Raw genomic sequence first — 55,276 nt, forward strand, 5'->3', positions numbered from 1 at the left:
TCCCCACCCCCCCACCCCAAAACACCCGACACCAGAACGAAAGACAGAGGCAAGCCCCCCCCCCCCCCCCCCCCCCCCGCCCCTTCGCGTGCGTGCAGTGAGGTGGATCACAGCGCCCTGCTGCATCGTTTCGCCGGGTCCCGGGTCTTTGAGGGGGTGTAAGGGATTGTTCGCAGGCGGGGCGGTGGGGATGGAGCGCTTTCGGGCCGACGGCTTCGACGAGTTCGTGGCTGCCCGCTGGTCGACGCTGCTCCATGTCGCGCGGCTGCTGACCGGCGGCGACCGGCAACGCGCCGAGGACCTCGTCCAGGAGGCCCTGGTGAAGCTCTGGTTCGCCTGGCCGAAGGTCGCCGAGCAGGCACCGGAGGCGTATGTGCGCCAGGTGCTGGTGCGGATGGCGGCCCGTTCGGCCCGGCGGCGCTGGTGGGGGGAGCGTCCGGTGGGAGAGCTGCCCGACCGGCCCGGACCGGGCGATGTGTCCGCCGCCGTCGCGGAACGGTCGCGGCTGGAGGCGGCACTGGCCCTGCTGCCGCCCCGGCAGCGGGCCGCGGTGGTGCTGCGCTACTGCGAGGACCTGCCCGAGGGCCAGGTGGCGCAGGCCCTCGGCTGTCCCGTGGGCACCGCCCGCTCCCACGCGTCGCGCGGAGTGGCGCGGCTGCGGCAGCTCCTGTCCGATTCCGTCAGGCCCGTGGGGTGAGGGGAGAAGCGATGGACGACTTCGAGCGCGAGCTGACGCGCATGATGCACGACAGCCGGGCCCCGACCCCCTTCGGGCCCGCGCACCGGGCGCGCCTCTACCAGGGCATCCGGGTCCGCCGCCGGTCGCGGGTGCTGTGGCGGGCCGGCGGTTCGGCCCTCGCCGTGGCCGGGCTGAGCATCGGTCTGGCCCTGCTGCCCGGCACCGGACCCCGTTCCCAGCCCGCGGACCGTCCGGCCCCGCCGGCGACCGCTCCGACACCGTCCGCGGAACCCACCTCCGTCCCCAGCACCTCCCTCCCGCCCACGAACGCGTTCCCCGGCACCACGGCGCCGGGGTCCGGCGGTACACCGTCCTCCTCCCCGTCCGGCACGCCCGGCGTGGGCACGTCGGCGACAGCCCCGCCCCCGGTGTCCACCGGGCCCCCGACCGCACCACCGACGACGGAGCCGGGTCCCAGCACCTCCCTCACGACCGGCGGCTGACGACTCCACCGCCGCCTCCCGCTCACCCGGGCGATGCCGCCCGGGCCGTCCTCCCACCGCCAGCCGGGCGCCTCCGGCATGCCCTCGGGCGCCCCCGGGGCCCCGTCATGCCGTGCGCCGGAAAGAGACCGTGACCCGTCATGACCATCACGAGGCGGCCGGCACCGACCGGCCGCCGCACATCCGCCGCGCCCGCACTCCGGGTGGTCCTGCCGCGCCGTGCCCCGCTGTCCGCGCACCCCCAAGAGCCCCTTCTGGACGTGGTGGTGCCCGTGCACAACGAGGAGAACGACCTGGAGCCCTGTGTCCGGCGGCTCCACGCCCACCTGGCGCAGACCTTCCCCTACCCGTTCCGGATCACCGTCGCCGACAACGCGAGCACGGACCGCACCCCGCGGATCGCCGAGCGGCTGGCCCGGGAGCTGCCCGGGACGCGGTGCCTGCGGCTGCCCGAGAAGGGACGCGGCCGCGCCCTGCACACCGCCTGGTCGCGGTCGTCCGCCCCGGTGCTCGCCTATCTGGACGTGGACCTCTCCACCGACCTCGCGGCCCTGCTGCCCCTGGTGGCCCCGCTGATCTCCGGGCATTCGGACCTCGCGATCGGCACCCGTCTGGCCCGCGGCTCCCGGGTGGTGCGCGGACCGAAGCGCGAGATCATCTCACGCTGCTACAACGGGCTGCTGCGCGGCACCCTCGCGGTGGGGTTCAGCGACGCCCAGTGCGGCTTCAAGGCCGTACGACGGGACGTCGCCGAGCGGCTGCTCCCGCTGGTCGAGGACCGGGAGTGGTTCTTCGACACCGAACTGCTGGTGATCGCCGAACGCGCCGGTCTGCGCATCCACGAGGTGCCGGTGGACTGGGTGGACGATCCCGACAGCCGGGTCGACATCCTCCCCACCGCGCTGGCGGATCTGCGCGGCATGGCCCGGCTGGGACGCGCGCTCGCCCGTGGCCGGCTGTCGCCGGCCGCGCTGCGCCGCCCCGGCCCACTCGACGAGCCCGCCGGACTGCCGCCCGCCCTGGTCCCCCGGCTGTTCCGCCGCGCCGCCGTCGGCGCGCCGGCGCTGGCGGCCGCGGCCCTGGTGTTCACGGGACGCCGCGCCCGCCGTACGACAGGATCCTCCGCCTCATGACCACCGCCCAGGCCGGACCGGCTCCGTCCCTGCCGTCGCCCCGTGTCCCGCCGCCGGACGCCCGGTCCCCGCGCGAACGGCTGCGCCGCGCCGCCGCGTACTGCGGACCCGTCTTCGCCGTGTACGGGGTGCTCAAGCTCACGGGCTTCGCCGTCTTCATGTTCCTGCTGGACTCGGCCGGCGACTTCCGGGAGAAGCACCCGCGGTTCGGCGGCGGCGCGCACCCCTGGGACGTCCTCGGCAGCTGGGACGGCTGGTGGTACCAGCAGATCGTGCTGCACGGCTACGACCCGGCGCTGGACCCCGTCCCGGGCGCCACCGGCCTGATCACCCTGAAGGGCAACTCGGCGGCGTTCTTCCCGCTCTACCCGGCGCTGATGCGGATCGTCTCGGAGGTGACCGGGCTCGGCCCCTACGGCGCGGGCATGGCCGTGTCGGTCGTCTTCTCGTTCGTCGCGGCGCTCGGCATCCACGCCGTCACCGCGCGGCTGGGCGGGCACCGGGCGGGTCTGATCGCGGCCGGACTGTGGGCGGTGTGGCCCGGTTCCGGCGCCGAGTGGGCGGTGTACTCGGAGTCCGTGTACACGGCGCTGGCCGCCTGGGCGTGCTACGCCGTGATGACGCGCCACTGGCTGACCGCCGGGGTGCTGACCTTCACCGCGGGGCTTGCCCGGCCGACGGCGGTCACTCTGGTCGCCGCGCTCGCCGTCGCCGGGCTGTCGGCGGTGTGGCGCCGCCGGGAGGGTCTGCGCCGGCCGCTGACCGCGGTGGCGATCGCCCCGCTGGGTGTGGCCGGATATCTGGGCTGGGTCGGCCACCGGATGGGCGACTGGGGTGGCTACAACAAGCTCCAGGACGGCGCCTGGGGCCACACGTTCGACTACGGCCGGCACAGTTTCGACGTGCTCACCTCGGTGCCGGTGGGTCACTTCGACTATCTGTTCGCGATGCCGATGGAGGACACCATCGGGGTCGGGGTGGTGCTGCTGGTGCCGGTGCTGACCGTGCTGCTGGCGCGGCTGCGTCCGCCCGCCGTCCTCCTCGTGTACACGGTGCTGTCGTATCTCATGGTGATGGGCACCCAGCAGTACTTCGGCAACGTCTCCCGCTATCTGCTCCCGCTGTTCCCGCTGTTCGTCCCGCTCGCCGTGGCCATGCGCCGTCTGAGCAGGCCGTCGCTGGCCGCGGTGCTCGGCACGGCGGCGGTGGCCTCCGGCTCGTACGCGGGATACGTCCTGTTCGAACTCGGCGTTCCCTAGTCCTACCGTGGAGGGATGGGCGCCGGAGCGGTGACGCTGTTCCTGTGCGGGGACGTCATGCTCGGGCGTGGTGTCGACCAGATCCTTCCGCACCCGGGCGATCCCGCGCTGAGGGAGGACTGCGTCCGGGACGCCCGCGACTACGTGGGTCTCGTGGAGGCCGTCAGCGGCCCCGTTCCCCGCCCGGTGCCGTTCTCGTGGCCGTGGGGCGACGCCCTGCGGGTGCTCGACGACGCCGACCCGGACGTGCGGATCGTGAACCTGGAGACGTCCGTCACGCGCAGTGACGCGTTCGCGCCCGGCAAGGCCGTGCACTACCGCATGCACCCGGCCAACGTGCCCGCGCTCGCGGTGGCCCGCCCGGACGTGTGCGTGCTGGGCAACAACCATGTGCTGGACTTCGGCCGTCCGGGACTCGGCGAGACGCTGGACGTGCTGGACGGCGCGGGCCTGAGGAGCACGGGCGCCGGCCGGGACGCCGACGCGGCCCACGCCCCGGCCGTGGTCCCCGTCGCGGGCGGCCGGGTGCTGGTGTTCGCCCTCGGGATGATGTCGAGCGGCATCCCGCCGAGCTGGGCGGCGACGGCGGACCGGTCCGGCGTGGCGTACGTCGCGGAGCCTTCGGCGGCGGCCGCCGAGGCGGTCGTCCGGCGGGTACGGCGGGTGAAAGGGCCGTCGGACGTCGCCGTGGTGTCCGTGCACTGGGGTTCGAACTGGGGACACCGCGTCCCGCCGGTGCACGTCCGCTTCGCCCACGCCCTGGTGGACGGCGGGGTCGACGTGGTCCACGGGCACTCCTCGCACCACCCCCGCCCCGTCGAGGTGTACCGGGACCGGCTGATCCTGTACGGCTGCGGCGACTTCGTCGACGACTACGAGGGCATCACCGGCTACGAGGAGTTCCGCGACGAGTTGCGGCTCGCGTACCTGCTGACGCTCGACGCCGGTACCGGGCGGGCGGCGGGGCTGCGGATGGTGCCGCTCAGGGCGCGGCGGATGCGGCTCGAACCCGCCGCGCCGGACGAGCGGGACTGGCTGCGGGAGACGCTCGGCCGGATCAGCGACGTGGACATCGCCCTGGACGCCGACGGGGCACTCACCCTCGCGCACGCCTCCCGGTGACCGTTTCGGCCGGTTCCGGCGGGGGCACCCGTGCCCGGCCGAGGCAGGAGGAGGTCCCCGTATGACGGACGACATCGTGCGAGCGGCCGGGCACACAGATCCGCCGCCGCGCATGGGCTTCTTCACCGACACGTCGGTGTGCATCGGGTGCAAGGCCTGCGAGGTGGCGTGCAAGGAGTGGAACGCGATCCCGGAGGACGGGCTCGAGCTCACCGGCATGTCCTACGACAACACCCAGGGTCTCGGCGCGAGCACCTGGCGGCACGTGGCGTTCATCGAGCAGCGCGCGCCCGGCGCGGCATCCGGGGCCAGCATGGAGGACGTCGACGTCTTCGACGCCGCCCGCGGGCTCGCCGGCTCCCCCGCGCCCTCCTCCGACGGCGGGGAGATGCGCTGGCTGATGTCGTCCGACGTGTGCAAGCACTGCACCCACGCCGCCTGTCTCGACGTGTGCCCCACGGGTTCGCTGTTCCGCACCGAGTTCGGCTCGGTCGTCGTGCAGGAGGACATCTGCAACGGCTGCGGCTACTGCGTGTCCGCCTGCCCGTACGGGGTCATCGAGCGGCGGCCGGACGACGGACGCGCCTGGAAGTGCACCCTGTGCTACGACCGGCTCGGCGTCGGCATGGAACCGGCCTGCGCCAAGTCCTGCCCCACCGAGTCCATCCAGTTCGGCCCGCTGGAGGAGCTGCGCGAGCGCGCGGCGGACCGGGTGGCGCAGTTGCGCGCGGCCGGGGTGGGCACCGCCCGTCTGTACGGCGAGGATCCGGGGGACGGGGTCGGTGGCGACGGCGCGTTCTTCCTGCTGCTGGACGAGCCGGAGGTGTACGGGCTGCCGCCCGACCCGGTCGTCACGACCCGCGATCTGCCCGGCATGTGGCGGCACGCGGCCGCGGCCGCCGTCTCGCTCGCCGCCCTGGCCGTCGCCGGCTTCGCCGGGAGGCGGCGATGAGCGGGGTGCCCCGGGACGGGATGCCGGACACCGGGCACGCCGGGCGCCGCCGTCGCCGCCGGGGGCGCGGTGAGCAGGCCATGGTTCCGGACGCCGAGTTCGCGTCGTACTACGGCAGGCCGGTGCTGAAGCGGCCGGAGTGGAAGCCGCTGGACGTGGCGGGCTATCTCTGGATGGGCGGGCTGGCCGGGGCGTCGTCGCTGCTGGCCGCCGGTGCGCAGGTCACCGCCCGGCCCGCGCTGGCCCGCACGGCGAAGCTGGGGGCGGCCGGAGCGATCTCGCTGTCGCTGGCGGCGCTCGTGCACGACCTGGGCCGCCCCGGGCGCTTCCTCTACATGCTCCGCGTCTTCAAGCCGACGTCGCCGATGAGCGTGGGTTCGTGGCTGCTGGCGGGGTACGCGCCGCTCACGATGGCCGCGGCCGCCGCCGACGTCTCGGGCCGGTACCGGATCGTGGGCGCCGCCGCGACGGCCTCCGCGGCGGCCCTGGGCCCGGCGGTGGCGACGTACACCGCCGTGCTGATCTGCGACACCGCCGTGCCGTCGTGGCACGAGGGGTACCGCGAGATGCCGTATGTCTTCGCCGGTTCGGGGGCCACCGCGGCGGCCGGTCTGGCCCTGGCCGCGGTACCGCCGGGACAGACCGGTCCCGCCCGCCGCGCGGCCGTCCTGGGCGCGGTGCTCGAGCTGGGCGCCTTCCGGACGATGAAGCGGAACATGGGACTGGCGGCCGAGGCGTACGAGGAGAGCGGGCCGCGGACGTGGCTGCGCGCGGCCGAGGCGCTCACGGCCGGCGGCGCCGCGCTGGCGGTCTGTTCCGGACGCCGCAACCGGGTGCTGACCGCACTCGCCGGAACGGCCCTGCTGGCCGGTTCCGCGGCCCTGCGGCTCGGGGTGTTCCACGCCGGCGTGGCCTCGGCCGAGGACCCCCGGTACACGGTCGTACCGCAGCGGGAGCGGCTGACGGCCCGGGAACGGACCGCGGATCCGCAGTCCCCTTGATTGACGCGCCGGGTCCTGGGTACTCCGCCCCGGCCGAACGCGCGTCGTACGGAAAGGGCAGGCGTCATGGGCGTACGCACGTGGATCGATTCCTGGCCGGTCTACCGCCAGCTCACCGGGAGCGACCCGCTGGGCCGCGGTGCCGCCGCCAAGAGCGGGCCGAGCGGGCGGCTGACGCCCCGGGTCGCCTCGGCGGACCGGGTGGTGAAGTCGGTCTGCCCGTACTGCGCCGTCGGCTGCGGCCAGAACGTGTACGTGGAGGACGGGCGCGTCACCCAGATCGAGGGCGACCCCGACTCCCCCGTCTCACGCGGCCGGCTGTGCCCCAAGGGCGCGGCCAGCCTTCAGCTGACCACCGGAGGCGCGCGCGAGCACCGGGTGCTGTACCGGCGTCCGCACGGCACCGACTGGGAGCATCTCGACCTCGACACGGCGATGGACATGATCGCCGACCGCGTCATCGAGGCACGCCGGGCGGGCTGGCAGTGGGAGGTCGACCAGGCCCGCACCCGGCGCACCCTCGGCATCGCGAGCCTCGGCGGGGCCACGCTGGACAACGAGGAGAACTACCTCATCAAGAAGCTGTTCACCGCTCTCGGCGCCGTCCAGATCGAGAACCAGGCCCGTATTTGACACTCCTCCACCGTTCCCGGTCTGGGAACCTCGTTCGGCCGCGGCGGCGCGACCACCTTCCAGCAGGACCTGCAGAACTCCGACTGCATCGTCATCCAGGGCTCGAACATGGCCGAGTGCCATCCGGTCGGGTTCCAGTGGGTGATGGAGGCCAAGGCCCGTGGGGCGAAGGTGGTCCACGTCGACCCGCGGTTCACCCGCACCAGCGCGATGGCGGATGTGCACGTACCGCTGCGGGCCGGTTCGGACATCGCCTTCCTCGGCGGGATCATCAACCACGTCCTGCGCACGGACGCGTACTTCCGTGACTACGTGGTCGCCTACACCAACGGGCCGGTGATCCTGCGGGAGGACTTCCGGGACACCGAGGACCTGGACGGCGTGTTCTCCGGGCTGGACCCCGACAGCCGCAGCTACGACCCGGCCACCTGGCAGTACCGCGGCGTCGACGTGCAGCCGGCCTCCGGGCAGCGGGACCAGCAGTTCGACAGGCTCAACGGGTCCCCGGACGTCACGGAGGCGGCACGCGGCGAGTCCCACGGCTCCGGCGGCCCCACGATCCCCGAGGGCGAGCCGGAACGCGACGAGACGATGACCCACCCCCGCTGCGTCTTCCAGGTGCTCAAGCGGCACTACGCCCGCTACACGCCCGAGGTGGTCGAGCAGGTCTGCGGGGTCCCGCAGGAGGTGTTCCGCCAGGTGTGCGACCTGGTCACGGAGAACTCCGGGCGGGACCGCACCACCGCCTTCGCGTACGCGGTCGGCTGGACGCAGCACACCGTCGGTGTGCAGTACATCCGGGCTGCGTCCGTGCTGCAGAGCCTGCTCGGCAACATCGGCCGGCCCGGCGGGGGCATCCTCGCGCTGCGCGGGCACGCCTCCATCCAGGGATCGACGGACATCCCCACGCTGTTCAACCTGCTGCCGGGCTACATCCCGATGCCGCACGCCCACGAGCGGCAGGACCTGGACGCCTTCGTCCGGGCCGACGCCGCGCCCAAGGGCTACTGGGGCAACATGCGCGCCTATCTGGTCAGTCTGCTCAAGGCGTACTGGGGCGACGCGGCGACCGCGGAGAACGACTTCTGCTTCGACTACCTGCCAAGGCTGACCGGCTCCCACTCCACGTACGAGACGGTCATGGCCCAGCTGGACGGCACCTGCAAGGGCTACTTCCTCATGGGCGAGAACCCGGCGGTCGGGTCCGCCAACGCCAAGCTGCAACGCCTGGGGATGGCCAACCTGGACTGGCTCGTCGTCCGGGACTTCTCCCTCATCGAGTCGGCCACCTGGTGGAAGGACGGCCCCGAGACCGAGACGGGTGAGCTGCGCACCGAGGACATCGGCACGGAGGTGTTCTTCCTGCCGGCCGCCGCGCACACCGAGAAGGACGGCAGCTTCACCAACACCCAGCGGCTGCTGCAGTGGCACCACCAGGCGGTACCGCCGCCCGGCGAGGCGCGCAGCGACCTCTGGTTCACCTTCCACCTGGGGCGGATCGTCCGGGAGAAGCTGGCCGCGTCCGCCGATCCGATGGACCGGCCGCTGCTCGACCTGACCTGGGACTACCCGACGGTGGGTGAGCTCGCCGAGCCGGACGCCGAAGCGGTGCTGGCCGAGATCAACGGCCGTGACGCAGAGGGCACCCCGCTGTCGGGCTACGACCAGCTGACGGACGACGGCTCCACCTCCTGCGGCTGCTGGATCTACTGCGGGGTGCTGGCCGACGGCGTCAACCAGGCCGACCGGCGCACCCCGGGCGGCGAACAGGACTGGGTCGCCGCCGAGTGGGGCTGGGCCTGGCCCGCGAACCGCCGGGTGCTGTACAACCGCGCCTCGGCCGACCCGGACGGCAGGCCGTGGAGCGCGCGCAAGGCGCTGGTGTGGTGGGACGCGGAACGGGGCGAGTGGACCGGGCACGACGTGCCCGACTTCAAGAAGGACAAGGCGCCCGGTCATGTGCCGCCCGCGGGCGCGACCGGCCCCGAGGCACTGTCCGGGACCGACGCGTTCATCATGCAGTCCGACGGCAAGGCGTGGCTGTACGTGCCGGCCGGTCTCACCGACGGCCCGCTGCCGACGCACTACGAGCCGCAGGACTCGCCGTTCCCCAACCTGCTGTACGGCCGTCGGCGCAATCCCGTACGGCACCTGTTGCCGCCGCACGCCGACAACCGCTACCAGCCCGGCGCGGGAGAGCCGGGTTCGGAGGTGTTCCCCTACGTCGCCACGACCTACCGGCTGACGGAGCACCACACGGCCGGCGGCATGTCGCGCTGGCAGCCCTATCTGGCGGAGCTGCAGCCGGAGTTCTTCTGCGAGGTGTCGCCGGAGCTGGCAGCCGAGCGCGGCCTCACCCACACCGGCTGGGCGACGATCGTCAGCGCCCGCGCGGTGATCGAGGCACGGGTGCTGGTCACCGACCGCATGGCGACGCTGACCGTGCACGGCCGCCCCCTGCACCAGGTGGGGCTGCCCTACCACTGGGGCCCGAACGGCTACAGCACCGGGGACGCCGCCAACGAGCTGCTGCATCTGTCGCTCGACCCCAACACCCACATCCAGGAGGCGAAGGCCTTCGCGGTGGACATCCGGCCGGGGCGCCGTCCGCGGGGTCCGGCCGCCCGGGAGCTGGTGCTGCGCTACCGGGCGCGGGCGGGCATCGACGCGGAGACCGGCACCGAGATGTGACGCTCAGGCGAGGACGACGGAGTGCGTGCTCCTCGGGACGAGTTCTCCGATCACCGGGGCGCCCGGCACCTCGCCCGCCACCAGCAGCCCGCCCGAGGTCTGGGCGTCGGCGAGCAGCAGCCGGGTGTCCTGGTCGGCGGAGCCGAAGTCGGTGAACGGGGTCACCCAGTCCAGGTTGCGCCGCGTACCGCCGCTGACGTAGCCGTCCCGGACCGCCTCGCGGGCTCCGTCGAGATAGGGCACGGCGGCGGTGTCGAGTACGGCGGTGACGCCGGAGGCGCGGGCGAGTTTGTGCAGGTGGCCGAGGAGGCCGAAGCCGGTGACGTCGGTGGCGCAGGTCGCCCCGGCGGCCAGGGCGGCGGCGGAGGCGTCCCGGTTGAGGGCCGTCATGGTGGCCACCGCCTGTTCGAAGCGCTCGCCGGTGGCCTTGTGCCGGTTGTTGAGGACGCCCAGGCCGAGGGGTTTGGTGAGCGACAGCGGCGTGCCGGGGCGGCCGGTGTCGTTGCGCAGCAGCCGGCCGGGGTCCGCCAGACCGGTGACGGCCATGCCGTACTTGGGCTCCGGGTCGTCCACGCTGTGGCCCCCGCCCACGTGACAGCCCGCCTCGGCGGCCACGTCCAGTCCGCCGCGCAGCACTTCGCGGGCCAGCTCCATCGGCAGGACGTCCCGGGGCCAGGCCAGGAGGTTGACGGCCACCACGGGGCGCCCGCCCATCGCGTAGACGTCGGACAGGGCGTTGGCGGCGGCGATGCGCCCCCAGTCGTAGGCGTCGTCGACGACGGGGGTGAAGAAGTCGGCGGTGGACACGACCGCCTGCGGTGCCGCGCCGTCCGGGGCCGGGAGGGCGGCCACCGCCGCGTCGTCCCCCGTGGCCGTCCCCACCAGCAGCGGGGTGTCACCGGTGACCGTCACGGGCGCGTCGAGGCCGGCGAGGACGTCCTCCAGCTCACCGGGCGGGATCTTGCAGGCGCAGCCGCCGCCGTGCGCGAACTGCGTGAGGCGTACGGGCGTTCCGGTCGGGGCGTGCATGAGGCTGGCTCCTTGTCGGGGATCGGTGGGGTGAGCCGGTAGCCTGGGCGGGCGTGGAGGCGTGTGGGTGCCTGGTGGCCCTCCCGGTCTTCAAAACCGAGGTGCCCGAGGATCTCGGGCAGGCGGGTTCGATTCCCGTCCGCCTCCGCTCTCCGCGTCGGCGGCGGGGCAGCGCCGGCATCGGTCGTCCACCCGTTCGGTCAGACCGCGCGCGTCCAGGAACTCCAGCAGCGGTACGGCGACCCGACGGGTGGTGTCCAGGGCCCGGCGGGCCTCGCTCAGGGTGAACGGCTGCGGCAGGCCGCGCAGTACGGCGACGGCACGGGTGTCCGCCCCCGGCAGCAGAACGATGCCGTCGGCGACCCGCAGCAGCGCGCCCGCGGTGACCGCGGCGGCCAGTTCCCTGCGACCGAGCCGCAGTTCGGCCAGGCGTCCGGCCTCCGGGGCGCGGAACGGGGCCCGTTCCAGGTCCTCGCGGAGTGCCTCGACGGCGGCCCGTACGTGCGGCGGGAGCGAGGGCCCCTCCGCTCCGGGGGCGTGCAGCCGACCGCCGCTCCGGCGCAGCGGCACCGTGCCCGGAGTGCCGGCGAGGGCGTCGACCAGCGCCCGGTCCGGCAGGTCGAGCAGCCGCCGGGCCGCCTCGGTGGGCAGTCCGGGGTCCAGTGGGTGATCCGCCGCGTACCGCCGCACCTCGGCGCCCAGCCGGTCCCGCAGCGCCGCCCAGTGCTGCGGATCGGCCAGCCAGTCACCGGCGACGGGAGCCGCGGGGGCGGTGACTCCCATGGCCTGCAGCTCCGTTCGGCGGACGAGGCGGCGCCGTCGCAGTTCGGCCGTGCCGTCCGGACGGCCGGTCAGCCCGGCCAGTTCGGCCGCTCTGGCCCGGGCCGCTCCCCGCCGGGTCAGTTCCGGCGGGCGGACGTCCAGCACCGTCACCCCGCACGGGGCGCGCCGTCGCCCGCCGGGTTCCCGCAGCACCGCCCGGTCGCCGATCCGCAGTGGCAGCCCGCGGGCCGCCGTCAGCCTGGCCGTGTCCGCGCCGAGCGGCCGTACGGTCACCGGCACCGCGGCGGTGCCGAGGTGCAGGGTGGTCGCACGGGGGAGGTCGCCGACGGGGGTTCCGGTGACCCGGACGTCGAACGTTCTGGTGAGCAGCCAGCGGTCCGGCGTCCACAGCACCTGGCCCCGGCCGAGCGCGGTGTCGGGGGCTCCGTGGACGTTGACCGCCACCCGCGCCACGCCGCCGACGGCGGACCGGTCCTCGCGCAGGCACTGCAGCCCGCGCACCCGCAGCGCGGTCGTGCCGTCCCCCGTCGTCAGCCGGTCGCCGACCCGCAGGGTGCCCGCGCCGAGCGTGCCGGTGACGACCGTTCCGTGACCGCGCACGGTGAACGCCCGGTCCAGCCACAGCCGTACGTCCGCGTCGGCGGGCGGGACGGGCAACGCGCCCGCCAGCCGGGACAGTTCCTTGCGCAGCTGTTCGAGTCCCTCGCCCGTCACCGCGCTCACCGCGACCGAGGGCACCGTGCCGAGGGAGGTGGCGGCCAGGCGTGCGACGGCGTCGGCGTGTACGGGCTCGGGATCGGCCAGGTCGCTGCGGGTCACGGCGAGCACGGCGTGGCGCACGCCGAGCGCGTCGAGGATCTCCAGGTGTTCCTGCGACTGCTCCTGCCAGCCCTGGTCGGCGGCCACCACGAACAGCACGGCCGGGACGGGTCCGACACCCGCCAGCATGGTGGCGACGAACCGTTCGTGGCCCGGCACGTCGACCAGGGCCAGGTACTCGCCGTCCGGCGGGTCGAGCCGGGTCCACACGAAGCCGAGGTCCAGGGTCAGGCCCCGGCGCCGCTCCTCCTCGAACCGGTCGGGTTCCATCCCGGTCAGCGCCCGGGCCAGCGCGGACTTCCCGTGGTCGACGTGTCCGGCGGTGGCCAGCACCCGCATGGCGGCTACCTCCCCTCGACGGCCCGTACGGCCTCGGCGAGGCGCTCGTCGTCCGCCGCCGACACCGCCCGCAGGTCGAGCAGACACCGCCCGGCCTCCAGGCGCCCCACCACGGGCACCGGCCCGGTCCGCAGCGGCAGGGCGTACCGCTCGGGCAGCGACAGGGCGGCACTGGGCAGGGTGACACCGGGTGCTCCGCCGCCGCCGACGGTCGCCTCGCTCGGGACGGCCCGTGCGTCGACGCCGTCGGCGCCCAGCAGGGCCGCGAGCCGCTCGGCACGCCGCCTCAGCGGTTCCGGTGCGGCACCGAGCGCCTCGACGGTGGGGGTCGGGGGGCCGGTCAGTGTGGCCTCGAGGGCGGCCAGCGTCAGTTTGTCCACGCGCAGGGCGCGGGCCAGCGGATGCCGGGACAGGGTGCCGATGAGGTCCTCACGGCCCAGGAGCAGTCCGCACTGGGGTCCGCCGAGGAGTTTGTCGCCGCTCGCCGTGACGAGCGCCGCACCCGCCGCCAACTGGGTGCGCGCATCGGGCTCTTCGGGCAGGACCGGATGCGGGGCGAGCAGCCCGGACCCGATGTCGACGACGACGGGGACGCCCAGGGGGGCGAGTTCGGTGACGGTAGCGGCGCGGGTGAACCCGGTGATCCGGAAGTTGGACGGGTGCACCTTCAGCACGAAGGCGGTCTCCGGCCCGACGGCCTCGGCGTAGTCGGCCGCGGTCGTGCGGTTGGTGGTGCCCACCTCGCGCAGCCGGGCGCCCGTGGAGACCAGCAGGTCGGGCAGGCGGAAGCCGTCGCCGATCTCCACCATCTCCCCCCGGCTGACGACGATCTCCCGGCCGGCGGCGAGCGCGGTGGCGGCCAGCACCAGTGCGGCGGCCCCGTTGTTGACGACGTGCGCGGCCCCGGCGGCCGGTACGGCGGCGCGCAGGGCGGCCAGGGCGGTACGGCCCCGGCGGGCCCGGACGCCGGTGCGCAGGTCGAGTTCGACGTCGGTGGGTCCGGCGGCCTCGTGCACGGCCTGCCGGGCCGCCGCGGAGAGCGGGGCCCGGCCGAGGTTGGTGTGCAGGAGCACGCCGGTGGCGTTGATCACCGGCCGCAGTCCGCCGACCGACTCCGGCAGCAGGGACACGGCCGTGTCGGCGACCGCGTCCGGCGGTACGGCGCCCTCGCGCGCCCGCTGCTGCGCCCGGTGGACCGCCGACTTCACCCGCGCCGTCCCCAGCCGGGCCGCCGCCCGGAGCAGCCGCGGATCGCGCAGCACGGTGTCGGTGCGCGGAATCCGCCGTCGTACGTCCGTGTCGACGCCTGCGCCCGTGGGATCCACCCGACTCCTCCGTTCAGGCCCGGTTGCCGGCCGGTCCTTCATCGTCCACCAGTGCCCCGGGCGAGGACGACGACACGCCGGGCGACGTGGTTCTCCGCGGCGAACCGTCCGGCGGGGCCTCGCTCCCCCGGGCTCATCCGTCCGTGCTGTCGCCGGCTCCGGCGCCCGGACGGTCCCGGCGGTGCCGGGTGCCGGGCAGCATCTCCTGCACCTTGGCCTTGAGGCCCTGCTTGACCATGGAGGAGCGGTCGCTGTCGCCCTTGAGCACGGCGGCGGCCGCGGCCTCGATCTGGTCCGCTTCCGCGTGCGGGGGAATCGGCGGCACGGCCGGGTCGGTGCGGAAGTCGATGACGAACGGCCGGTCGGCGGACAGGGCCCGGTCCCAGGCGGTCTCGACCTGCTCCGGCTTCTCCACGCGTACGCCGTCGAGCCCGATCCGCTGCGCGATCTCGGCGTACGGCAGGTCGGGCAGGGCTTGCGACGCCTCGAACTGCGGCGCGCCGGACATCGCGCGCATCTCCCAGGTGACCTGGTTCAGGTCTCCGTTGTTGAGGACGGCCACGACCAGCCGCGGATCGGCCCAGTCCCGCCAGTACTTGGCGGCGGTGACCATCTCCATCATGCCGTTCATCTGCATGGCCCCGTCCCCGACGAGAGCGATCGCGGGGCGCTCCGGGTGGGCGAACTTCGCGCCGATGGCGTAGGGCACACCGGGGCCCATGGTGGCGAGGGTGCCCGACAGGGAGCCGCGCATCCGTCCCCGCAGCCGCAGGTGGCGGGCGTACCAGTTGGCGGCGGAACCGGAGTCGGCCGTGATGATCGCGTCGTCGGGGAGCCTGCCGTCGAGAGCGTGGACCACGTACTCCGGGTTGACGGGGTCGGCGTCCACGGCGGCGCGCCGCTGCATCACCTCCCACCAGCGGGCGACGTCCTTCTCGACCTTCTCGCGCCAGGAGCGCTTCTTCTTCCGCTTCAGACGGGGCAGGAGCCGGCGCAGCGTCTCGGCCGCGTCACCGACGAGGTTCACCTCGAAGGGGTAGCGCAGGCCGATCATGTGCGGGTCGATGTCGATCTGCACTCCGCGTGCCTGGTCCAGCTCCGGCATGAACTGGGTGTAGGGGAAGCTGGAGCCGATCATCAGCAGGGTGTCGCAGTCCCGCATCAGCTCGTACGACGGCCGGGTGCCGAGCAGTCCGATGGCGCCGGTGACATAGGGCAGGTCGTCGGGGAGCACGTCCTTGCCGAGCAGTGCCTTGGCGACGCCCGCGCCGAGCACGTCCGCCAGTTGTTCCACCTCGGGGCGGGCTCCGCGGGCGCCCTGTCCGATGAGGACGGCGACCTTGTCGCCGGCGTTGAGGACGTCGGCTGCCCGTTCGAGGTCGGCGTCGGCGGGGACGGGGGCGTACCGGCCGAGTCCCATGCTGGAGGGCACCATCTTGAAGGCGTGCGTCGGAGGGGTGTACTCGAGCTGCTGCACATCGGCGGGGATGATGACGGCGGTGACGGTCCGCCGGGCGTAGGCGGTGCGGAAGGCGCGGTCGATGAGGTTGGGGAGCTGCTCCGGCACCGTCGCCGTCTCGCAGAAGTCGGAGGCGACGTCCTTGTACAGGCTCTGCAGGTCGACCTCCTGCTGGTAGGAGCCGCCCATGGCGCTGCGGTCGGTCTGCCCGACCAGCGCGACGACGGGCACGTGGTCGAGCTTGGCGTCGTACAGGCCGTTGAGCAGGTGGATGGCGCCGGGCCCCGAGGTGGCCGCGCAGACGCCGGCCCTGCCGGAGAACTTCGCGTAGCCGACGGCCTGGAACGCGGACATCTCCTCGTGCCGGGACTGGACGAACCGGGGCGTGTCGCCGGCTCGTTCCCACGCCGCCAGCAGGCCGTTGATGCCGTCGCCCGCATAGGCGAAGACGTGGTCCACCTCCCACTCGCGCAGGCGCTGGAGGACGTAATCGGAAACCTGCATGGCGGCCATCGACCTTCCGTTCCGCTCGTGCGCACCCGGCGGACCGGACGTGCGACCACTGTCGGGGGAAGGTGACCGGGTTCCGTGCGGTCCGGGGCGCAAACGTCGGGACGTCCACCGGGTGCGGGCGCCGGTGGGCGCAGTACGCCGGCCGCATCCGGCCCCCGGGAGCTGACCATGTGGAAGCGCAGGAAGCAGGCACGGCGTCCGGAGACGTGTTCCCCCTGGAGCTGTGCGACCTCTGCGCGGACACGTTCCCCGCGGACGAGGCGGTGCGCGGATACGTCGCGGACTCCTCGTCCGTCCACCCCACCGACGAGCACCACGACGGTCTGCGCCGCGTCACCGCCTGCGGCGAGGCCCACCTCGATGCGATCCGCCAGGAGTACGGGCGCCGGCCGTCCGGCCCGTCTGCGCTCTCCATGACCCAGCTCGCCCGCCGGACCGGGCTGCACGCATGCGACATCCGGCGGGCGATCGCCTGGCGCAACGAGCGACGCCGCCGGATGGCGGAGTGACCGGTGGCCCGGCCGGTGGAACGGCCGGGCCGTGCAGGTCAGACGGTGGCCGGGGCGGCGGGGCCGACCAGTTCGGACAGGACGTCCTCCATGGTCACGAAGCCGATGACCCTGCCGTTCTCCCCGACGGCCGCGGCGAGGTGACTGCCTTCGGCGCGCAGGGCGGTGAGTGTGTCGTCCAGCGGTGTGTCGATGCGCACCCGGGTGATCCGGTGCAGCGCGGTGCGCGGGAAGGGCCGGTCGCGGTCGGCGGCGCCGAGGGTGTCCTTGATGTGCAGGTAGCCCAGGACGGTGCCGTCGGGACCGGTGACGGGGAAGCGGGACAGGCCCGCCTCGGCGGCCAGCCGTTCCAGCCGGGCGGGGGTGACGGTGCGGTCGACGGTGCGCATCCGCTGTGCGGGCACGAGGATCTCGCCGACCGGCCTGGTTCCCAGTTCCAGCGCGTCCCGCAGCCGTTCGCCGTCGGCGGGATCGAGCAGGCCGGCCTCGCTGGAGTCGACGACCATCCGGGCGAGCTGGTCGTCGGTGAAGACCGACTCGACCTCGTCCTTCGGCTCGACGCGCAGCAGCCGCAGCAGCACGTTGGCGAAGGCGTTGATGCCGAACACGAACGGCCGCAGCGCCCGGGTCAGCGCCACCAGCGGCGGGCCCAGCAGCAGGGCGCCCGCCACGGGCGCGGCCAGCGCGATGTTCTTGGGCACCATCTCGCCGATGAGCATGTGCAGATAGGTGGCGAGGGTCAGGGCGATGACGAACGCGATGGGGTGCACCAGGCCGTGCGGGATGTGCACCGCCTCGAAGCCGGGCTCCAGCAGGTGCGCGATGGCCGGTTCGGCGACCGCGCCGAGCACCAGGGAGGAGACGGTGATGCCGAGCTGGGCGGTGGCCATCATCGCGGACAGGTGCTCCAGCGCCCACAGCGTCATGCGGGCGCGTTTCTCGCCCGCCTGGGCACGGGGTTCGATCTGGCTGCGGCGCACCGAGATCAGGGCGAACTCGGCGCCGACGAAGAACGCGTTGGTCAGCAGGGTCAGGGCGCCGATGGCGAGCTGCAGGGCGGTCATCGGGCTCCCTCCGTGACACGGTCGAGCGCGGGCGTGGCCGGTTCGGTGACGCGTATGCGGTCGGCGCGGTGGTGCTCGACCTCCAGCACGTCGAGCCGCCAGCCGTCGAGGTCCACGGCGTCCCCCTTGACGGGGATGCGGGCCAGGCGGGTCGCGATCAGTCCGGCCACGGTCTCGTAGGGTCCGTCCGGCGCGGTGAGTCCGATGCCGGAGAGCCGGTCGAGGCGGACGCTGCCGTCCGCCTCCCACACGCTGCGGCCGTCCTCGGTGGCGGGGGCGGGTGCCAGGTCGGGTGCCTCGAAGGGGTCGTGCTCGTCGCGGACCTCGCCGACGACCTCCTCGACGATGTCCTCCACGGTGGCCACGCCCGCCGTGCCGCCGTACTCGTCGATGATCACGGCCATGGTGCGGTGCGCGCGCATCCGCTCCAGCAGCCGGTCGGCGGTCAGGCTGTCGGGGACCAGCAGGGGCGGGGTGGTCAGGTCGGTGACGGGCGTGCCGGCCCGCCGCTCCGGCTCCAGGGCGAGCACGTCACGGATGTGGACGGTGCCGACGACCTCGTCGAGGCTGTCCCGGTAGACCGGGAAGCGGGACAGACCGGTGGCATGGCTGAGGGCGGCGGCGTCGGCGGCGGTGGCACGCACCTCCAGGGCCCGGACGTCGACCCTCGGGGTCATCACGTTCTCGGCGGTGAGCTCGCTCAGGTGCAGGGTGCGGACGAAGAGTTCCGCGGAGTCCGCCTCCAGGGCGCCCTCGGCCGCGGAGCGCCGGGCCAGCGCGCCCAGTTCCTCGGGAGTGCGCGCGGAGGCCAGTTCCTCGGCGGGCTCCAGTCCGAGGCGGCGCACGAAGCGGTTCGCCGTGCTGTTCAGATGCCCGATGAACGGGCCGAAGGCGGCGGTGAACGCGCGCTGCGGTCCCGCGACCACCTTCGCGACCGCGGACGGCCGGGAGATGGCCCAGTTCTTGGGGACCAGTTCGCCGATCACCATGAGCACGACGGTGGAAACCGTCACACCCAGCAAGGTCGCCGCCGTCGGGGCGGCGCCGCCCAGTCCGGCCGCCCGCAGCGGTCCGCGCAGCAGCGCGGCCAGGGACGGCTCGGCGAGCATGCCGATCACCAGGGAGGTGACGGTGATGCCGAGCTGGGCGCCGGACAGCTGGAGCGTCAGATGCCGTACGGCACGCAGGGCGCTCGCGGCGCCGCGCTCGCCGGCCTCGGCGGCACGCTCCAGCTCACCGCGCTCGACGGTGGTCAGGGAGAACTCGGCCGCGACGAACACCGCGCAGGCCAGGGTCAGCGCCAGGGCGAGCAGGAGCAGCAGGACCTCGGTCACCGTGCCACCCCCGCTCCCTCGTCGGCCGTACGGCGTGGACGCGCGGTGGTGGCACAGCTGCTACTGGGAGGATCACCCATCGGGAGACCGTAGCTCCTTCTCAAACACGTGGACGACATGTGGTGTGAAAGCAGGATGGCCTGTTTCTACGCCAACTGTAAAGGAGCCGCAAAGTCGTCGTGGTCCTCGGGGGACGCGGGGCGGCCGGGCGTCAGGTGATCTCCAGTACGTCCTTGACGGGGCGCCGGGGGGGCGCGGGGCCCCGGGGGCCGTAGCCGAGGCGCAGCACCATGTGCACCTGCCCGGTGCCTGCCGCCGGGTCGCGGGCCAGCAGGCGCAGCTCCGGCTCCTCCAGGGCGTGCGAGGTGAGGGAGGTCGCCAGGTCGGCCAGGGTGGCCTCCAGCAGGACCCGTTCCAGTGCCTGCCCGGCGCGCAGCCAGTCGGCGGGGCCTTCGCCGCGGGTACTGAGCAGGGCCAGGTGCGGCACGTCCTCGAAGGTCGTGGTGCCGCGGTCGGCCACCGTCCGGCGGCCCGCGAAGTCGCGCACGGGGGCCCTGCCGCCCTCCTTGCGGGGCCCGAACGCGTACTCCGGTACGCCGTCGACGGCGGTGTCCGCCTCCGCGCCCAGCCGCGTCCAGCGGAGCACGTCCTCGTTGCCGCCGGGGTCCAGCACGTCCCGGCTCTCCGCGTCCCGGACCAGGTCGAGCACGGTCTCTGCGTGCCAGGCGCCGGGGAAGAGCAGCTCGGCGCCCTCCTGGGCCGCGGCGTCCCGCAGAGCGGCCCGCACCTCGTCGGGGATGGCCTTTTCGGCGAAGGGGTGACGGCTGGTGTGCCGCTCCCGGACGGCGGGGTGCAGCCGGGCGAGCTCCGTGTCGGCGGGGCGGTGCGGGAGCGGGGCGGACAGCCGTACGGCGGCGAGCAGCAGCGGGTCGCCGGGCTCGGGCAGGAGGGCCGTCTCCGCGACGAGGTCCGCGTACGCGGCGGCGACCCGCAGGTTGAACAGAGCCGCCCCGCAGCCGATGTGCAGCGCCCGGTCGTCGGGGTCGGAGTGGGGCATGGCCCGTTCGGGATCGGCCCGCAGCAGCAGGAGATGCTCCGCGCGCCGGTAGTGGAAGCGCCAGGGCTGGGCGTTGTGCATGGACGGTGCCGCGGCGGCCTCGGCCACCAGCGTGGTCACCGTCCTGTCGTCGAGCGGTCGCGATGCCATGCCGTCCTCCTCGCACCCCGGCCGGCCCGGGCCGGCACTCGGCTCCACCTGTGGGTTCCCCCTTTCCGCCGCCGGGAACCGGAGCTCGGCGCCGGGCTCAGGGATCGACGACGAAGGACTGTTCGGTCCAGATGACCTTGCCGGTCGAGGTGTGCCGGGTGCCCCACCGGTGGGCGAGCTGGGCCACGATCATCAGTCCGCGTCCTCCCTCGTCCGTGGTGCGCGCGTGGCGCGGGCGCGGTGAGGTGCCGCTGCCGTCGCTCACCTCGCAGATGAGGCTGCGGTCCCGGATCAGGCGCAGGCCGATCGGTCCGGACGCGTACCGGATGGCGTTGGTGACCAGTTCGCTGACGATGAGCTCCGTGGTGAACTCGAGACTGTCCAGGCCCCACTCCGACAGCTGCCGCACCACGGCCGAGCGGGCGTCGCCGACGGCGGCCGGGTCGCTGGGCAGGTCCCAGGAGGCGACCTGGTGCGGCGAGAGGACCTTGGTCCGGGCGAGGAGCAGAGCGGCGTCGTCGGGCGGCGGGCCCGTGAGCAGCGTGTCGACGGCGCCCCGCCCGATCTCCTCCAGCGTCGTTCCGTACTCCGTGAGCGCCTGGCCCAGCCGGGTGATCCCGACGTCGATGTCCCGGTCGGCCGTTTCCACGAGGCCGTCGGTGTAGAAGGCCAGCAGGCTGCCCTCGGCGATCTCCAGTTCGGCGGACTCGAACGGCAGATATCCGAGGCCGAGCGGCGGCCCTGCGGGCAGGTCCAGCACCTCGGCGGCGTGGCCGGGCGTCACCAGGACGGGTGGCAGGTGCCCCGCGCGGGCGAGCGTGCACCGTCCGCCGACGGGGTCGTACACGGCGTACAGGCAGGTCGCTCCCATGAAACCGGCACCCTCGGCGCCCTCGGCGGACGCCGGCTCGCTGTCGTCGTGGGCCCCCATGAGGCCGATGACCAGATCGTCGAGGTGGGCGAGCAGTTCGTCGGGCGGGAGGTCCAGGTTGGCGAGCGTGCGCACCGCGGCGCGCAGGCGTCCCATGGTCGCCGCCGCGTTCATCCCGTGTCCGACGACGTCGCCGACGACGAGGGCGACCCGGGCGCCGGACAGCGGGATGACGTCGAACCAGTCGCCGCCCACGCCGCTGGGGACGCCGGCCGGCTGGTACCACGAGGCGACCTCGAGCGCCGATCCCCCGCTCAGGGCCTGCGGCAGCAGGAACTGCTGCATGGCGCGGGAGGCGGTGCGCTCGCGGGTGAAGCGGCGGGCGTTGTCGACGCACACCGCCGCGCGGGAGACGATCTCCTCGGCCAGACGCACGTCGTCGTCGTCGAACGGGGCGAAGCGGCGCGACCGGGCGAAGGTCGCCACGCCCAGGGTGACGCCGCGCGCCCGCACCGGCACCACCATCAGCGAGCGGAAGTCGTACTTCAGGAGCGACGCGCCCAGCGAGGGGTCCTCGGTCACCCAGGGGCTGGCGGTGCGGTCCAAGGTCCGTTCCACCAGGGTCCTGCTCTCCAGCAGGCAGTGCGTCACGGGCGAGGACGGGGCACGGCGGACGGCTTCCCCGACGGCCAGGCTGCCCTCGGGGCACCCCTCGCGCACCGACGCCTGCCCGGCGCGGCGGATCACCGGTGCCATGCCCACCGGCCCGGGGGCCGGCTCCTCGCCCCTCATCACGGAGTCCAGCAGGTCGACCGCCACGAAGTCGGCGAGGGCCGGCACGGCCTCGTCGGCCAGTTCCTGCGCGGTCCGCCGTACGTCGAGGGTGCTGCCGATGCGGGCGCCGGCGTCGTTCAGCAGCGCGAGGCGTTCCTGCGCCCGCCGGCGTTCGGTGACGTCGATGAGCATGTACAGGATGCCCACGGTGCGGTCGCGGCGGTCCCTCATCCCGAAGAAGGACGCGGAGATGGCGCGGGCGCGCTCGGGGTCGTCGGAGGTGGTGACGAACTCGCAGTCCATGACGGGGCGGCCGGTGTCCAGGACGGTGCGCATCTTCTCCTGGAAGAGCGCTGCCTCGGCGGGCGGCAGCACCTCGTGCACCTGCCGCCCCAGACGGTCCCCGAGGGGGACCAGACGGTCCAGGGGCTCGTTGACCCAGACGAAGCGGAGATCGGTGTCGAGGACCGCCAGTCCGACCGGCGCGTGGGCGAGGAAGGAGGTGAGCATCAGCTGGCTCATGCCTCCGCCGGGCATGCGCCAGAAGGCCCGCTTGGGCGGCCGGCCGACGTACCGGCCGAACAGGAGGGCGGCCGCCGTGGCGACCAGGACGCCCGGCACCATTTCGTAGACCCCCGATTCGAGCGGTCCGAGCACGGGATTGATGCGGTTCCACAGCAGCACCGTGCCGGCGCCCGACACGATTCCGGCCATGGCCCCCGCCCAGGTCATGCGGGGCCAGTACAGCGACAGCAGGACCACCGGCCCGAAGGCGGCCCCGAATCCGGCCCAGGCGTGGGCGACGAGATTGAGCAGTGCGTCGCCTCTGAGCGCGATGACGAACGCCACCAGGATCACCAGGACGACCGTGCCGCGCCCCACCCACACCAGCGCGCGGTCGCCGGCGCGGCGGTTGAGGAAGGCCCGGTAGAAGTCCTCGGTCAGGGCCACGGACGACACCAGGAGCTGGCTGTCGGCGGTGGAGATGACGGCGGCGAGCACGGCGATCAGCATCACGCCGGCGACCCACGGGTTGAGCAGCGTCCGTGCCAGTTCGATGTACACCGTGTCGGGGTCGGACAGCGACGGCACGAGTTCCCCGATGCCGGCCAGGCCGACGAGGGTGGCGCCGGCGAGCACCAGCACGACCCATGCGGTGCCGATGCGACGGGCGGCGGGGACGTCGCGGGTGCTGCGGATGCTCATGAACCGGGCCAGGATGTGGGGTTGCCCGAAGTATCCGAGGCCCCAGGCGAGCAGCGAGACGATCGCCACGACACCGAGGGTTCCGTCGGCGGACCACAGACCGCCCCCGTAGTCGACCAGGGCCCCGGGGTCCCGCAGGGCGGGCTCCCTGCTGTCGAGTGCCTCGCCCAGGGCGCCGAAGCCGCCGACGGCCGCGATGGCGGTCGCGGGCAGCACGATCAGGGCGAGGAGCATGAGCGTGGCCTGCAGGACGTGGGTCAGGCTCACCGCCAGGAAGCCGCCCAGCGCCGAGTAGACGACGATGACCAGGGCCGTCACGGTGACGCCCAGCCCGAAGCGGAGGTCGAAGACAGTGTTGAACAACAGCCCGCCCGCCACCAGACCGCTGCTGACGTAGAGGGTGAAGAACACCAGCGTCACCGCGGCCGAGACGAGTCTGAGCATCCGGGTACGGTCCTCGAACCGCTCCTCCAGATAGGCCGACAGACTGACCGCGTTCCCGGCCCGCTCGGTGTAGGTGCGCAGCCTCGGTGCGACGAAGAGCCAGTTCAGGTAGGTGCCCGCGGCCAGGCCGAGCGCGATCCACGCGGAGCCGATGCCCGCCGCGTAGACGGCTCCGGGGAGGGCCAGGAACAGCCAGCCGGACATGTCGCTGGCCCCCGCGGACAGGGCGGCGACGGGCGGCCCGAGACGGCGTCCGCCGAGGGCGAAGTCGGAGAACGTGCGCGTGCGGGTGCAGGCCCAGACACCCGTTCCGACCATGGCCACCACGTACAGCGTGAACATGGTGACGATCGGCGCACTCAAGTTGAACATGTGGTCCTCGCCCGGGAAGTCCGCGATCAGGGGCACACCCATCGGTCCGGCCGGCGGTTCGGTACTCCGGCGTCAAATCTACAGATTTCGAACAAGCCCAACCATGCGGATGCCCGGACCACGGGCTCGGCGACCGCGGGACGACGGCCCGGCACCCCTCCGCGCACCCTTCCCTGGTAGGTTCTACAGTGCTGTAGAAATAACGGCGCCCGGAGCGTCAGGCCCGGGCACCCCTCCCGACACGTACGGAGTCCTCATGGCCCTGTGGGACCGCCTCAAGGAGTCTGCGTCCCAGATGCAGACCCAGCTGACGGCCAGGAAGAACGACCTCAGGAGCGGCGCCTTCCGCGACGCCGGCATGGCGATGTGCGCCCTGGTGGCGGCCGCGGACGGTTCGGTCGACCCGTCCGAGCGACAGCGCGTGGCCCAGCTCATCGGCACCAACGAGGTGCTGCAGAACTTCCCCGCGGACGATCTGCGCCGCCGCTTCGAGGACAACCTCGCCAGGCTCACCACCGACTTCGCCTTCGGCAAGGTGAGCGTCCTGCAGGAGATCGCCAAGGCGAAGAAGAAGCCCGCGGAGGCGCGGGCCGTGATCCAGATCGGCATCGTGATCGGCGGCGCCGACGGCGACTTCGACAAGCACGAGCAGGCCGTGGTCCGCGAGGCGTGCTACGCCCTCGGCCTGCCGCCGCACGAGTTCGACCTCTGACCGGCCCGGATCACAGGGGGGTGGCCGCGTAGAGGATCCGGACCATCGTCACCGTGGAGTTCGCCGACGCCATGGCGGACACGGCCGCCCCCGCGGCCGCGCCCCACGCCGCAAGTCCCACCAGGGTGAACAGGGACGGCCAGCGCCGTACCGCCGGGGCCGGCGCGAGCAGCGCCGCCACGCGGCGCGGAACCGGCCCGGGTGCGGCGAGAGACGCGAGGGTGGCGACGGGAGTGCCCCGCGACACCAAGGCCGCCTTGCCGATCGCGTGCGCCACGGTGCGGCGGCTGCCGACGGTCTGCGCCGCGTCCTCGTCCGCCCACCGTTCCGCCGTGTACGCCACCGCCGTCCGCAGCGGCCGCAGGAAGGGGTTGGCCCGTGCGGCCAGCTGAACCGTGAGGAGGAAGCGGTGGTGGCCGGCCGCCAGATGGGCCCGTTCGTGCGCGAACAGCGCCCGGCGCTCGGCCGGCGCGAGACTCCTGAGCAACCCGGTGGTCACCACCACCCGGCCCCTTCGCCCGCCCGGCAGCGCGTAGGCGTACGGCTCGGCGTCCGGGAGAACCGCCACCTCCGTCCCCCGCAGCCCGGCGAGTGCCCGGTGGGCGCGTCGGCGCACCCGGCCGTGCCGCCACAGCGTCCGGCCGCACGCCGTCAGCACCGCGCACAGGGCGGGGATCGCGGCCTTCCCGACGACCTCGTCGTAGGGGACCGCGGCGCGCACCTCGGGGTCCGACCAGCCGTCGGGCAGCGGGTTCCCGGGCAGCTGGGCGGTACCGACCACCATCGCCAGCGCCAGGCACACCGTGCTGCACGCCGCCATCACCGCCGCCACCCCGGTCAGCAGCCGGGTCGCGGTGCGCGGGTGCAGACGGTGCTCCGCGAGGCGCGCGATCGGCCACGCCGTCAGGGGCAGCACCAGCGGCAGAAAGACGAACACCCCCATGGCGGCTCAGTCTTCCCCGTCGTTCCCCGGCCGGCCCAGCAGTTCCCGCAGGAGGCGTTCGTCGTCCGGTCCGAGACCGGTGACGAAGCTGGCCAGCACCGCCTCCCGGTCGCTCTCGGCGTCGAGGACCCTGCGCATCTTGTGGGCGGCCAGGCCCGCCTGGTCCGACGCGGAGGTCCACGCGAAGGACCGGCCCGCGCGCTCCCGGGTGACCGCGCCCTTGGCCAGCAGCCTGGTCAGGATGGTGATGACGGTCGTGTAGGCGAGGTCTCCGCCGAGCCGCTGCTGCACCCAGCCGGCCGTCGCCGGGCCGTCCGCCTCCCGCAGCGCGGCCAGGACGAGTGCCTCCAGCTCACCCTGCCCCCGCCGCCGGGAACGCTGCCGCTGCTCCGCCACGCCCTGTCTCCCTTCCGCCACCTCCGGTCACCCGGGCCGCCATCGTATAGACGCCCGCCCGCAACACCTGAGCAGCCCCGAGGAACCCGCACTTGTTCTACAGTGATGTCGATGTGCGACCGGGCCTCGGAGAAGGAGCAGGACACCCATGTTCGGACTGAGTGAGCTGGCCGTCATCCTCGTCGTCGTCATCGCGGTACTCGCCGCCAAGAGGCTCCCCGACCTCGTCCGCTCGGCAGGCAAGTCGACCCGCATCCTCAAGGCCGAGGCGCGGGCCCTGCGGTCCCCCGCCCCCGAACGGACCTCGTCACTCTCCGAGGGGAGAGTAACGAATCGGACATTCGGGAAGGCGGAGAAGGTGAACGAGGAGGAGCGCGACGGGCTCCGCCCCTGAGCCTGGCGCGAGGAGTAGGCATGGCCGAGGAACAGACCGCCCTCCACCCACGGCCGGACGGTTCCTCGGCCTCCGCCCCCGACCTCCGGCGCACCGGCATCGGTCAGGATCACTGGTATCCCGTCGCCGTCTCCGCGAGCGTCCCGCGGAACGAGACGTTCGCCGCCACGTTCGCGGGCCGGCGGATCGCGCTGTACCGCAGCGCGTCGGGGACCGTGCACGCCCTCGAGGACCGGTGCGCACACCGTCAGGTGCCGCTGAGCATGGGCGTGGTGGAGGGCGAGGTCCTCCGCTGCTGCTACCACGCCTGGGCCTACCGCGGGGACGGCCGCATCTCGCAGATCCCCTATCTGACCAAGGAGTGCGCACGGCCGCCGCGGGGTGTCCGCGCGTATCCGGTCCACGAGGCCCACGGTCTCGTCTTCGTGTTCCCGGGCGACCCCGCGAAGGCAGCCACGACGCCCGTGCCCCGGCTCCCCGCGGTGACTTCCCCCCGGCACCGGACGATGACGTTCTCGCGCACCGTGCGCTGCCACTACTCGTTCCTGCACGAGAACCTGCTCGACATGAACCACCAGTTCCTGCACCGGGGTGTGGTCGGCAGGATCCGGCCCCAGCTTCTCGGCTACGAGACCGGCCCCCGCTCCGTGGAGGCGCGGTACCTGTTCCGCTCCACCGGCGGGCGGAAGGACCGAGGCGCCCGGCTGCTGGCCGCCGAGGGCGTCCGGAGCTCCGGGCGGCCCGACCTCCTCACGATCCGGACGGAGTACCCCTACCAGACCCTCCTGTCCGTGCCGGAGAACGCCGACGTCCCGGCGTTCTCCCTCTGGGCGGTCTATGTACCCGAGGACGCCGAGCAGCGCGTCAGTCATGCCTACGGCCTGCTCTCGATCGCGAAACCGCCGGTTCCCGGCGCCCTGCGTCTCGCCTGGCCGCTCATCCGGCGCTTCACCGAGCGGGTGTTCGCCGAGGACCGCATGGCGGTCGAGGCCGAGCAGCGGGCCTGGGACGAGCAGGGCGAGGACCGCAACCGGGAGATCTTCCCGCTGATCCTCGACCTGCGCGCGGTACTGCGGGCCAACGGCACGCCACTCGGCCCCGGGTGTGCGTCCGGGCGGCCGGACTGACCGCTACGCGCGCCGGTCGCGCAGGGCGGCGAGCGCGACGTCGAGCGAGGCGGCGCGAGGGCGGTTGTGGGGCAGCCTGCCGAGCAGCACCGCCATGCCGCAGGTGTTGGTGAGGGCGGAGAACACCAGTCCGGCGGCGACTCCCGCGGCGAGGAGCTGGAAGGCCGGGTGCACGAGCAGACCGAGCACGAGGCCGAGGAGCACCAGCGACCCGGCCGTGCAGCGCACCTGGCGCTCCATGCTCCAGACCGACCGGGTGTCGCAGGCCGCGGGACGGTGCAGGTCCCGGCCCTCGGACGCCCAGGCCCCGGTTCCACCGGCGAGCGTGGCGGCGTGGATGCCCTCCCGGGCGAGGAGCGTGCCGGCCTTCTCGGAGCGTGCACCGGAGGCGCACACGAGGAGGAGGCCGCCGTCCCGTGCGGCGTGCCGGAGTTCCGGCAGGGCCCGGCGGATGTGGTCCAGGGGGATGTTGAGGGCGCCGGGCAGATGTCCGGAGGCGAACTCTGCGGGCGTGCGCACGTCGATGACGGTGAACTCCTGCAGCCGGTTCTCGGCGTGGCCGGTTTCCAGGGTGGTCGGGGTGAGGGGGCTGGTCATGACAGGCAGTGTTCCTTCGTGGTCGGCGGGACGCGGAAACCGGGACGTACTGTACCCCCAGGGGTATATTCCGAGGGAGTGGTCGTGGATCCGGAACTCGAGGGGGCGAATCTCGCGTCCGTGCTGAACCGGCTGCGGCGTGCGCAGGGCGCAGATTGTGTGGCGAGCCGCCCCTCGGCCTCGAAGTCGAACGAGTCGCCGCGTCATCGATGCGTGACCTTCGCTCCACCAAGGCAGATACTTCCGAGAGGAGGACTTCAGCCGACCCGTGTCAGACCGCCCGGCGGACCTGCCGAGCCCCAGGAGGTACTCATGAAGATGCTGATCAACGTTCCGGAGACCGTGGTCGCTGACGCGTTGCGCGGAATGGCCGCGGCGCACCCCGAGCTGGCGGTGGACGTGGAGAACCGGGTGATCGTCCGCAAGGACGCCCCGGTGGCCGGGAAGGTCGGCCTGGTGTCCGGCGGGGGTTCCGGGCACGAGCCGCTGCACGGCGGGTTCGTCGGGCCGGGAATGCTGTCGGCGGCCTGTCCCGGCGAGGTGTTCACCTCCCCCGTGCCCGATCAGATGGTGCGGGCCGCGGCGGCCGTGGACAGCGGGGCCGGGGTGCTGTTCATCGTCAAGAACTACACCGGTGACGTGCTCAATTTCGACATGGCCGCCGAGCTGGCCGAGGACGAGGGCATCCAGGTCGCCAAGGTGCTGGTCAACGATGACGTGGCGGTGACCGACAGCCTGTACACGGCCGGCCGCCGCGGCACGGGTGCGACGCTGTTCGTGGAGAAGATCGCGGGCGCCGCGGCCGACGCGGGCATGCCGCTGGAGCGGGTGGAGGCGATCGCCCGGCAGGTGAACGAGAACTCCCGCACCTTCGGCGTGGCCCTGAGCGCCTGCACCACTCCGTCCAAGGGCACCCCGACCTTCGACCTTCCCGAGGGTGAGCTGGAGCTGGGCATCGGCATTCACGGCGAACCGGGCCGGGAGCGGCGGCCGATGATGACGTCGGGCGAGATCGCCGAGGCCGCCCTGGACGCGATCCTGGACGACCTCACCCCGCGCAACCCCGTCCTGGTGCTGGTCAACGGCATGGGCGCCACCCCGCTGCTGGAGCTGTACGGCTTCAACGCCGAGGTGCAGCGGGTGCTCGGCGAGCGCGGTGTCCCCGTGGCCCGCGTCCTCGTCGGCAACTACGTCACGTCCCTCGACATGGCGGGCGCCTCGGTCACTCTCTGCCAGGTCGACGAGGAACTGCTGCGGCTGTGGGACGCGCCGGTGCGCACTCCGGGGCTGCGCTGGGGCATGTGAGGCGGAGCCGGGACCACCGTTCGGACGTACCTACCACGCAAGGAGTTCCCGTGCTCGACGCCGACTTCTTCCGCCGCTGGATGACGGTCACCGCCGCATCCGTGGACCGCGAGGCGGAGCGCCTCACCGCCCTCGACTCACCGATCGGGGACGCGGACCACGGCACCAACCTCCAGCGCGGATTCCGGGCGGTGAGGGACGCCCTGGACAAGGAGCCGCCGGCCACCCCCGGGGCGGTGCTGACCCAGGCCGGGCGCCTGCTCATCTCGACGGTCGGCGGTGCGTCCGGTCCGCTGTACGGGACGCTGCTGCGCCGCGCCGGGAAGACGCTCGGGGACGACGCCGAGGTGGACGAGCGCCGGCTGGCCGAGGCGCTGCGCGCCGGGGTGGACGCGGTGATGCAGCTCGGCGGCGCCGCGCCGGGCGACAAGACGATGATCGACGCGCTGGTGCCCGCGGTGGACGCGCTCGGCGACTCCTTCACCGCGGCCCGCGACGCCGCCGAGGAGGGGGCCGTGGCGACGACGCCGCTGCGGGCCCGCAAGGGCAGGGCCAGCTATCTGGGCGAGCGCAGCGTCGGGCACCAGGATCCGGGCGCCACGTCGTCGGCGCTGCTGATCGCCGCGCTCGTCGACGCCTCGGCGGACACGGAGGCCGGCGGTGAGTGACGAGAAGCTGGTGGGGGTCGTCCTGGTGTCGCACAGCGCGGCGGTCGCGGCCTCGGTGGCGGAGCTGGCGAAGGGGCTGGCCGGGGCCGGCGACGTGGTGCCGGTGGCTCCCGCGGGCGGTGCCGAGAGCGGCGGCTTCGGCACCAGTGCCGAGTTGATCTCCGCGGCGGCCGCGTCCGTCGACCGCGGGGCCGGGGTCGCGGTGCTGACCGACCTGGGCAGTGCGGTGCTCACCGTGAAGGCGCTGCTCGCCGAGGGGGACGAACTCCCCGCGCACACCCGGCTGGTGGACGCGCCGTTCGTCGAAGGTGCGGTGGCCGCGGTGGTCACGGCGTCCACCGGGGCGGACCTGGCCACGGTGGAGGCGGCCGCGACGGAGGCGTACACCTATCGGAAGGCGTGAGGGGCGCGGCGCCGCCCCGCCGTCCGTTCAGCCGTCGCCGTCGACGAACTCCCGGGCCAGCCGCCTCCCCTCGGTGACCGCGGCCGTGCGGTCCTCGATGGGGGTCACCTCGCTGTTCTTGAACACGATGTAGGTGACCCCGGAGGGGGTGCCGCCGGCCCGCGGGTCCGGGTCGATTCCGAGCGACTCGGCCGCGGCGTAGGACGCCTCGCCGATGATGCCGGCGGGGCCGGTGTCGCCGACGACCGCGTACCGGACACGGTCGCGGTACACCATCGCCGCGACCGATCCGCCCCGCACGCCGTGGGTCCGGTGGTTCCATACTCCGCTGAGGCGGGAACCACGACATAGGGCAGCGCCTCGGCCTTCAGCGGCCGGCCGTCGGACTGGACGAAGGCCGTGGAGGGGGAGAAGTACGGGTCGGTGCCGGCGTTGCAGCGGCGGCCGGGCCGGCCGTCGCAGTCGATGTCCATGTCGGCCTTCCAGAAGACGGCGTCACGGGAGCCGCACACCGCGACGGTGGCCCGGGCCCCCTGGTCCTTGCGGTAGCGGCCGCGGGAGACCGGCGTGCACGCGCTCACCCTGGCGAGCAGTTCCGCGGCGGTGACCGGCTCCGCACGCGCTGGCGACCCGCGGTCGGCGCGCCGGGCGGGGGCGGGGTCGGTGCGTCGTACCGGAGCGGGGGTGGCCCGTCGAACGGAAACCGGGTCGGCGTGCCGTGCGGCCGGTTCGGTGCGGGGCTGGGGTGCGGCGGGGGGTGCCGGAGGGGCCAGCAGGGCGACACCGGCCATGGCCAGGGTGATCGACTGGACACGGGACACGTTCAAGAGGGCCTCTCGTCGGGGGCACTGACGCACACTCACGGGCACTCTGCCCCATTACGCCCCGATATGGCGGTGCGACGGCCCCGACGGGGCCGGACGACGCACGATCGCACCAGTGACGGACAGGGGGCCGGAGCCCGAGCTCTTGTCCACTCGGGCCGTCCGGCCGCCCGCACCGGCACGGGATCTGCGACGACAGCGGTCCGCGCCCTGGGCCGAACTCCCCTGCGACGCAAGACGGTTCGACCCGTTCAGACCTTCAGCATACGTAATGCGCGGCGACTCCCCTCCCTTCCGCCCTCTTGATGTGACCGCGTCAGCGGCGTCATATTGGTACGGACCATTCTCCGAACCCGTCCGGTGTGCCACCCCGGGAGGCAGAGTCGTGCGTGGCGTTCCCCCAGCCGTGTCCCCGCGTCGCCTCCTCGCGCTCTGCGGGGTTCTCCTCCTGGCCGCCTCCTGCCGCTGGGGCGGGTCGGACGACGCGGGCGGCGAGCGGCCGCCCGGGGCACCCACCGGTGTCACGGCGGAGGCGGGCAGCGCCACCAGTGTGCACGTCATGTGGAACGCGGTCGCCGCCGCCGACGCGGAGGTGAGCCGGTACGAGGTCTACCGGGGCGCGACGAAGGTCGAGGACGTTCCCGGCTCCGCGCACATGGTGGACGTCACCGGGCTCCGGCCCGCGACCTCCCATGTGTTCACGGTGCGGGCCCGGGACGTGGAAGGGCGGCTCGGCCCGCCCAGCCGGGAGGTCCGGACGACGACACCCCGGGTGACCGCCGCCGACGGCTCCCCGCCCACGCGTCCGGAGCGGTCGCGCGGCCGGGCGGTCGGAAGCCGGGCGGCGCAGCTGTCGTGGTCCGCCTCGAAGGACGACCGGGACGTGGTGTCGTACGACATCCACCAGGGCGGCACGAAGATCCACAGTGTGGCCGGCAACCAGACGTCCACCGTGGTCACCGGTCTGCGCCCGGGCACCCGCTACGTCTTCACCGTCCGGGCCCGGGACGCGGCCGGCAACCTCTCCCCGCCCGGCGCCGCCGTCCGTCTCACCACCGCGGGCAGCGCGGAGGGCGGGGACGGCACCGCGCCCACCGGCTTCCGCGCCACGAGCCAGTGGTCCGACGGCGCCCACCATCTGGTCCTCACCTGGGTGCCCCCGCGCGTGGACGGCGTGATCACCGAGTACGAGGTGCGCCTGGACGGCCGTACCGCCACCTCGCTCGTCCACGGCGGGGAAGCACCGCGCGACCGGGCGACGTACCGCTTCTATCTGGGCCGGAAGGCAGGGGTCACGCACCGGGTGCGGATCCGGGCGATGCTGCCGGACGGCACCTGGGGCGGTTTCTCGGCGGAGCGCACGGTGACGACGGGTCCCGGCGGCTGACCCGCCCTCGCGTCGGCCGCCCGGAGGAAGCCGTCACCTGCCCGGATGCCGCCGGAGTGCGCACGGGTGCGGCTGCCCGTTGGCTTGCCTCGTGGCAGCACGGGCGCTCCCCGACCTCGGCGGCGCAAGGGATGTACCGCCGGCCGTGCCGCCGGAAGGCAGTCCACATGCGTATCTCGAAGCCACTGCTCCGCTCCGGACCGGTCGTGGCAGCCGCCGCCGCGCTCGCCCTGACATCGGCCGGACCGGCCGCGGCGGCCGGGATCTCCGTCAGCACCAGCGGGTCGACGGTCTCGGTCACCACCAGCGCGTGCACCCAGATCAACGGCAACTGGGGCACCGCATCGCTGCTCAACAGCAGTCAGACGAACTTCTCGCAGGGCCGTCAGGTGGCGCTGTCGGGGACCGGTGCGGGACAGTCCGCGGCCTGGTCGAACGTCGGCGCGGGCACCTACACGGTGATCGTGGTGTGCTCGAACGGCAACACCGCAGGCACCCAGGCCGTCGTCGTCACCCCCGCGCCCAGCCCGTCGGTCACTCCCACCGCGTCACCCACCCGCGGAGTGATGGGCGGCATCGGCGGCGGCTCGACGGACTACGGCACGGTCACGCTGGTGGCGGGCGGCTCGCTGGTCGGCACCGGCCTGCTCGCCACGGCCTGGTACCTGCGCCGACGCGCCAAGCCGCGTCACTTCTAGGGTGTCGATCCGAACGCCCCCCAAGGTCCGGCGCCGGCCGCCACCACGTCCGACGCGCTCCGGTCGGGCGGCCGGCGCCGCCACGTCCTCCCGTGCGGCGGTCACTCCTCGCGGGCGTCCGGCCGCTCCTGCTCCCCCGCGCCGGGCAGCCGGGCGAACTCCTCCAGCGCGTGGTCGAGCCACTGGGTCCAGAAGGTCTCCAGATCGATGCCGGCCCGCAGGACCAGGTGCCGCAGCCGGTCCTGGGGCTCGTCCCTGCCGGGCGGGAAGTCGCGCCGCTCGATCTCCCGGTACGTCTCCAGCTGTCGTGCGTGCAGCTCCCGGTGGCGACGCAGATCCGACTGCAGGCCCTCGGTTCCGACCACGGCCGCCGCCCTGAGCCGCAGCAGCATCGCATCGCGATGGGGCTTGGGGTCCTGGGACGCGGCGGTCCAGCGGGCCAGTTCCTCCCGCCCCGCCGGCAGCACCTCGTAGGTCTTCTTCTGCCCCCTGGCCGGCTGCTCGGGGGCCAGGGCCCTGATCAGGCCCTCGGCCTCCAGCTTCCCGAGCTCGCGATAGATCTGCTGGTGCGTGGCGGACCAGAAGTAGCCGATCGACCTGTCGAACCGGCGGGTCAGCTCCAGCCCCGACGACGGCTTCTCGAGCAGGGCGGTGAGGATCGCGTGCGGGAGTGACATGGGCTCATCCTAGGGACGGGCCGCGCCTCCCCTACAGCGCCGCCGCCAGCTCCGTGCCCTGCTTGATGGCGCGCTTGGCGTCCAGTTCGGCGGCCACGTCGGCGCCGCCGATCAGGTGGACGGGCCGTCCGGCCGCGAGGAGGGTCTCGTACAGGTCGCGGCGCGGTTCCTGCCCGGTGCACAGGACGATGGTGTCGACCTCGAGGACGGTGCTCTCGCCGTCGACGGTGAGGTGCAGTCCGGCGTCGTCGATCCGGTCGTAGCGCGCGCCCGGGACCATGGTGACCCCGCGGTGCCTGAGTTCGGTGCGGTGGATCCAGCCGGTGGTCTTGCCGAGTCCGGCGCCGACCTTGGAGGTCTTGCGCTGGAGCAGATGGACGGTGCGCGGCGGGGCGGGCCGCTCGGGTGCGGCGAGCCCACCGGGGCCGCGGTAGTCGAGGTCGACGCCCCACTGACGGAAGTACGTCGCCGGGTTCTCGTGCGCCTTCTCGCCGCCGTCGGTGAGGAACTCGGCGACGTCGAACCCGATGCCGCCCGCGCCGAGGATCGCGACCCGGTCGCCGACAGGGGCGCCGTCACGGAGCACGTCGAGGTAGCCGAGCACGCTCGGGTGGTCGACGCCGGGGATCTCGGGTACGCGCGGATTGACGCCGGTGGCGACGACGACCTCGTCGTATCCGTCCACGTCGTCCGCGGTGACGCGGGTGTCCAGCCGTATGTCGACGGCCAGTTCCTCGAGACGGGTGCGGAAGTAGCGCAGGGTCTCGTCGAACTCCTGCTTGCCGGGGACCTTGCGGGCGACGTTGAGCTGGCCGCCGATCTCGCTCGCGGCGTCGAACAGCGCGACGTCGTGGCCGCGTTCTGCGGCGCTGACCGCGCAGGCGAGGCCGGCCGGTCCGGCGCCGACCACGGCGACGCGCTTGCGGCGGCGGGTCGGGGCCAGCACCAGCTCGGTCTCGTGACAGGCGCGCGGGTTGACCAGGCAGGAGGTGATCTGCCCGCTGAAGGTGTGATCCAGGCAGGCCTGGTTGCAGCCGATGCAGGTGTTGATCGCCTCGGGGCGGCCGTCGGCGGCCTTGGCGACGAAGTCGGGGTCGGCGAGCATCGGGCGGGCCATCGACACCATGTCCGCGCAGCCCTCGGCGAGCAACTGCTCGGCGAGTTCGGGGGTGTTGATGCGGTTGGTGGTGACCAGCGGGACCGACACCTCGCCCATGAGCCGCTTGGTCACCCAGGTGTAGGCGCCGCGCGGCACGGAGGTGGCGATGGTGGGGATGCGGGCCTCGTGCCAGCCGATCCCGGTGTTGATGATCGTGGCGCCGGCGGCTTCGACGGCCTGGGCGAGGGTGATCACCTCGTCCAGGGTGGAGCCGCCGGGCACCAGGTCGAGCATGGAGAGGCGGTAGATGACGATGAAGTCCTCGCCGACCGCCTCGCGCACCCGGCGGACGATCTCCACGGGGAAGCGCATCCGGTTCTCGTAGGAGCCGCCCCAGCGGTCGGTGCGGTGATTGGTCCCCCGGGCGATGAACTCGTTGATCAGATAGCCCTCGGAGCCCATGATCTCGACGCCGTCGTAGCCGGCCTGCCGGGCGAGGCGGGCGGCGCGGGCGTAGTCGTCGACGGTGCGCTCCACCTCGGCGTCGGTGAGCTCGCGTGGCGGGAAGGGGCTGATCGGCGCCTGGAGGGGGCTGGGGGCGACCAGGTCCCGGTGGTAGGCGTAGCGGCCGAAGTGCAGGATCTGCATCGCGATGCGCCCGCCCTCGCGGTGCACGGCGGCGGTGACGACGCGGTGCTGCTCCGCCTCGGCCTCGGTGGTGAGCCTGGCGCCGCCCTCGTAGGGACGCCCCTCGTCGTTGGGGGCGATGCCGCCGGTGACGATGAGACCGACGCCGCCGCGGGCGCGGGCGGCGTAGAACTCGGCCATGCGGGAGAAGCCGTTCTCGGCCTCTTCCAGGCCGACGTGCATGGAGCCCATGAGGACCCGGTTGGGCAGCGTGGTGAAGCCCAGGTCGAGGGGGGTCAGCAGGTGGGGGTAGCGGCTCATCGGGCCCTCCGTGCGCGCGGTGTCGTGCCTGTAGTTGTAAGGCACGCGCATCGGTTATGCAACTAGTTGCATAAAGCGTGACGGAGGGCACAGGGGTCGGCGCGGCGTCAGAGGCGTCACCGGCTTTCCAGGCGGACGTGCAGTTCCTCCTCCTGGTCACCGGGGACCGTGCTCAGGTCGTGCACGGTGAACAGGGAGTCCAGGGTGACGCGGAACCGGTCGATCGCCCAGTACCCGCCGTGCACGTCGGCGTCGACCGACGACGACAGCCGGACCGGACGGACACCGCCCTCGTGCGCGTCGGCGACGTCGAACGTGCCGAGCCACACCGTGGGACGCGTCTCGTGGAACTCCTCGGGTACGTCGTCCGCGCACCGGTCGGACGCGAAGCACGCGCACAGCGTGTCGAAGACGATCCGGGCATCGTCCTTGCTGCATCCGCTGATCTCGACCGAGACGGATTCCGGGTGCGGTTGCCGGCTGCCCATCGTGATCGCTCCTCTCGTGGCCCCTGCCGCCCCCAACCCCCACTCCTACTCCTCACTCAGCAAAGCACTGCACGCGCCGGAGCACTACCCGCGCGCCGCTGCCGCGGTGACGACATCGCGGGGTACCCGCCACGATGGTGGGAGAAGCGGGAACCGTACGGCAGGAGCGGCGGAAAATAGCCCTCGCGCGCGGTAGAACAAGGGGGGCGGCACGGTGACGGCGTGCCGTGGAATCGGCGAAGGCGGGGCGTGGGATGAATGCAGCGGGGCCGGCCCCGGCCGGCGGTGACGGGCCGGTACGAGGGCCGGTGCGTCCCAGCGGGCTGCTCGACGTGCTGCGCGTGGCCTCGGTGGTCCTGGACACCGAGGGGCGGGTGATGCTGTGGAGTCCGCAGGCCGAGGAACTGTTCGGGTACAGCGCACAGGAGGCGCTCGGCCAGTACGCCGCCCGGATCATGGTCCACGAACAGCACCTCGACCTCGTGGTGAAGCTGTTCGCCGATGTCATGCGCACGGGCCGCAGCTGGGCCGGGGCGTTCCCGATCCGGCGCAAGGACGGCAGCACACGGCTGGTGGAGTTCCGCAACATGCGGCTGCTGGACGAACGGGGCGAGGTGTACGCCCTCGGGCTCGCCGTGGACCAGTCGACCGTGCGCCGGCTGGAGCAGGACGTGGCCCTGTCCACCCGGATCGTCGCCCAGTCCCCCATCGGACTCGCCGTCCTGGACGGCGATCTGCGGTACGTGTCGGTGAATCCGGCGCTGGAGCAGATCAACGGCATCCCCGCCGAACAGCACCTGGGCCGCACCATCCGGGAGGTGCTCCCGCTGGTGGACGCCGACGCGATCGAGGCCGCCGCGCGTCAGGTCCTCGACACCGGCCGGCCCGCCGTCGACCGCGCCACCACCGGCCGTACCCCGGCGGATCCGGACGAGGACCACGCCTGGTCGGTCTCGCTGTACCGGCTGGAGAACGCGCTCGGCACGGTACTCGGCGTCGCCGTGTCGGTGGTGGACATCACCGAGCAGCACCGGGCGAACACCGAGGCCGAGACGGCACGGCGCAGGCTCGCCGTGATCGCCGACGCCTCCGCCCGCATCGGCACCACCCTGGAGCTGGACCGGACCGCCGGTGAGCTCGCCGACGTGGCCGTGCCGGAACTGGCCGACGCGGCGGCGGTGGATCTGCTCGACGCCGTGGTGCGCGGCCGCCGCAGCACCCTCGGCCCCGCCGAGCCGGCGATGATCCGGGCGCTGGCGGTGCGCTCGGTGGACACCTCCGAGGTGCTGCCGGCGGCCGACCCGCCGGGGAAGGTGACCCGGTACGCACCCGACCGCCTGATCACCGAGTGCGTACGCACCGGGCTGCCCGTGATGGTGCCGCAGACGAAGGACGAGGACCTGGCGAGGATCGCCCGTTCCCCGGAGGCGGCCGAACTGCTGGCCCGGGCGGGTGTCCACTCGTACATGGCCGTGCCGCTGATCGCACGCGGCGAGGTGCTCGGCGCCCTCGACCTCACCCGCACCCGAAACCCCCGTCCGTTCGACGAGGACGACCTGCTGCTCGCCCGGGAGCTGGCCTCCCGCGCGGCCGTGCAGATCGACAACGCCCGCTGGTACCAGAATGCCCGCGACACCGCCCTCACCCTGCAGCGGAGTCTGCTGCCGAGCCATCCGCCGGTGACGGGCGGGCTCGAGGTCGCCTCCCGCTACCAGCCGGCCGGAGCCACCAGCGAGGTGGGCGGCGACTGGTTCGACGTGATCCCGCTGGGGGAGGACAGGACGGCCCTCGTCGTGGGGGACGTGATGGGCAGCGGTATCCCCGCCGCGGCCACCATGGGCCGGCTGCGCACGGCGACCCACACCCTCGCCTCCCTCGGCCTCGATCCCGCCGTGCTCCTGGACCACCTGGACAGGATCACCGGCGGGCTGGACCAGGCGATCGCCACCTGTGTCTATGCCGTGCACGACCCCCGCGAGCGGCAGTGCGTCATCGCCAACGCCGGACATCTGCCGCCGGTCCGGGTGCGGGCCGGTCACGCGCCCGAGCTGCTCGATCTGCCCACCGGGGTGCCGCTGGGGGTGGGCGGGGTCGCGTTCTCCACGACCACCGTCGAGCTGGAGCCCGGCGACCGGCTGGTGTTCTACACCGACGGTCTCGTCGAGACGCGCCGGCACCCGCTGGACGAGCGCCTGGACCGGCTGCTCACGCTGCTGGACCGCCCCGGACACTCCCTCGAGGAGGTCTGCGACCTGCTGCTGCGCACGCTGCACGAACCCGACAACTTCGACGACGTCGCCCTGCTCATCGCGCGGGCGACGACGCCGGGCGGCTGAACGCGGCGGCGGCCCGGTGCGGCGGGCGGACCGGTGCGGCGGGCGGACCGGTGCGCCGGGCGCTTCCGCTCATGAGAGGCGCTTCTCCGTCCTGGCACCGGTCACCACATGGGCGTGGCGCTCCTCGCAGACGGCCAGACGGGGCCGCAGGCCGGCTTCCGCGAAGGCGTCGACGGCGACGGAGGCCTGCCGGCTGCTGGTCTCCACCAGGAGACAGCCGCCGGGCGCCAGCCAGCCCGGTGCGTCGGCGGCGACCCGGCGCAACACGTCGAGGCCGTCCGCGCCGCCGTCGAGCGCGACGCGCGGCTCGTGGTCGCGGGCCTCGGGGGGCAGCAGACCGATCTCGTCGCTCGGCACGTACGGCACGTTCGCCGCGAGGATGTCGACGCGGCCCCGCAGACCGCCGGGGAGCGCGTCGAACAGGTCCCCCTCGTGGACCTGTCCGCCGAGAGCGGCGACATTGCGGCGGGCGCAGCGCACGGCGGCCTGGTCGATGTCGGCCGCGTGCAGTTCCGCCCCGTCGAGTGCGGCCGCCAGGGCGGCGCCGACGGCGCCCGAGCCGCAGCACAGGTCCACGACGACGGTGGCGCGGGGCGGCCGGGGCCGCACCGCGGCCAGGGCCTGTTCCACGAGGAACTCGGTGCGTCGGCGGGGGACGAATACACCTGGTTCCACCGTGATGCGCCGGCCGCGGAACTCCGCCCAGCCGACGACGAGTTCCAGGGGCAGCCCGGCTGTCCTGCGTTCGACCATCGCCGTGATGTCCCGTGGGGTCGGCGCGGCAGCGATGATCAACTCGGCCTCGTCCTCGGCGAAGACGCATCCGGCGGCACGGAGTGCCGTCGCGACGGCGTCCCGGGAAGGCGGCGAGGAGGGGTGGGGGACGGGCGAGGGCTCGGGGAGGAGCGAGGAAGGCTCGGGGAGGCGTGAGGAAGGCTCGGGGAGGCGTGAGGAAGGCTCGGACGGCGTGTGCGGCAAGGGACTGGGGCCTTTCGGGAGCCGAAGGGCGCTCTCGTGGTCACCTGCTGCCGAGGGACCGTGTCGCTTCGAGGTGAGAGCACCCGACCTGACAAGCGGTAATGGGTCCCACCTCCCTCGATGTCCGTGGCTGGGTCGGTCCGCAGCCGGACGGCCACAGTACCCGACGATCTCCGCCTGTACGGTGCCATCCGATGTGAGTGGCCCGGCGGCCCGGCCTCGGTGACGTCGGGACACCGCGTACGGTTGAACGCGGAAAGACTTGAGTACCAGCAACGGAATCGCCGATCACGTGAACATCACCCGAGGCTTCACCGGCCGCCCCCGTGTGGACAATCCCGGACTGCCGCCCGGCCAGTACGACGCGCGCGACGAATGGCCCGTCCTGTCCGCCGAGGTCACCCCCGACCTCGCGCCCGCGGACTGGACGTTTCGGATCGACGGGCTGGTGGCGGAGCCCCGGACCTGGGACTGGGAGCAGGCGCACGCGCTGCCGGCCTCGTCGTACGAGGGTGCCATCCACTGTGTGACGAGCTGGTCGAAGTTCGGGGTGCGGTTCGGCGGGGTCTCGCTCGACGCGTTCCTGGATGTGGTGCGCCCCCATGCGTCGGCCACACATGTGGTCGCCTACGCGCACACCGGTTACACCACCAGCCTGCCGCTCGCCGACGTGACCGGCGGCCGGGCCTGGATCGCCTGGGAGTACGACGGCCGGCCGCTCCCCGCCGAGCACGGCGGTCCGGCGCGGCTGCTGGTGCCGCATCTGTACTTCTGGAAGAGCGCCAAGTGGATCGCGGGACTTCGGCTCCTCGACCACGACGAGCCGGGGTTCTGGGAGGGCAACGGCTACCATCCGCGCGGCAACCCCTGGGAGGAGCAGCGGTACTCCGGTGACTGAGGTGATGCAGCGGTTCTCTCCGCCCACGCGGTTCGCCGTGCCCGGGCGTATCGGGGTGAGCGAGCAGACGGCCTCCGTGTGGCACACGGCCACGCTGACGGAGATCCGCCGCGAGACCCCGCGTGTGTCGACCTTCCGGTTCGCGGTGCCCGGCTGGCCTGGGCATGTTCCCGGTCAGCATCTGATGCTGCGGCTGACCGCCGAGGACGGCTATGTGGCGCAGCGCCACTACTCGATCGCGTCGGCACCGGACGACTCCGGACACGTCGAGCTGACGCTGGACCACGTGAAGGGCGGCGAGGTCTCGGGCTGGTTCCACACGGTGGCCCGCCCCGGGGACCGGATCGAGGTGCGCGGCCCGCTCAGCGGCTTCTTCGCCTGGCCGGGCGACCGGCCCGCGCTACTGGTGGGCGCCGGCTCCGGTGTGGTCCCCCTCATGTCGATGGTGCGGCACCACCGGGCGCGGGACATGAGGCTGCCGCTCCGGCTGCTGGTGTCGGCCCGATCTCCCGAGGAGCTGATCTACGCGCGCGAGCTCGGCGCGGAGACCACCCCCGTGTTCACCCGGAGCGCCCCGGAGGGTGTGCCGGTGGGACGTATGGCGGCCGCACATGTGGCGCCGTTCCTGGAGCAGCAGCCTGTTGGTGGGTGGGAGGCCTATGTGTGCGGGTCCAACTCCTTTGCCGAGCATGCCTCCAGGCTGTTGGTGGCGGCGGGTCAGCCCGTGGAGCGGATCCGGATCGAGCGCTTCGGCTGAGTGGGCGGTTTCGGCTGAGTAGGCGTTTCGGCTGAGTTGGGTCGGGGACCCGGGCGCGGCTGTCCGGTGAGGGTTCTCTGGTGCGGCGGCAGGGAGGTCGAGATGCGAACCCGAGTGCTGCGCCGGCACCGCCGCAGTGCGCTGTGCCGGCGGTCGGACGTCGTGGAGGAGTGGACGGCGCTGGCCGTCGCCGTGGTGTTGTGTCTGGTGGCACCGCTGGTGGGAGTGCTCACCGCCCGGTGGTCGCACGGCGAGGCCCGGGCGACCGCGGTCGAGCAGCGCGCCGAGCGCCAGCGCGTGCGCGTCGAGGTCGTGGAACGGCCGGCGGGAGCCCGGACCTCGTCCGAGGCGGGCTCACGGCACGTGTTCCGCGCGCCCGTGCGCTGGTCCGAGCCGGGCGAGGGCCCTCGCTCCGCCGTCGCCCGCGTTCCGGCGGACGCGCGCCCCGGGGACGTGGTGCATGTGTGGTTCGACTCCAGGGGGCGCGCCGTGCCGCCGGTCGACGACGCCTCGGTGTGGCAGTACGGCATCGGTATGGGGACCGGCGCTGCAGGGGGCACGGCGGCCGTCGCGCTGCTCGCCCGCCACACGGTGCGCCGGGTGACGATGCGCCGCAGGCTGGCGGAGTGGGACCGGGCGTGGGCCCGTACGGAGCCGGAGTGGACGCACCGGGGGGCGTGAGGGTTGGGCGGTGCCCAGTGGGGCGATCACCTGCTGCAACCGCTTTCTGTGGCTTCCACCTGGGGTTTTACATGAGGGTTCTGGCGGTGTGGTGGGGAGTCCACGTACGGTGTCATCGCTTCGCACTGTCTCTGCACGAAGGCGGTTCCTGATGGCCCTGTTCGACCTTCCGCTCGATGAACTGCGCGAGTACCGCAGCGTGTCCACGGCACCCGAGGACTTCGACGCGTTCTGGTCCAAGACGCTCGGGGAAGCGCGTGCGCACGACCTCGACGCGCGTTTCGAGCCGGTCGACACGGGGTTGTCGACGGTGCGGGTTTTCGACGTCACGTTCGCGGGATTCGGCGGTCACCCCGTCAAGGGCTGGCTGACCCTGCCCGCCGACGCCGACGTCCCGCTGCCGCTGGTGGTGGAGTTCATCGGTTACGGAGGCGGCCGCGGGCTGCCCCACGAGCATCTGCTGTGGGCGTCCACGGGCCGGGCCCACTTCGTCATGGACACCCGTGGGCAGGGCAGCGCCTGGGGTGCCGGCGGCGGTACCGCCGATCCGGTGGGCGGCGCTCCCGCGTACCCCGGGTTCATGACGCGCGGGATCGACGCGCCCGAGAACTACTACTACCGCCGGGTGTTCACCGACGCCGTGCGCGCGGTGGAGGCGGCGCGGTCGCATCCGCTGACCGACGCGAGCCGCACCGTCGCCGTCGGGGCCAGCCAGGGCGGGGGGATCACCCTCGCGGTGGGTGGCCTGGTTCCGGACCTCGCGGGCGTCGCGCCGGACGTGCCGTTCCTGTGCGACTTTCCGCGCGCCACGACACTCACCGACCGGCATCCGTACCGGGAGGTCGGCCTCTACCTGAAGACGCATCGCGGACGCTTCGAGGATGCGCTGCGCACCCTGTCGTACTTCGACGGCGTGCACTTCGCCGCGCGCGGGAGCGCCCCTGCGCTCTTCTCGGCCGCCCTGGAGGACCAGACCTGCCCGCCATCGACGGTGTTCGGCGCCTTCAACGCCTGGGCGCATGAGGACAAGGCCATCGAGGTGTACGACTTCAACGACCACGAAGGTGGTGGGCCGTTCCAGGAGGCGGCCAAGCTGCGCTGGATGCGTTCGTACATCTGACGGGGCGTCGGGGGTGGGGGTGGCAGGGGTGGTGGGTCGTAAGGGTGGTGGGTGGTAGGGGTGGTGGGTGGTAGGGGTGGTGGGTGGTAGGGGTGGTGGGTGGTAGGGGTGGTGGGTTGTGGACCGAATGGTTCCGGCCGAAGTGTCGGGCCGGGCTTCCCTGGTGGTGTAGACCAATGCTAGAAGTGGTGGCCCAATGAGCCCACGCGGCTACGGAACGTCACCAACAGGAGGGCGCGGCATGGCCCGCACCACCCCGCACGACCACCCGCTCACCGAAGGGGATCCCCTCTACCGGAGGATCGCGACACGGTTGCTCGGCGAGCTGCACGACGGGACCATACCGCCCGGCGAACGCCTGCCGGGCGAGCGGCAGTTGGCCGAGCACTTCGGGGTCAGCCGGGAGACCGTACGGCAGGCGTTGCAACTGCTGCGCCGTGATGGACTGGTCGCCACGGACCGGCGGGGCAGCCATGCCGCGCTGCCCGGCCTGCCGGTGGAGACGCCGGCGTACTTCGGTTTTCCCCTCGGTGCCGGGGGTGCCGCCCACGGCTCGGTGACCAGGGCCACCGTCGCCTGGGAGACACCGCCGTCCGGGCATGCCGAGGCGCTGGGAGTGGCGCCCGGCCGGCCGACTCTGGTGCACCGCTACTGGTTCGCGTCGGCCGACGGACGGGAGTTGCGGACCGCGGTGACATCGTTTTCCGCGGTGGCGCTCGCTGAGGTCGAGGAGCTGTCCCGCTACCGTGACCGCGCCGACGGGACGTGCCCCGCGGAGTTGCGGCGGGCCTACGACTGGATGCGACGGGCGGGACTTTCGCTGCACCACCGCGACACGATCACGCGGATCGCGGGGACGCCGTCGGTCCGGGTCACCCGGCGGGTGCACGACCAGTACGCCCGACCACTGGAGATCACGGAACTGGTCATGGACGCTCAGCAGGAGGTTCTCGTCTACGAGTTCACGGTGCCTGCCGCGGTCTGACGCCGGCTGCGGGCCGGTGGTCGTATGCCTGCGGCGCCAGCGTCCCTCCGGTGGGGGTGCGCGTAGCGCCCACGGTGGGTGGGTGGTGCGGGGCCGGGGCGGGGGTGTCCGTCCTCGGACTGGCGCGATGGACCTTGTTGGTGGGGTGCGGGGTGCGGACGCGCCAGCCACTGCGGGCGAACACCCCCGCCCCGACCCCTCCCCGCCGTCGGCGCCATACCCGCGCCCACCGCGATGCGCGGGCAGTCGTGCCGCAGGGCGATGGGGGTACCTCCCGCTCGAGCGCAGCCGAGAGCGGGGGAGGCACCCCGCGAGCGCCGGGCTGCGCGAACACCCCCTGCCCCCGCTCCGCAAAGCCCGTTACGACGCCGCCCTCGCGGCAACAACCAGCCGCACTTTCGGACTCCCGTCCCGGCGCCGCCCGAACTCGGACAGTTCCCCGAACCGCACAAGGAACCCCGCCCGCGACAGCTCACGCCACACGTCCCCGAACCGAACCGCGCGGTAGTACATCACGAACGGCGGACGCCAAACGGCATTGCGCACCCGCATCACCGCATCGAAGCCCAGCAGCATCCCGTGCGTCACCGACCCGGGCCGGGGCGGCGCCACCACGGGGAGGACGAAGTGTCCCCCCGGCCGCAGCACCGAGTGCACCTGAGTGAACAGCCCGGGCAGCTCACGCGGCAGAAAATGCCCCAACGCCCCGAAACTGACCACGAGGTCGAAGACCGGCCCGAACGGCAGGGCCCGCGCATCCGCCCTCACCCAGCCGACCGGCAGCCCCTGCGGCCTCGACCGCGCCCGCGCGACCTCCAGCATGCCCGCGCTGAAGTCCACGCCCGTGACACTCTTCCCGCACACCTGCCTCAGCACATCGACGCCCGCACCGGTGCCGCAGCACAGGTCGAGCCCGGAGTCGTACGGCCCCGTCCGCCGCAGTGCCGAGACCGTGGCGTCCAGCACGGAGTCCGGCGTGCGGAAGGGGGTGTGGTCGAACTTCGGCGCGAGGAGGTCGTAGCCGCGTTCCACGGACGACAGCGCCTGGACGGCGAGTTCGCGCAGGCGAGGACCTTCGGGGCTGAACATCGCAACAGCCTAGAGGAGGGCGGGGATCACAGAGGGCTCACACGCGGCGTGGTAGGGTGTGGGGAGCACTTTCTGTACGCCCCTGTTCGGGCGTCGGTGCCAGTTCTCCTCGGTTCGCCGTTCCGCCCGTCTTCTGCGACCGGCACAGCGGCTCCTCCTCATCACCTCGTCGGCCGGGTGTCTCCCGCCGTGAGCTGATTCCGCCGTACGGAGGCGTTCCTCCGCGCGCTTTCCCTCCTTCCCTTACCTGTCCCTGCCCGTCGTCCGTGAAAGGACCGGCCCCCATGACCCTTACTTCGATCGATTCCCCGCTCCAGCAGACCCAGGTCGTCACCGGCGTCCTCGACATCGACACGGGCGGGAAGGGGCACCTGCGTGCCGAGAACCTCTTGCCCTCGCCCTCCGACCCGGTCGTCCCCGCCGCGCTGCTGCGCCGCCACGGCCTGCGCAAGGGTGACCGGGTGGAGGGCGTCCGCGGTGATCGCCGCGGTCTGCTCGACATCTCCCGGGTCGAGGGCCGGACGCCCGACGCGATGCGCGGACGGCGGCACTTCCGGGATCTGACACCGCTTCACCCGAGTGAGCGGCTTCGGCTGGAACACCCGGCGTCCGCACTGGCCGGGCGGGCCATGGATCTGCTGGCGCCGCTCGGCAAGGGGCAACGCGGGCTGCTCGTGGCCCCGCCCAAGACCGGCAAGACCGTCCTGCTGCAGCAGCTCGCGGCGGCGGTCGCAGGGAACCACCCGGAGTGCCGGCTGATGGTGCTGCTGGTCGACGAACGGCCCGAGGAGGTCACCGACATGCGGCGCTCGGTCCGTGGTGACGTGTACGCCTCGACCTTCGACCGCCCGGCCAAGGAACACATCGCGCTCGCCGAACTGGTCGTCGAGCGGGCCAAGCGCCTGGTCGAGGCCGGAGAGGACGTCGTCGTGCTGCTCGACTCGCTGACCCGGCTGTGCCGGGCGTACAACACCGTGGCCGCGTCCGGCGGACGTACGCTCAGCGGTGGTGTGGACGCCTCCGCGCTGCTCGGACCCAAGCGGTTCTTCGGTGCCGCCCGCCGGGCCGAGGAGGGCGGCTCGCTCACGATTCTCGCCTCGGCCCTGGTGGAGACCGGCTCCCGCGCCGACGAGTTCTGTTTCGAGGAGCTCAAGAGCACCGGCAACATGGAGCTGCGGCTGAGCCGCGAGGCGGCGGCCCGACGGCTCTTCCCGGCCGTGGACATCACGGGCTCGGGCACCCGGCGTGAGGAACTGCTCCTCGACCCGGTGGAGTTGGCCGGTGCCCAGGGTCTGCGGCGTGCTCTGCGGTCGCGGGACGGGCTGACCGGGCTGGAGACGCTGCTGGGGCGGATGCGTGAGACCCCCGACAACGCCACCTTCCTGCGGCGTGTCCAGCCGACCCTGCCCTGACGCGGCGTGTGGCATCCGGGTGCTCGCGGCCGGCCTCCGGCCGGGGCAGCGCTGTGTTCCGGGAGGCAATTCCTACGTTTGCGGTATGACTATCGGATTTGCTTCACGGGCTGCCGTGTCGACCTGCGCGCTCTGCACGACGGGCCTGCTGGTGCTCGCACCCGCGGCGGCGACCGCCGACCCCGGGCCGCGTGCGACGGCGGCGCCCGCGTCGCTGCTGTTCCGTCCCGGCACGCACGTCCGCCCGCGCCCGGGGGCGCCCGAGGTCCCGGATCTGTCGGCCCGCGCCTGGCTGGTCGCCGACGCGCGCACCGGAGAGGTGCTCGCGGCGCACGACGCGCACCGCAAACTGGCGCCCGCCAGCACCCTCAAGACCCTTTTCGCCCTCACCGTGCTGCCGATCCTGCCGGCCGGCATCCGGCACCGGGTGAGAGCGGAGGAGCTGGCGGACATCGGGTCCGGCAGCAGCCTCGTCGGGGTCGCCGAGGACCGTACGTACCGCGTGTCCGACCTGTGGAACGGGGTGTTCCTCAGCTCCGGCAACGACGCCGTCCGCGTGCTGGCGGCGCTCAGCGGCGGCTGGCGGGCCACGGCCCACCGGATGCAGGCGAAGGCCCGCGCACTCGGCGCCCGCGACACCCGGGTGAAGTCTCCCGACGGCTACGACGCCCCCGGACAGGTGTCCTCCGCGTACGATCTGGCGGTCTTCGGCCGGGCCGGGCTGCGCAATCCCGAGTTCGCGCGGTACTGCGCCCGGGAGGAGGCGCGGTTCCCTTCGCGCGACGGCGGCTCCTACGGGATCGTCAACACCAACCGGCTGCTCACCGGAGCGGACGGTGTCGAGCCGTACCGGGGCCTGGTCGGGATCAAGAACGGCTACACGAGCAAGGCGGGGAACACGCTCGTGGCGGCCGCCCGGCGCGACGGACGCACCCTCGTGGCGACGGTGCTCAACCCCCGCTCGGACGACGGGTTCGCGGTGTACGAGGAGGCCCGCGCGCTCCTGGACTGGGGGTTCGGGGCGGCCGGGCACGTCGAACCCGTGGGGTCCCTGGACGCCCTGCGGACCGGACCGCTGCGGGGCCCCGAGGCGGAGTCCGCCGCCGTGCCGACCGCCCCGCGGGAGGAGGGGCCGGGCCGCCCGGTGTCCTGGACGATCGCCGGCGCCGCGCTGCTGGGCGGCGCCGGGACATCGCTGTATCTGCGACTGCGATGGGGTCCCGTGCCGAAGGACTGACCGGCTCAGAACACGGAGAGACCGGTGAGCGTGGTGAAGCGGTCCAGCGCGGCGACACCCGCCACCGAGTTGCCCCGCTCGTCCAGTCCTGGCCCCCACACGCACAGGGTGCACCGGCCCGGGACGACGGCGATGATCCCGCCGCCGACGCCGCTCTTGCCCGGCAGGCCCACCCGGTAGGCGAAGTCGCCGGCCGCGTCGTACGTCCCGCAGGTCAGCATCACGGCGTTGACCTGTTTGGCCTGGCTGCGGCTGAGCAGCCGGGTGCCGTCGGCCCGGATGCCGTGCCGGGCGAGGAACCCCGTCGCCAGGGCGAGGTCCGCGCAGGACGCGGCGACGGAGCACTGGCGGAAGTACTGGTCGAGCAGGACCGGCACCGGGTTGTCGATGTTGCCGTAGGACGCCATGAAGTGGGCGAGGGCGGCGTTGCGGTCGCCATGGGCGTCCTCGGAGGCGGCGACCTCCAGGTCGAAGGCGAGCTCCGGGTTGCCGCTCTCCGCCCGCAGGAAGGCGAGCAGTTCGCCGGCCGCGTCCCCGGTACGGGTGTGCAGCCGGTCGGTGACGACGAGCGCGCCCGCGTTGATGAACGGGTTGCGCGGGATGCCGTCCTCGTACTCCAGCTGCACCAGGGAGTTGAAGGGATTGCCGGACGGCTCGCGGCCCACGTGCTCCCAGAGGGCGTCGCCCTCGCGGGCCAGGTCGAGCGCGAGCGTGAACACCTTGGTGATGGACTGCGCCGAGAAGGGCTCCCGCCACTCCCCCACCCCGTACACCGTGCCGTCCGGTTCGGCGACGGCCATGCCGAAGCGGCGCGGATCGCAGGCCGCGAGCGCCGGGATGTAGTCGGCGGACCGGCCGCGGCCGGGGGTCCGCTCGATCTCCTCGGCGATGCGCTCCAGCACCGGCTGGAAAGTCGACGACGCTGTCATGATCACCATTGTGGGGGACGGATTCGGCGCCTTCTCGACGAAGGCCGGGGGTCAGCGCCCCAAGGGGCGCGGGGAACTACGCGATCAGCCCGCCACGCACGTACGTTCACGCCGCCGCTGCCGCCGGCTCCAGCGCCCGTACCGGGCGTACCTCACCGACCGGCCGTCCGCCACCGAGCAGCGGCTCTCCCGCGAACTCCGTCAGCAGCGACCCGTCCACCCCTGCGAGCGCCAGCGCCCCCGCGGCGACCGGGACGCGGGCCCGGGAGGCGCCGTCGGCGATCTTCACGGCGACGGCGTGGCCGTCGGGCAGGGCCGCGACCTGTACGCCCTCATAGCCGTCCTTGGCGAGCAGGCCGGGTACGGCGCGCATCAGCGCGGCCACGTCCCGGCCGGAGCCGGAGGCCATCTCCGCGTGTTCACGCATCGCGTCGGCGACGCGTGCCTCCGGGGTGCCGGGTGCGGCAGTGGTGATCCTTGCGGCGGCACGGGCGAGACCGTGCAGGGAGACGGCGAACAGGGGGGCGCCGCAGCCGTCCACGGTGACCGTGGCCACGCGCTGCCCGGTGAGGTCCTCGACGGTCTCGGCGATCGTCTGCTGGAGAGGGTGGGCGGGGTCCAGGTAGTCGTCGAGGGACCAGCCGTTCAGCACGGCCGTGCAGAGCATGGCCGCGTGCTTGCCGGAACAGTTCTGCGCGAGCCGGGAGGGCAGGCGTCCCTCGCGCACCCAGGTGTCCCGGACGTCAGGGTCGAACGGCAGGTCGGGGACGTTGCGGAGGCGTTCCTCGGTCAGCCCCGCCCGTTCGAGGATCCGCCGGGTGCCGGCGAGGTGGCGTTCCTGGCCGGAGTGGCTGGCCGCGGCGAGCGAGAGCAGTGCGCCGTCGAGCGGGAGTCCCGCCCGGACCATGGCCACCGCCTGGACGGGCTTGAGCGCGGAGCGCGGATAGCAGGCGGCCTCGATGTCGCCGAGCCGGAAGCGGACCGAGCCGTCCGGTGCGAGGACGACGACGGAGCCGTGGTGGACGCCTTCCACGACACCGCCGCGTATCAGGTGGGCGACGGGTGCGTGGTGGGGCTCGCGGATCGGGGGTGCGTCCGCGGGGAGACTGCTGTACATCACTCCGCCTGGGGGGAGTCGTGGGCCGATGCGCGGCGCACGATGTCGGTGAGGGTGGTCTCGACACGGTCGAGATGGTGGGTCATGGCCTCGACGGCGTCCCGTTCGGAGCCGTCGGCCAGGGCCTCGACGATCGCCCGGTGCTCGCGGTTGGACTGTTCGCGGCGGCCGCCGAGTTCGTTGAGGAAGGCCGACTGGCGGGCCAGTGCGTCCCGGATCTCCTCGATGACCCGGCGGAACACGGGGTTCTGGGCGGCCTCGGCCACGGCGAGGTGGAACAGGGTGTCCATGGCCACCCACGCGGTGGTGTCCGTCTCCCGTTCCATCCGGTCCAGGAGATGGGCGAGGTGGTCCAGGTTCTCCGGGGTACGGCGCCGGGCGGCGTACCCGGCGACCGGGATCTCGATGTGCCGGCGCACCTCCATCAGATCGCTGGCCGCGTAGTCGCCGAACGTGGGGTCCTCCACGGCGTCGGCCACGACGAAGGTGCCCTTGCCGGTCCTGGACACGGTCAGGCCCATCGTCTGCAGCGCGCGCAGCGCCTCGCGGAGCACCGGACGCGAGACCTCGAGGGTGCGGCACAGCTCCGCCTCGGAGGGGAGCTTGTCGCCGACGGCGTACTCACCGTGCTCGATGGCGCCGCGGAGGTGGGTGAGCACCGCTTCCATCGCGCTGACGCGCCGCGTGCCCGGACCACCTGTCTGGCTGTCTGACAGGTTCACGGTGTGCATGGTGCGGTGAGACCGGAGGCACTGTCAAGCCAAGGGTGGGGCCAGCCACACCCCGCACCGGGGGGCCAACATCATTCTGCGCACGGAAATCCGTTCCCATACTGAGGCACATGGTTGATCCAACGCCGGTCACAAATGTCCCACTTCCCCGGGAAAGGAGCCGTGAAAGGGGGAGCGATTTCTCCGAGCTTTCACGGCGCATATCGGAAGCGGGTCTGCTCAGGCGACGGCCGTTGTACTACGCGGTGCGTTTCGGGGCCGTGGCGCTGGCACTCGCGGGGGGTGTCACCGCCTTCGTCGTCCTGGGTGACAGCTGGAGTCAGCTGATCGTCGCCGCCGCCCTGGCGCTGGTGTTCGGGCAGTTGGGGCTGGCCGCCCACGACCTGGCCCACCGCCAGGTGTTCTCCCGCCGGCGACCCAGTGAGATCGGCGGACTGCTGGTGGCCAATGTGCTGCTCGGCATGAGCCACGGCTGGTGGATGAACAAGCACACGCGGCATCACGCGCATCCCAATCACGAGAAAAGGGACCCCGATGTCGCGCCCGACATCATCGTGTGGTCCCGGCGTCAGGCGCGGCAGGCGAAGGGACCCGCGCGATTCATCGGGAAACACCAGGCGGCCCTTTTCTTCCCGCTGCTGACGCTGGAGGGCCTCAATCTGAGTTTCAGCAGTTTCCGGGCCCTGCGGGGCCCATCGGTGAAGCGGCCGCTGCTGGAGGGGGCCCTGCTCGTCGCCCACTTCGCCGTGTACTTCGGCGGTCTGTTCCTGGTCCTCTCCCCCGGCAGGGCGCTGGCCTTCATCGCCGTCCACCAGGGTCTGTTCGGGATCTACCTCGGGTGTGTGTTCGCCCCGAACCACAAGGGCATGCCGATGATCGAGGAGGGAACCGAGCTGGACTTCCTGCGCCGGCAGGTCCTCACCTCCCGCAACGTCGACGGCGGTGCGGTCACCGACATGTTCATGGGCGGGCTGAACCACCAGATCGAGCACCATCTCTTCCCCAGCATGCCGACGCCGGCCCTCCGCGAGGCCCAGGTCATCACCGAGCGGTACTGCGCGGAGCTGGGCATCCCGTACTGCCGGACGGGGCTCCTCGCCTCCCACCGTGAGGCCCTGCGCCATCTCCGGCAGGTCGGGGAGCCGCTGCGCCGCCGACAGGCCTAGGGCCACACCAGGCCGGCCAGGGCCGCGCCCGCGAAGGCGGCGCCCAGGCCGGCCGCCACGCTCGCCACGACGTTCAGGGCCGCGTAGCCGCGGGCACCGGCCCCGGCCAGGCGCAGGGTCTCGTAGGAGAAGGTGGAGTAGGTGGTCAGGGCGCCGCACAAGCCGGTCCCGAGCAGCAGCTGGAGGTGGGGCCCGGCCGCACCGGCGGCCGCCGCGCCGGCGAGCAGGCCGAGGATCAGGCTGCCGCAGACATTGACCGTGAAGGTCCCCCAGGGGAACACCGAGTCGTGCCGGGACTGCACCGCGCGGTCGGTGAGGTAGCGCAGCGGGGCGCCGACCATGGCGCCCAGCGCCACGTAGAGCCAGTTCACCGCGGCTCCTCGTCCCCCGCGCGGGGTCCCGGGCCGCGGCGTCCGGGGCGGACCACCTCGCAGCGGTCGAGCATCACCAGCCCGTCGGTCACGAGCGCGTCGAGTTCCGGGAGGAAGGAGCGGACGCGGTCCTCGGTGTCCACAACGACGATCGCCACCGGCAGGTCCTCGCTCAGGGACAGCAGCCTGGAGGTGTGGACCAGGGAGGACGCGCCGTAGCCCTCGATGCCGCGGAAAACACTGGCACCGGCGAGCCCGGCCGCGTGCGCCCGGTGGACGATCTCGGAGTAGAGGGGCCGGTGCCGCCAGGTGTCGTTCTCTCCGACGAACACGGTCAGCCGCAGGGCGGTGCCGGTCGGTCCGGTCATGGCTGCCTCCTGATCAGTACCCGGCGGGTCGCCGAGGCCGCCGCCCATACGGCGGCGAGGGCCGCGAGCGGCGTGACGGCGAGGTGGAGGAGTCCGGCGGCCAGGTGACCGCCGTCGAGCAGGTCGCGGACGTCGACGGCGTACGTCGAGAAGGTGGTGAAGCCGCCGAGGACGCCGGTGCCGAAGAACGGGCGGACGAGGGGGTGGGCGGTGCGGACCTCTGTGACGACCACCATGAACGCGCCGATCACGAAGCAGCCGACGACATTGACCCAGAGGATAGTCCAGGGGAACCCGCCCGTCGGCGTCGGCCACCACAGGGACGCCGCGTACCGGGCCACCGCCCCCGCTGCCCCGCCCAGCGCGACGACCGCGACGACGGGGGCCTGGGCGCGGACGGCGTGGCGGACCCGGGGGCCCTCGGTTGCCGGGGCTTTCACCGTCGTACGTCTCCCACTCGCTCGGGATCAGCCTAACGGCGTGGGGCGCTTCGGGGCCGCGCGGGCTACCAACCCTTCTCGAACAGCCGTGTGACCTCGGCGATCCGTATCTCGTCACGCCGGTAGCGCAGCCGGCCGTGGCGGAGGCCGGTGCGCAGCAGGCCGAGGGAGGTGAGGAGCCGGAGGTGGGTGAGGGCCACCGGGCGGGGGACGCCGAGCCCGGCGGCGATGTCGTCCGCGGTGAGCCCGCGCTCGGCGCAACCCGGTTCGCTCAGCCACGCCAGGATGCGCAGCCGTGTCCCGTCGACGGGAGTCCTCAGCATCTCGTCCACCTCCGCGCCGGGCTCTCCTCACTCCGGTGCCCTCCCACTGTCCCGCGTCCGGGGCCTGTGTGTCCCGGACTGTCGGCACCTTGTCCGGGACCCAACGGGCTTGCAGTACAAAGCCGTTCGGCCTTCAGGTCGGGCCCGTGGCGCGCGGGCTCCCACCTGTGGCGGACCGCGCTGTCACGGACAGTGCGCGGTGCGGGACGTCGGCGGGGACACGCTGATCGCCTCCGTACGGGACGCGGACGGCGATCCCGTGGGTCCGGTCCAGGACGTATCGGCCCGGCCCGCCCCTTGCAGGTTCATTGAAAATAGAACGAGTGTTACCGTTCCCGTATGGCAGCGAAGACGGCCGGAGCGCAGCTCGAGGAACGGTGGCGCGACATCCTCGCGGTGCACGCGCGCACTCTGGGCGAGATCGACCGTGCGCTGAATCCGTACGGCCTCGGGGCGTCCGACTTCGAGGTGCTCGACCTGCTCGCGACCGCCGCTCCCGGGGAGGGCGAGCAGTGCAGGGTGCAGAACCTGGTGGGCCGGGCACACCTCAGCCAGAGCGCGCTGTCGCGCCTCATCGCCCGCCTGGAGCGGGACGGTCTGGTCGAGCGCAGCCTGTGCCTGGAGGACCGGCGCGGCGTCTACGTGGCGCTCACCGCCAAGGGCCGCGCCCTGCACGCCGAGGCACTGCCGGTGCAGCGTGCCGCCCTGGCCCGCGCACTGGGCGAGTAGCGCGCGCCGGGCGGCCCCGCCCGTTCAGGGGCGGGCCAGCAGGGTGCGCACCCCCTCGGAGGTAAGGGTGAGACGGTGCTCGGAGCTGCCGTCGATGGTGAGGGACAGGTCGTCGGCGGGCCACTGCGCGGCGAGCGCGCCGAGCGGCACCAGACGGTAGCGGGAGACGAACGGCAGCAGGCCGGCCATCTCCAGTTCGGACGTGAACACGGGCACCACGTGAGTGCCACCGGGCTGCTCCAGCACCGGCAGCGCCACCGCGCCCGGATCGGCGGCCTCCTCGTCGCCCGCGTCGTCCGGAACCGGGATCAGGACGTCGCTGTTCGCGAGGGCGTCCAGCGCCGCCGAGTCCTCGGTGTTCTCGGACAGGGTGTCCAGGGCCCGCTGGGCGGGCGTGGGGGCGTTGTTCTCGTGCGCTGGTGTCTCCATGGCAGATTCCCTGGTAGCGGCGGTCGTGCGGGCCCGCCCGGGACAAGATCCGCCCCGGGGCAGTGCTGCACGCGTACCCGTTCGCATGTCGCGCAACCCTGCGCGTTACGTGGTTCCCCGTGGCCGTCGGACACCCCCTCCGGGCCGCCCCGACAGCATCGCTATCATATGAGCACCCTCTAGCTCGAAAGATGATCCTGTGACTGTCAACGAAGACTCGTTCACCCATTGGAAGCACCGCGAGGAGATCGCGGAGTCGATGATCCCGATCATCGGGAAGCTGCACCGGGAGCGGGACGTGACCGTCCTGCTGCACAGCCGCTCCTTGGTGAACAAGTCGGTGGTCAGCATCCTCAAGACCCACCGCTTCGCCCGGCAGATCGCCGGCGAGGAGCTCTCGGTCACCGAGACGCTGCCCTTCCTGCAGGCGCTCACCACGCTCGACCTCGGCCCGTCCCAGATCGACATCGGCCTGCTCGCCGAGGCCCACCGC

Annotated in this window: 50 protein-coding genes, 1 tRNA gene and 3 pseudogenes (1 of these 54 cut by a window edge); 29 read left to right on the plus strand and 25 right to left on the minus strand. The window is 73.1% G+C overall.

The features are described 5' to 3' along the window. Positions 1-190: 190 nt before the first annotated feature. The 8 genes and pseudogenes from ACZ44S_RS17875 to fdh all read left to right on the plus strand — a co-directional run bounded on the left by ACZ44S_RS17875 (position 191) and on the right by fdh (position 9,973). A complete protein-coding gene (locus ACZ44S_RS17875; protein WP_466929945.1) occupies positions 191-697 on the plus strand; it encodes a SigE family RNA polymerase sigma factor in 507 nt (168 codons plus the stop codon). Positions 698-708: 11 nt separating this feature from the next. After that, a complete protein-coding gene (locus ACZ44S_RS17880) occupies positions 709-1,182 on the plus strand; it encodes a cellulase (RefSeq protein WP_466929947.1) in 474 nt (157 codons plus the stop codon). Between the two features lie 140 nt (positions 1,183-1,322). After that, positions 1,323-2,270: pseudogene (locus tag ACZ44S_RS17885) on the plus strand (dolichyl-phosphate beta-glucosyltransferase); the annotation flags it as partial. A 41-nt stretch (positions 2,271-2,311) separates the two neighbouring features. After that, the gene (locus tag ACZ44S_RS17890) at positions 2,312-3,574 is read left to right on the plus strand and encodes a hypothetical protein (RefSeq protein ID WP_466929950.1); all 1,263 of its coding nucleotides are present in this window, start codon (positions 2,312-2,314) and stop codon (positions 3,572-3,574) included. A 15-nt stretch (positions 3,575-3,589) separates the two neighbouring features. Further along, positions 3,590-4,696, plus strand: a complete 1,107-nt coding sequence (locus tag ACZ44S_RS17895; protein ID WP_466929952.1) for a CapA family protein — start codon at positions 3,590-3,592, stop codon at positions 4,694-4,696. Between the two features lie 61 nt (positions 4,697-4,757). Beyond that, positions 4,758-5,648, plus strand: a complete 891-nt coding sequence (locus ACZ44S_RS17900; protein WP_466929955.1) for a 4Fe-4S dicluster domain-containing protein — start codon at positions 4,758-4,760, stop codon at positions 5,646-5,648. A gap of 80 nt (positions 5,649-5,728) precedes the next feature. After that, entirely contained in the window at positions 5,729-6,649 is a 921-nt protein-coding gene (gene nrfD, locus ACZ44S_RS17905) for an NrfD/PsrC family molybdoenzyme membrane anchor subunit (RefSeq protein ID WP_466930240.1), read from the plus strand. Between the two features lie 66 nt (positions 6,650-6,715). After that, complete coding sequence (gene fdh / locus ACZ44S_RS17910) at positions 6,716-9,973, plus strand: formate dehydrogenase (protein ID WP_466929957.1); 3,258 nt, start codon at positions 6,716-6,718, stop codon at positions 9,971-9,973. Positions 9,974-9,976: 3 nt separating this feature from the next. Here the strand turns inward: fdh and selD are convergent, their stop codons facing one another. Then, positions 9,977-11,002 (minus strand): selenide, water dikinase SelD, encoded by a 1,026-nt coding sequence (gene selD / locus ACZ44S_RS17915; RefSeq protein ID WP_466929960.1) that lies wholly within the window; start codon positions 11,000-11,002, stop codon positions 9,977-9,979. Between the two features lie 55 nt (positions 11,003-11,057). Between selD and ACZ44S_RS17920 the strand changes: the two genes are divergently transcribed. Continuing rightward, positions 11,058-11,150: transfer RNA gene (locus ACZ44S_RS17920), tRNA-Sec, on the plus strand. A 47-nt stretch (positions 11,151-11,197) separates the two neighbouring features. Here the strand turns inward: ACZ44S_RS17920 and ACZ44S_RS17925 are convergent. The 3 genes and pseudogenes from ACZ44S_RS17925 to ACZ44S_RS17935 all read right to left on the minus strand — a co-directional run. Then, a pseudogene (locus ACZ44S_RS17925) lies at positions 11,198-12,943 on the minus strand (SelB domain-containing protein); the annotation flags it as partial. A gap of 5 nt (positions 12,944-12,948) precedes the next feature. Continuing rightward, a complete protein-coding gene (selA, locus tag ACZ44S_RS17930) occupies positions 12,949-14,310 on the minus strand; it encodes an L-seryl-tRNA(Sec) selenium transferase (RefSeq protein WP_466929963.1) in 1,362 nt (453 codons plus the stop codon). Positions 14,311-14,401: 91 nt separating this feature from the next. Then, a complete protein-coding gene (locus ACZ44S_RS17935; protein WP_466929965.1) occupies positions 14,402-16,231 on the minus strand; it encodes a thiamine pyrophosphate-requiring protein in 1,830 nt (609 codons plus the stop codon). 179 nt (positions 16,232-16,410) lie between these two features. Between ACZ44S_RS17935 and ACZ44S_RS17940 the strand changes: the two genes are divergently transcribed. Continuing rightward, positions 16,411-16,749: a hypothetical protein gene (locus ACZ44S_RS17940; protein ID WP_466929967.1), complete on the plus strand. Its 339-nt coding sequence runs from the start codon at positions 16,411-16,413 to the stop codon at positions 16,747-16,749. A 38-nt stretch (positions 16,750-16,787) separates the two neighbouring features. On the opposite strand, the gene ACZ44S_RS17945 is transcribed toward ACZ44S_RS17940, so the two are convergent. The 4 genes from ACZ44S_RS17945 to putP form a co-directional block, all read right to left on the minus strand. After that, a complete protein-coding gene (locus ACZ44S_RS17945) occupies positions 16,788-17,813 on the minus strand; it encodes a hemolysin family protein (RefSeq protein ID WP_466929969.1) in 1,026 nt (341 codons plus the stop codon). After that, positions 17,810-19,147, minus strand: coding sequence for a hemolysin family protein (locus ACZ44S_RS17950; RefSeq protein WP_466929971.1), 1,338 nt, complete (start codon positions 19,145-19,147; stop codon positions 17,810-17,812). The genes ACZ44S_RS17945 and ACZ44S_RS17950 overlap by 4 nt, the downstream gene beginning before the upstream one ends. Positions 19,148-19,358: 211 nt before the next feature. After that, the gene (locus ACZ44S_RS17955; protein WP_466929973.1) at positions 19,359-20,354 is read right to left on the minus strand and encodes an Acg family FMN-binding oxidoreductase; all 996 of its coding nucleotides are present in this window, start codon (positions 20,352-20,354) and stop codon (positions 19,359-19,361) included. 97 nt (positions 20,355-20,451) lie between these two features. After that, positions 20,452-24,021: a sodium/proline symporter PutP gene (gene putP / locus ACZ44S_RS17960; protein ID WP_466930242.1), complete on the minus strand. Its 3,570-nt coding sequence runs from the start codon at positions 24,019-24,021 to the stop codon at positions 20,452-20,454. A 256-nt stretch (positions 24,022-24,277) separates the two neighbouring features. Between putP and ACZ44S_RS17965 the strand changes: the two genes are divergently transcribed. After that, a complete protein-coding gene (locus ACZ44S_RS17965; protein ID WP_466929976.1) occupies positions 24,278-24,733 on the plus strand; it encodes a tellurite resistance TerB family protein in 456 nt (151 codons plus the stop codon). A 10-nt stretch (positions 24,734-24,743) separates the two neighbouring features. Here the strand turns inward: ACZ44S_RS17965 and ACZ44S_RS17970 are convergent, their stop codons facing one another. Continuing rightward, positions 24,744-25,676, minus strand: a complete 933-nt coding sequence (locus ACZ44S_RS17970; protein ID WP_466929978.1) for a M56 family metallopeptidase — start codon at positions 25,674-25,676, stop codon at positions 24,744-24,746. Between the two features lie 6 nt (positions 25,677-25,682). Then, positions 25,683-26,072 carry a BlaI/MecI/CopY family transcriptional regulator gene (locus ACZ44S_RS17975; protein WP_466929980.1) on the minus strand — a complete coding sequence of 130 codons (390 nt, stop codon included), beginning with the start codon at positions 26,070-26,072 and terminating at the stop codon, positions 25,683-25,685. Positions 26,073-26,220: 148 nt separating this feature from the next. Here ACZ44S_RS17975 and ACZ44S_RS17980 point away from each other — a divergent pair, with 148 nt between their 5' ends. Both ACZ44S_RS17980 and ACZ44S_RS17985 read left to right on the plus strand, forming a co-directional pair. After that, positions 26,221-26,466 carry a twin-arginine translocase TatA/TatE family subunit gene (locus ACZ44S_RS17980; protein WP_466929982.1) on the plus strand — a complete coding sequence of 82 codons (246 nt, stop codon included), beginning with the start codon at positions 26,221-26,223 and terminating at the stop codon, positions 26,464-26,466. Between the two features lie 20 nt (positions 26,467-26,486). Then, a complete protein-coding gene (locus ACZ44S_RS17985; protein WP_466929985.1) occupies positions 26,487-27,593 on the plus strand; it encodes a Rieske 2Fe-2S domain-containing protein in 1,107 nt (368 codons plus the stop codon). 3 nt (positions 27,594-27,596) lie between these two features. Here ACZ44S_RS17985 and ACZ44S_RS17990 read toward each other — a convergent pair whose 3' ends face one another. Then, a complete protein-coding gene (locus ACZ44S_RS17990) occupies positions 27,597-28,190 on the minus strand; it encodes a rhodanese-like domain-containing protein (RefSeq protein ID WP_466929988.1) in 594 nt (197 codons plus the stop codon). A gap of 312 nt (positions 28,191-28,502) precedes the next feature. Between ACZ44S_RS17990 and dhaK the strand changes: the two genes are divergently transcribed. Genes dhaK through ACZ44S_RS18005 form a run of 3 tightly spaced genes read left to right on the plus strand, consistent with a single transcriptional unit; the run spans position 28,503 to position 30,566 of the window. After that, entirely contained in the window at positions 28,503-29,495 is a 993-nt protein-coding gene (gene dhaK / locus ACZ44S_RS17995; protein WP_466929991.1) for a dihydroxyacetone kinase subunit DhaK, read from the plus strand. Positions 29,496-29,545: 50 nt separating this feature from the next. After that, complete coding sequence (gene dhaL / locus ACZ44S_RS18000) at positions 29,546-30,163, plus strand: dihydroxyacetone kinase subunit DhaL (RefSeq protein WP_466929993.1); 618 nt, start codon at positions 29,546-29,548, stop codon at positions 30,161-30,163. Continuing rightward, the gene (locus ACZ44S_RS18005) at positions 30,156-30,566 is read left to right on the plus strand and encodes a PTS-dependent dihydroxyacetone kinase phosphotransferase subunit DhaM (protein WP_466929995.1); all 411 of its coding nucleotides are present in this window, start codon (positions 30,156-30,158) and stop codon (positions 30,564-30,566) included. The genes dhaL and ACZ44S_RS18005 overlap by 8 nt, the downstream gene beginning before the upstream one ends. Positions 30,567-30,593: 27 nt before the next feature. Here ACZ44S_RS18005 and ACZ44S_RS18010 read toward each other — a convergent pair. Continuing rightward, positions 30,594-31,357, minus strand: a pseudogene (locus ACZ44S_RS18010) (glycoside hydrolase family 75 protein). Between the two features lie 418 nt (positions 31,358-31,775). On the opposite strand from ACZ44S_RS18010, the gene ACZ44S_RS18015 reads away from it, so the two are divergent. Both ACZ44S_RS18015 and ACZ44S_RS18020 read left to right on the plus strand, forming a co-directional pair. Next, positions 31,776-32,777, plus strand: a complete 1,002-nt coding sequence (locus ACZ44S_RS18015; RefSeq protein WP_466929997.1) for a fibronectin type III domain-containing protein — start codon at positions 31,776-31,778, stop codon at positions 32,775-32,777. A 167-nt stretch (positions 32,778-32,944) separates the two neighbouring features. Further along, positions 32,945-33,475, plus strand: coding sequence for a hypothetical protein (locus ACZ44S_RS18020; protein ID WP_466929999.1), 531 nt, complete (start codon positions 32,945-32,947; stop codon positions 33,473-33,475). Positions 33,476-33,576: 101 nt separating this feature from the next. Here the strand turns inward: ACZ44S_RS18020 and ACZ44S_RS18025 are convergent, their stop codons facing one another. From ACZ44S_RS18025 to ACZ44S_RS18035, 3 genes are all read right to left on the minus strand, one after another. Then, the gene (locus ACZ44S_RS18025) at positions 33,577-34,152 is read right to left on the minus strand and encodes a PadR family transcriptional regulator (protein ID WP_466930001.1); all 576 of its coding nucleotides are present in this window, start codon (positions 34,150-34,152) and stop codon (positions 33,577-33,579) included. Positions 34,153-34,183: 31 nt separating this feature from the next. Then, entirely contained in the window at positions 34,184-36,199 is a 2,016-nt protein-coding gene (locus ACZ44S_RS18030) for an FAD-dependent oxidoreductase (RefSeq protein ID WP_466930003.1), read from the minus strand. Positions 36,200-36,315: 116 nt separating this feature from the next. Next, positions 36,316-36,687 carry a hypothetical protein gene (locus tag ACZ44S_RS18035; protein WP_466930005.1) on the minus strand — a complete coding sequence of 124 codons (372 nt, stop codon included), beginning with the start codon at positions 36,685-36,687 and terminating at the stop codon, positions 36,316-36,318. A 254-nt stretch (positions 36,688-36,941) separates the two neighbouring features. Between ACZ44S_RS18035 and ACZ44S_RS18040 the strand changes: the two genes are divergently transcribed. Then, a complete protein-coding gene (locus ACZ44S_RS18040) occupies positions 36,942-39,023 on the plus strand; it encodes a SpoIIE family protein phosphatase (RefSeq protein ID WP_466930007.1) in 2,082 nt (693 codons plus the stop codon). Between the two features lie 69 nt (positions 39,024-39,092). On the opposite strand, the gene ACZ44S_RS18045 is transcribed toward ACZ44S_RS18040, so the two are convergent. Further along, positions 39,093-40,001 (minus strand): putative protein N(5)-glutamine methyltransferase, encoded by a 909-nt coding sequence (locus ACZ44S_RS18045; RefSeq protein ID WP_466930009.1) that lies wholly within the window; start codon positions 39,999-40,001, stop codon positions 39,093-39,095. Positions 40,002-40,293: 292 nt separating this feature from the next. Between ACZ44S_RS18045 and ACZ44S_RS18050 the strand changes: the two genes are divergently transcribed. The 5 genes from ACZ44S_RS18050 (at position 40,294) to ACZ44S_RS18070 (ending at position 44,442) form a co-directional block, all read left to right on the plus strand. Further along, entirely contained in the window at positions 40,294-40,899 is a 606-nt protein-coding gene (locus ACZ44S_RS18050) for a sulfite oxidase-like oxidoreductase (RefSeq protein ID WP_466930011.1), read from the plus strand. Positions 40,900-40,903: 4 nt separating this feature from the next. Beyond that, positions 40,904-41,656, plus strand: coding sequence for a ferredoxin reductase (locus ACZ44S_RS18055; RefSeq protein ID WP_466930245.1), 753 nt, complete (start codon positions 40,904-40,906; stop codon positions 41,654-41,656). 102 nt (positions 41,657-41,758) lie between these two features. After that, positions 41,759-42,337, plus strand: coding sequence for an Rv1733c family protein (locus ACZ44S_RS18060; protein WP_466930014.1), 579 nt, complete (start codon positions 41,759-41,761; stop codon positions 42,335-42,337). 151 nt (positions 42,338-42,488) lie between these two features. Beyond that, complete coding sequence (locus ACZ44S_RS18065; protein ID WP_466930017.1) at positions 42,489-43,457, plus strand: acetylxylan esterase; 969 nt, start codon at positions 42,489-42,491, stop codon at positions 43,455-43,457. A 241-nt stretch (positions 43,458-43,698) separates the two neighbouring features. Next, complete coding sequence (locus tag ACZ44S_RS18070) at positions 43,699-44,442, plus strand: GntR family transcriptional regulator (protein ID WP_466930019.1); 744 nt, start codon at positions 43,699-43,701, stop codon at positions 44,440-44,442. A 360-nt stretch (positions 44,443-44,802) separates the two neighbouring features. Here the strand turns inward: ACZ44S_RS18070 and ACZ44S_RS18075 are convergent, their stop codons facing one another. Next, complete coding sequence (locus ACZ44S_RS18075; protein WP_466930022.1) at positions 44,803-45,531, minus strand: class I SAM-dependent methyltransferase; 729 nt, start codon at positions 45,529-45,531, stop codon at positions 44,803-44,805. Positions 45,532-45,815: 284 nt separating this feature from the next. Here ACZ44S_RS18075 and rho point away from each other — a divergent pair, with 284 nt between their 5' ends. Then, positions 45,816-46,943, plus strand: a complete 1,128-nt coding sequence (gene rho, locus ACZ44S_RS18080) for a transcription termination factor Rho (protein WP_466930024.1) — start codon at positions 45,816-45,818, stop codon at positions 46,941-46,943. 85 nt (positions 46,944-47,028) lie between these two features. Next, positions 47,029-48,180, plus strand: a complete 1,152-nt coding sequence (locus ACZ44S_RS18085; RefSeq protein ID WP_466930026.1) for a D-alanyl-D-alanine carboxypeptidase family protein — start codon at positions 47,029-47,031, stop codon at positions 48,178-48,180. Between the two features lie 5 nt (positions 48,181-48,185). On the opposite strand, the gene ACZ44S_RS18090 is transcribed toward ACZ44S_RS18085, so the two are convergent. The 3 genes from ACZ44S_RS18090 to ACZ44S_RS18100 form a co-directional block, all read right to left on the minus strand. Continuing rightward, positions 48,186-49,118: a glutaminase gene (locus ACZ44S_RS18090; protein WP_466930028.1), complete on the minus strand. Its 933-nt coding sequence runs from the start codon at positions 49,116-49,118 to the stop codon at positions 48,186-48,188. 97 nt (positions 49,119-49,215) lie between these two features. Then, the gene (locus tag ACZ44S_RS18095) at positions 49,216-50,226 is read right to left on the minus strand and encodes an asparaginase (protein WP_466930030.1); all 1,011 of its coding nucleotides are present in this window, start codon (positions 50,224-50,226) and stop codon (positions 49,216-49,218) included. Further along, complete coding sequence (locus ACZ44S_RS18100; RefSeq protein ID WP_466930031.1) at positions 50,226-50,948, minus strand: FadR/GntR family transcriptional regulator; 723 nt, start codon at positions 50,946-50,948, stop codon at positions 50,226-50,228. The genes ACZ44S_RS18095 and ACZ44S_RS18100 overlap by 1 nt, the downstream gene beginning before the upstream one ends. Before the next feature lie 119 nt (positions 50,949-51,067). Here ACZ44S_RS18100 and ACZ44S_RS18105 point away from each other — a divergent pair, with 119 nt between their 5' ends. After that, a complete protein-coding gene (locus tag ACZ44S_RS18105; RefSeq protein WP_466930034.1) occupies positions 51,068-52,123 on the plus strand; it encodes a fatty acid desaturase family protein in 1,056 nt (351 codons plus the stop codon). On the opposite strand, the gene crcB (ACZ44S_RS18110) is transcribed toward ACZ44S_RS18105, so the two are convergent. From crcB (ACZ44S_RS18110) to ACZ44S_RS18125, 4 genes are all read right to left on the minus strand, one after another. Beyond that, positions 52,120-52,494 (minus strand): fluoride efflux transporter CrcB, encoded by a 375-nt coding sequence (gene crcB / locus ACZ44S_RS18110; RefSeq protein ID WP_466930037.1) that lies wholly within the window; start codon positions 52,492-52,494, stop codon positions 52,120-52,122. The genes ACZ44S_RS18105 and crcB (ACZ44S_RS18110) overlap by 4 nt on opposite strands. Next, positions 52,491-52,862, minus strand: coding sequence for a DUF190 domain-containing protein (locus tag ACZ44S_RS18115; RefSeq protein WP_466930039.1), 372 nt, complete (start codon positions 52,860-52,862; stop codon positions 52,491-52,493). Before ACZ44S_RS18115 ends, crcB (ACZ44S_RS18110) begins: the two co-directional genes overlap by 4 nt. Next, the gene (gene crcB, locus ACZ44S_RS18120) at positions 52,859-53,302 is read right to left on the minus strand and encodes a fluoride efflux transporter CrcB (RefSeq protein ID WP_466930041.1); all 444 of its coding nucleotides are present in this window, start codon (positions 53,300-53,302) and stop codon (positions 52,859-52,861) included. The genes ACZ44S_RS18115 and crcB (ACZ44S_RS18120) overlap by 4 nt, the downstream gene beginning before the upstream one ends. Before the next feature lie 65 nt (positions 53,303-53,367). Then, a complete protein-coding gene (locus ACZ44S_RS18125) occupies positions 53,368-53,625 on the minus strand; it encodes a helix-turn-helix domain-containing protein (RefSeq protein WP_466930044.1) in 258 nt (85 codons plus the stop codon). 339 nt (positions 53,626-53,964) lie between these two features. On the opposite strand from ACZ44S_RS18125, the gene ACZ44S_RS18130 reads away from it, so the two are divergent. Continuing rightward, positions 53,965-54,354 carry a MarR family winged helix-turn-helix transcriptional regulator gene (locus tag ACZ44S_RS18130; protein ID WP_466930046.1) on the plus strand — a complete coding sequence of 130 codons (390 nt, stop codon included), beginning with the start codon at positions 53,965-53,967 and terminating at the stop codon, positions 54,352-54,354. Between the two features lie 24 nt (positions 54,355-54,378). Here the strand turns inward: ACZ44S_RS18130 and ACZ44S_RS18135 are convergent, their stop codons facing one another. Then, entirely contained in the window at positions 54,379-54,783 is a 405-nt protein-coding gene (locus ACZ44S_RS18135) for an SseB family protein (protein WP_190163421.1), read from the minus strand. A 199-nt stretch (positions 54,784-54,982) separates the two neighbouring features. Between ACZ44S_RS18135 and ACZ44S_RS18140 the strand changes: the two genes are divergently transcribed. Beyond that, positions 54,983-55,276, plus strand: the 5' end (the start) of a protein-coding gene (locus ACZ44S_RS18140) for a glyceraldehyde-3-phosphate dehydrogenase (protein ID WP_466930049.1). Its footprint extends 1,152 nt past the window's final position; 294 of the gene's 1,446 nt are visible here — the first part of the coding sequence; it begins with the start codon at positions 54,983-54,985; its stop codon lies off the right edge, out of view.

The organism is Streptomyces malachitofuscus, from assembly GCF_055571035.1.

What these genes read in the sequence shown, in the direction of transcription:
- ACZ44S_RS17955 (WP_466929973.1), bottom strand. Translation starts at nt 20,354, where the DNA reads ATGGCATCGCGACCGCTCGACGACAGGACGGTGACCACGCTGGTGGCC.
- ACZ44S_RS18025 (WP_466930001.1), bottom strand. Translation starts at nt 34,152, where the DNA reads ATGTCACTCCCGCACGCGATCCTCACCGCCCTGCTCGAGAAGCCGTCG.
- ACZ44S_RS17895 (WP_466929952.1), top strand. Translation starts at nt 3,590, where the DNA reads ATGGGCGCCGGAGCGGTGACGCTGTTCCTGTGCGGGGACGTCATGCTC.
- ACZ44S_RS17980 (WP_466929982.1), top strand. Translation starts at nt 26,221, where the DNA reads ATGTTCGGACTGAGTGAGCTGGCCGTCATCCTCGTCGTCGTCATCGCG.
- ACZ44S_RS18060 (WP_466930014.1), top strand. Translation starts at nt 41,759, where the DNA reads ATGCGAACCCGAGTGCTGCGCCGGCACCGCCGCAGTGCGCTGTGCCGG.
- selA (WP_466929963.1), bottom strand. Translation starts at nt 14,310, where the DNA reads ATGAAGGACCGGCCGGCAACCGGGCCTGAACGGAGGAGTCGGGTGGAT.
- dhaK (WP_466929991.1), top strand. Translation starts at nt 28,503, where the DNA reads ATGAAGATGCTGATCAACGTTCCGGAGACCGTGGTCGCTGACGCGTTG.
- ACZ44S_RS17945 (WP_466929969.1), bottom strand. Translation starts at nt 17,813, where the DNA reads ATGACCGCCCTGCAGCTCGCCATCGGCGCCCTGACCCTGCTGACCAAC.
- ACZ44S_RS18075 (WP_466930022.1), bottom strand. Translation starts at nt 45,531, where the DNA reads ATGTTCAGCCCCGAAGGTCCTCGCCTGCGCGAACTCGCCGTCCAGGCG.
- ACZ44S_RS18095 (WP_466930030.1), bottom strand. Translation starts at nt 50,226, where the DNA reads ATGTACAGCAGTCTCCCCGCGGACGCACCCCCGATCCGCGAGCCCCAC.
- nrfD (WP_466930240.1), top strand. Translation starts at nt 5,729, where the DNA reads ATGGTTCCGGACGCCGAGTTCGCGTCGTACTACGGCAGGCCGGTGCTG.
- ACZ44S_RS18130 (WP_466930046.1), top strand. Translation starts at nt 53,965, where the DNA reads ATGGCAGCGAAGACGGCCGGAGCGCAGCTCGAGGAACGGTGGCGCGAC.
- ACZ44S_RS18065 (WP_466930017.1), top strand. Translation starts at nt 42,489, where the DNA reads ATGGCCCTGTTCGACCTTCCGCTCGATGAACTGCGCGAGTACCGCAGC.
- ACZ44S_RS17935 (WP_466929965.1), bottom strand. Translation starts at nt 16,231, where the DNA reads ATGCAGGTTTCCGATTACGTCCTCCAGCGCCTGCGCGAGTGGGAGGTG.
- ACZ44S_RS18040 (WP_466930007.1), top strand. Translation starts at nt 36,942, where the DNA reads ATGAATGCAGCGGGGCCGGCCCCGGCCGGCGGTGACGGGCCGGTACGA.
- ACZ44S_RS17985 (WP_466929985.1), top strand. Translation starts at nt 26,487, where the DNA reads ATGGCCGAGGAACAGACCGCCCTCCACCCACGGCCGGACGGTTCCTCG.
- ACZ44S_RS17900 (WP_466929955.1), top strand. Translation starts at nt 4,758, where the DNA reads ATGACGGACGACATCGTGCGAGCGGCCGGGCACACAGATCCGCCGCCG.
- selD (WP_466929960.1), bottom strand. Translation starts at nt 11,002, where the DNA reads ATGCACGCCCCGACCGGAACGCCCGTACGCCTCACGCAGTTCGCGCAC.
- ACZ44S_RS18030 (WP_466930003.1), bottom strand. Translation starts at nt 36,199, where the DNA reads ATGAGCCGCTACCCCCACCTGCTGACCCCCCTCGACCTGGGCTTCACC.
- ACZ44S_RS18090 (WP_466930028.1), bottom strand. Translation starts at nt 49,118, where the DNA reads ATGGTGATCATGACAGCGTCGTCGACTTTCCAGCCGGTGCTGGAGCGC.
- ACZ44S_RS18135 (WP_190163421.1), bottom strand. Translation starts at nt 54,783, where the DNA reads ATGGAGACACCAGCGCACGAGAACAACGCCCCCACGCCCGCCCAGCGG.
- ACZ44S_RS18035 (WP_466930005.1), bottom strand. Translation starts at nt 36,687, where the DNA reads ATGGGCAGCCGGCAACCGCACCCGGAATCCGTCTCGGTCGAGATCAGC.
- rho (WP_466930024.1), top strand. Translation starts at nt 45,816, where the DNA reads ATGACCCTTACTTCGATCGATTCCCCGCTCCAGCAGACCCAGGTCGTC.
- ACZ44S_RS18070 (WP_466930019.1), top strand. Translation starts at nt 43,699, where the DNA reads ATGGCCCGCACCACCCCGCACGACCACCCGCTCACCGAAGGGGATCCC.
- ACZ44S_RS17970 (WP_466929978.1), bottom strand. Translation starts at nt 25,676, where the DNA reads ATGGGGGTGTTCGTCTTTCTGCCGCTGGTGCTGCCCCTGACGGCGTGG.
- ACZ44S_RS17890 (WP_466929950.1), top strand. Translation starts at nt 2,312, where the DNA reads ATGACCACCGCCCAGGCCGGACCGGCTCCGTCCCTGCCGTCGCCCCGT.
- ACZ44S_RS18055 (WP_466930245.1), top strand. Translation starts at nt 40,904, where the DNA reads ATGCAGCGGTTCTCTCCGCCCACGCGGTTCGCCGTGCCCGGGCGTATC.
- ACZ44S_RS17965 (WP_466929976.1), top strand. Translation starts at nt 24,278, where the DNA reads ATGGCCCTGTGGGACCGCCTCAAGGAGTCTGCGTCCCAGATGCAGACC.
- ACZ44S_RS18115 (WP_466930039.1), bottom strand. Translation starts at nt 52,862, where the DNA reads ATGACCGGACCGACCGGCACCGCCCTGCGGCTGACCGTGTTCGTCGGA.
- ACZ44S_RS17875 (WP_466929945.1), top strand. Translation starts at nt 191, where the DNA reads ATGGAGCGCTTTCGGGCCGACGGCTTCGACGAGTTCGTGGCTGCCCGC.
- putP (WP_466930242.1), bottom strand. Translation starts at nt 24,021, where the DNA reads ATGTTCAACTTGAGTGCGCCGATCGTCACCATGTTCACGCTGTACGTG.
- ACZ44S_RS17880 (WP_466929947.1), top strand. Translation starts at nt 709, where the DNA reads ATGGACGACTTCGAGCGCGAGCTGACGCGCATGATGCACGACAGCCGG.
- ACZ44S_RS17990 (WP_466929988.1), bottom strand. Translation starts at nt 28,190, where the DNA reads ATGACCAGCCCCCTCACCCCGACCACCCTGGAAACCGGCCACGCCGAG.
- ACZ44S_RS18125 (WP_466930044.1), bottom strand. Translation starts at nt 53,625, where the DNA reads ATGCTGAGGACTCCCGTCGACGGGACACGGCTGCGCATCCTGGCGTGG.
- ACZ44S_RS18105 (WP_466930034.1), top strand. Translation starts at nt 51,068, where the DNA reads ATGGTTGATCCAACGCCGGTCACAAATGTCCCACTTCCCCGGGAAAGG.
- ACZ44S_RS18085 (WP_466930026.1), top strand. Translation starts at nt 47,029, where the DNA reads ATGACTATCGGATTTGCTTCACGGGCTGCCGTGTCGACCTGCGCGCTC.
- ACZ44S_RS18020 (WP_466929999.1), top strand. Translation starts at nt 32,945, where the DNA reads ATGCGTATCTCGAAGCCACTGCTCCGCTCCGGACCGGTCGTGGCAGCC.